General features: G+C 59.8%; 69 protein-coding genes, 1 tRNA gene and 1 riboswitch (2 of these 71 running past the window's edge). Of the genes, 13 read left to right on the top strand and 57 right to left on the bottom strand.

Translation table 11 applies throughout. The annotated features are described in order from the left end of the window. On the top strand, positions 1-727 hold the 3' portion of the coding sequence (locus ACTG2B_RS21345; protein ID WP_439996970.1) for an AraC family transcriptional regulator. It extends 134 nt beyond the left edge of the window; the window shows 727 of its 861 coding nt (coding positions 135-861); the start codon falls outside the window, past its left edge; its stop codon occupies positions 725-727. Positions 728-822: 95 nt separating this feature from the next. Here the strand turns inward: ACTG2B_RS21345 and ACTG2B_RS21340 are convergent, their stop codons facing one another. Continuing rightward, positions 823-1,410: a superinfection exclusion B family protein gene (locus tag ACTG2B_RS21340; protein ID WP_005336432.1), complete on the bottom strand. Its 588-nt coding sequence runs from the start codon at positions 1,408-1,410 to the stop codon at positions 823-825. 172 nt (positions 1,411-1,582) lie between these two features. Further along, positions 1,583-1,690, top strand: a riboswitch (yybP-ykoY riboswitch). A gap of 87 nt (positions 1,691-1,777) precedes the next feature. Between ACTG2B_RS21340 and ACTG2B_RS21335 the strand changes: the two genes are divergently transcribed. Further along, positions 1,778-2,764, top strand: a complete 987-nt coding sequence (locus ACTG2B_RS21335; protein ID WP_439996812.1) for a sodium:calcium antiporter — start codon at positions 1,778-1,780, stop codon at positions 2,762-2,764. Positions 2,765-2,831: 67 nt separating this feature from the next. On the opposite strand, the gene ACTG2B_RS21330 is transcribed toward ACTG2B_RS21335, so the two are convergent. From ACTG2B_RS21330 to pepA, 3 genes are all read right to left on the bottom strand, one after another. Beyond that, positions 2,832-5,684 (bottom strand): valine--tRNA ligase, encoded by a 2,853-nt coding sequence (locus ACTG2B_RS21330; RefSeq protein ID WP_069554165.1) that lies wholly within the window; start codon positions 5,682-5,684, stop codon positions 2,832-2,834. Positions 5,685-5,748: 64 nt separating this feature from the next. Next, on the bottom strand, positions 5,749-6,204 hold the full coding sequence (locus ACTG2B_RS21325) for a DNA polymerase III subunit chi (protein ID WP_439996811.1): 456 nt from the start codon (positions 6,202-6,204) through the stop codon (positions 5,749-5,751). A gap of 174 nt (positions 6,205-6,378) precedes the next feature. After that, complete coding sequence (gene pepA / locus ACTG2B_RS21320; protein ID WP_005336423.1) at positions 6,379-7,887, bottom strand: leucyl aminopeptidase; 1,509 nt, start codon at positions 7,885-7,887, stop codon at positions 6,379-6,381. A gap of 172 nt (positions 7,888-8,059) precedes the next feature. Here pepA and lptF point away from each other — a divergent pair, with 172 nt between their 5' ends. Both lptF and lptG read left to right on the top strand, forming a co-directional pair. Beyond that, a complete protein-coding gene (gene lptF, locus ACTG2B_RS21315) occupies positions 8,060-9,172 on the top strand; it encodes an LPS export ABC transporter permease LptF (RefSeq protein WP_005355218.1) in 1,113 nt (370 codons plus the stop codon). 25 nt (positions 9,173-9,197) lie between these two features. Then, a complete protein-coding gene (gene lptG / locus ACTG2B_RS21310) occupies positions 9,198-10,268 on the top strand; it encodes an LPS export ABC transporter permease LptG (protein ID WP_439996810.1) in 1,071 nt (356 codons plus the stop codon). 74 nt (positions 10,269-10,342) lie between these two features. On the opposite strand, the gene ACTG2B_RS21305 is transcribed toward lptG, so the two are convergent. Next, the gene (locus ACTG2B_RS21305; RefSeq protein ID WP_199251975.1) at positions 10,343-10,876 is read right to left on the bottom strand and encodes an RDD family protein; all 534 of its coding nucleotides are present in this window, start codon (positions 10,874-10,876) and stop codon (positions 10,343-10,345) included. Positions 10,877-11,019: 143 nt separating this feature from the next. Here ACTG2B_RS21305 and ACTG2B_RS21300 point away from each other — a divergent pair. Further along, a tRNA-Leu gene (locus tag ACTG2B_RS21300) sits at positions 11,020-11,105 on the top strand. Positions 11,106-11,342: 237 nt separating this feature from the next. On the opposite strand, the gene ACTG2B_RS21295 is transcribed toward ACTG2B_RS21300, so the two are convergent. The 28 genes from ACTG2B_RS21295 to ACTG2B_RS21160 form a co-directional block, all read right to left on the bottom strand. Further along, on the bottom strand, positions 11,343-12,422 hold the full coding sequence (locus ACTG2B_RS21295; RefSeq protein WP_439996809.1) for a phage late control D family protein: 1,080 nt from the start codon (positions 12,420-12,422) through the stop codon (positions 11,343-11,345). Further along, positions 12,419-12,910, bottom strand: a complete 492-nt coding sequence (locus ACTG2B_RS21290; RefSeq protein ID WP_139461254.1) for a phage tail protein — start codon at positions 12,908-12,910, stop codon at positions 12,419-12,421. The genes ACTG2B_RS21295 and ACTG2B_RS21290 overlap by 4 nt, the downstream gene beginning before the upstream one ends. Before the next feature lie 2 nt (positions 12,911-12,912). Next, complete coding sequence (locus tag ACTG2B_RS21285) at positions 12,913-15,372, bottom strand: phage tail tape measure protein (protein ID WP_439996808.1); 2,460 nt, start codon at positions 15,370-15,372, stop codon at positions 12,913-12,915. Then, complete coding sequence (locus ACTG2B_RS21280; RefSeq protein ID WP_108572652.1) at positions 15,369-15,500, bottom strand: GpE family phage tail protein; 132 nt, start codon at positions 15,498-15,500, stop codon at positions 15,369-15,371. Before ACTG2B_RS21280 ends, ACTG2B_RS21285 begins: the two co-directional genes overlap by 4 nt. Before the next feature lie 8 nt (positions 15,501-15,508). Next, positions 15,509-15,793, bottom strand: a complete 285-nt coding sequence (locus ACTG2B_RS21275; protein ID WP_439996807.1) for a phage tail assembly protein — start codon at positions 15,791-15,793, stop codon at positions 15,509-15,511. A gap of 63 nt (positions 15,794-15,856) precedes the next feature. Beyond that, the gene (locus ACTG2B_RS21270) at positions 15,857-16,372 is read right to left on the bottom strand and encodes a phage major tail tube protein (protein WP_439996806.1); all 516 of its coding nucleotides are present in this window, start codon (positions 16,370-16,372) and stop codon (positions 15,857-15,859) included. Positions 16,373-16,384: 12 nt separating this feature from the next. Then, positions 16,385-17,563: a phage tail sheath protein gene (locus ACTG2B_RS21265; protein ID WP_439996805.1), complete on the bottom strand. Its 1,179-nt coding sequence runs from the start codon at positions 17,561-17,563 to the stop codon at positions 16,385-16,387. A gap of 168 nt (positions 17,564-17,731) precedes the next feature. Further along, positions 17,732-18,148, bottom strand: coding sequence for a tail fiber assembly protein (locus tag ACTG2B_RS21260; RefSeq protein ID WP_439996804.1), 417 nt, complete (start codon positions 18,146-18,148; stop codon positions 17,732-17,734). 1 nt (position 18,149) lies between these two features. Further along, positions 18,150-19,163 (bottom strand): phage tail-collar fiber domain-containing protein, encoded by a 1,014-nt coding sequence (locus ACTG2B_RS21255; protein WP_439996803.1) that lies wholly within the window; start codon positions 19,161-19,163, stop codon positions 18,150-18,152. Beyond that, on the bottom strand, positions 19,163-19,798 hold the full coding sequence (locus ACTG2B_RS21250; RefSeq protein WP_439996802.1) for a phage tail protein I: 636 nt from the start codon (positions 19,796-19,798) through the stop codon (positions 19,163-19,165). Before ACTG2B_RS21250 ends, ACTG2B_RS21255 begins: the two co-directional genes overlap by 1 nt. After that, positions 19,795-20,694 (bottom strand): baseplate J/gp47 family protein, encoded by a 900-nt coding sequence (locus ACTG2B_RS21245; protein WP_439996801.1) that lies wholly within the window; start codon positions 20,692-20,694, stop codon positions 19,795-19,797. The genes ACTG2B_RS21250 and ACTG2B_RS21245 overlap by 4 nt, the downstream gene beginning before the upstream one ends. Further along, positions 20,691-21,050, bottom strand: coding sequence for a GPW/gp25 family protein (locus tag ACTG2B_RS21240; RefSeq protein WP_439996800.1), 360 nt, complete (start codon positions 21,048-21,050; stop codon positions 20,691-20,693). The genes ACTG2B_RS21245 and ACTG2B_RS21240 overlap by 4 nt, the downstream gene beginning before the upstream one ends. Then, positions 21,047-21,592, bottom strand: a complete 546-nt coding sequence (locus ACTG2B_RS21235; RefSeq protein WP_439996799.1) for a phage baseplate assembly protein V — start codon at positions 21,590-21,592, stop codon at positions 21,047-21,049. Before ACTG2B_RS21235 ends, ACTG2B_RS21240 begins: the two co-directional genes overlap by 4 nt. A gap of 80 nt (positions 21,593-21,672) precedes the next feature. Next, positions 21,673-22,317, bottom strand: coding sequence for a phage virion morphogenesis protein (locus tag ACTG2B_RS21230; protein WP_167573850.1), 645 nt, complete (start codon positions 22,315-22,317; stop codon positions 21,673-21,675). 17 nt (positions 22,318-22,334) lie between these two features. Next, positions 22,335-22,841 carry a phage tail protein gene (locus tag ACTG2B_RS21225; protein ID WP_439996798.1) on the bottom strand — a complete coding sequence of 169 codons (507 nt, stop codon included), beginning with the start codon at positions 22,839-22,841 and terminating at the stop codon, positions 22,335-22,337. Continuing rightward, the gene (gene lysC, locus ACTG2B_RS21220) at positions 22,816-23,061 is read right to left on the bottom strand and encodes an Rz1-like lysis system protein LysC (RefSeq protein WP_439996968.1); all 246 of its coding nucleotides are present in this window, start codon (positions 23,059-23,061) and stop codon (positions 22,816-22,818) included. The genes ACTG2B_RS21225 and lysC overlap by 26 nt, the downstream gene beginning before the upstream one ends. Then, a complete protein-coding gene (gene lysB / locus ACTG2B_RS21215; protein ID WP_439996797.1) occupies positions 22,955-23,428 on the bottom strand; it encodes an Rz-like lysis system protein LysB in 474 nt (157 codons plus the stop codon). The genes lysC and lysB overlap by 107 nt, the downstream gene beginning before the upstream one ends. Beyond that, positions 23,418-23,879, bottom strand: a complete 462-nt coding sequence (locus ACTG2B_RS21210; RefSeq protein WP_439996796.1) for a hypothetical protein — start codon at positions 23,877-23,879, stop codon at positions 23,418-23,420. Before ACTG2B_RS21210 ends, lysB begins: the two co-directional genes overlap by 11 nt. Further along, on the bottom strand, positions 23,869-24,690 hold the full coding sequence (locus tag ACTG2B_RS21205) for an N-acetylmuramidase domain-containing protein (protein WP_439996795.1): 822 nt from the start codon (positions 24,688-24,690) through the stop codon (positions 23,869-23,871). Before ACTG2B_RS21205 ends, ACTG2B_RS21210 begins: the two co-directional genes overlap by 11 nt. Continuing rightward, positions 24,687-24,995 (bottom strand): phage holin family protein, encoded by a 309-nt coding sequence (locus ACTG2B_RS21200; RefSeq protein ID WP_439996794.1) that lies wholly within the window; start codon positions 24,993-24,995, stop codon positions 24,687-24,689. Before ACTG2B_RS21200 ends, ACTG2B_RS21205 begins: the two co-directional genes overlap by 4 nt. Before the next feature lies 1 nt (position 24,996). Further along, entirely contained in the window at positions 24,997-25,359 is a 363-nt protein-coding gene (locus ACTG2B_RS21195) for a putative holin (RefSeq protein WP_215803096.1), read from the bottom strand. Between the two features lie 21 nt (positions 25,360-25,380). Beyond that, entirely contained in the window at positions 25,381-25,611 is a 231-nt protein-coding gene (locus ACTG2B_RS21190) for a TraR/DksA C4-type zinc finger protein (RefSeq protein WP_159144636.1), read from the bottom strand. Positions 25,612-25,613: 2 nt separating this feature from the next. Continuing rightward, complete coding sequence (locus ACTG2B_RS21185; protein WP_159144500.1) at positions 25,614-25,817, bottom strand: tail protein X; 204 nt, start codon at positions 25,815-25,817, stop codon at positions 25,614-25,616. Then, on the bottom strand, positions 25,817-26,287 hold the full coding sequence (locus ACTG2B_RS21180; RefSeq protein ID WP_439996793.1) for a head completion/stabilization protein: 471 nt from the start codon (positions 26,285-26,287) through the stop codon (positions 25,817-25,819). Before ACTG2B_RS21180 ends, ACTG2B_RS21185 begins: the two co-directional genes overlap by 1 nt. A gap of 103 nt (positions 26,288-26,390) precedes the next feature. Further along, positions 26,391-26,642, bottom strand: a complete 252-nt coding sequence (locus ACTG2B_RS21175) for a hypothetical protein (protein WP_439996792.1) — start codon at positions 26,640-26,642, stop codon at positions 26,391-26,393. Continuing rightward, positions 26,639-27,322, bottom strand: coding sequence for a phage terminase small subunit (gpM, locus tag ACTG2B_RS21170; protein WP_164536537.1), 684 nt, complete (start codon positions 27,320-27,322; stop codon positions 26,639-26,641). The genes ACTG2B_RS21175 and gpM overlap by 4 nt, the downstream gene beginning before the upstream one ends. A 10-nt stretch (positions 27,323-27,332) precedes the next feature. Continuing rightward, positions 27,333-28,358 (bottom strand): phage major capsid protein, P2 family, encoded by a 1,026-nt coding sequence (locus ACTG2B_RS21165; RefSeq protein ID WP_439996791.1) that lies wholly within the window; start codon positions 28,356-28,358, stop codon positions 27,333-27,335. Between the two features lie 12 nt (positions 28,359-28,370). Then, positions 28,371-29,213 carry a GPO family capsid scaffolding protein gene (locus ACTG2B_RS21160; RefSeq protein WP_416244412.1) on the bottom strand — a complete coding sequence of 281 codons (843 nt, stop codon included), beginning with the start codon at positions 29,211-29,213 and terminating at the stop codon, positions 28,371-28,373. Between the two features lie 198 nt (positions 29,214-29,411). Here ACTG2B_RS21160 and ACTG2B_RS21155 point away from each other — a divergent pair, with 198 nt between their 5' ends. From ACTG2B_RS21155 to ACTG2B_RS21145, 3 genes are read left to right on the top strand one after another with little or no spacing between them, the layout of a single operon-like run. Then, a complete protein-coding gene (locus ACTG2B_RS21155; RefSeq protein WP_439996790.1) occupies positions 29,412-29,918 on the top strand; it encodes a terminase gpP N-terminus-related DNA-binding protein in 507 nt (168 codons plus the stop codon). Next, positions 29,915-31,123, top strand: coding sequence for a terminase large subunit domain-containing protein (locus ACTG2B_RS21150; protein ID WP_439996789.1), 1,209 nt, complete (start codon positions 29,915-29,917; stop codon positions 31,121-31,123). Before ACTG2B_RS21155 ends, ACTG2B_RS21150 begins: the two co-directional genes overlap by 4 nt. Further along, entirely contained in the window at positions 31,123-32,184 is a 1,062-nt protein-coding gene (locus tag ACTG2B_RS21145; RefSeq protein WP_439996788.1) for a phage portal protein, read from the top strand. The genes ACTG2B_RS21150 and ACTG2B_RS21145 overlap by 1 nt, the downstream gene beginning before the upstream one ends. Positions 32,185-32,664: 480 nt before the next feature. Here ACTG2B_RS21145 and ACTG2B_RS21140 read toward each other — a convergent pair whose 3' ends face one another. The 18 genes from ACTG2B_RS21140 to ACTG2B_RS21055 form a co-directional block, all read right to left on the bottom strand. Further along, a complete protein-coding gene (locus tag ACTG2B_RS21140) occupies positions 32,665-33,006 on the bottom strand; it encodes a hypothetical protein (RefSeq protein ID WP_439996787.1) in 342 nt (113 codons plus the stop codon). Then, positions 33,006-33,206, bottom strand: coding sequence for a hypothetical protein (locus ACTG2B_RS21135; RefSeq protein WP_164536546.1), 201 nt, complete (start codon positions 33,204-33,206; stop codon positions 33,006-33,008). Before ACTG2B_RS21135 ends, ACTG2B_RS21140 begins: the two co-directional genes overlap by 1 nt. 214 nt (positions 33,207-33,420) lie before the next feature. Next, positions 33,421-34,032 carry a 3'-5' exonuclease gene (locus tag ACTG2B_RS21130; RefSeq protein WP_439996786.1) on the bottom strand — a complete coding sequence of 204 codons (612 nt, stop codon included), beginning with the start codon at positions 34,030-34,032 and terminating at the stop codon, positions 33,421-33,423. A gap of 11 nt (positions 34,033-34,043) precedes the next feature. After that, positions 34,044-36,431: a replication endonuclease gene (locus tag ACTG2B_RS21125; RefSeq protein WP_439996785.1), complete on the bottom strand. Its 2,388-nt coding sequence runs from the start codon at positions 36,429-36,431 to the stop codon at positions 34,044-34,046. Further along, positions 36,428-38,101 carry a DNA cytosine methyltransferase gene (locus ACTG2B_RS21120; protein ID WP_439996784.1) on the bottom strand — a complete coding sequence of 558 codons (1,674 nt, stop codon included), beginning with the start codon at positions 38,099-38,101 and terminating at the stop codon, positions 36,428-36,430. Before ACTG2B_RS21120 ends, ACTG2B_RS21125 begins: the two co-directional genes overlap by 4 nt. Then, positions 38,098-38,502, bottom strand: a complete 405-nt coding sequence (locus ACTG2B_RS21115) for a hypothetical protein (protein WP_439996783.1) — start codon at positions 38,500-38,502, stop codon at positions 38,098-38,100. The genes ACTG2B_RS21120 and ACTG2B_RS21115 overlap by 4 nt, the downstream gene beginning before the upstream one ends. Before the next feature lie 44 nt (positions 38,503-38,546). Beyond that, positions 38,547-38,768, bottom strand: a complete 222-nt coding sequence (locus tag ACTG2B_RS21110) for a hypothetical protein (protein ID WP_167573865.1) — start codon at positions 38,766-38,768, stop codon at positions 38,547-38,549. Next, a complete protein-coding gene (locus tag ACTG2B_RS21105; protein WP_167573866.1) occupies positions 38,765-39,100 on the bottom strand; it encodes a hypothetical protein in 336 nt (111 codons plus the stop codon). The genes ACTG2B_RS21110 and ACTG2B_RS21105 overlap by 4 nt, the downstream gene beginning before the upstream one ends. Continuing rightward, positions 39,097-39,357 (bottom strand): hypothetical protein, encoded by a 261-nt coding sequence (locus ACTG2B_RS21100; protein ID WP_439996782.1) that lies wholly within the window; start codon positions 39,355-39,357, stop codon positions 39,097-39,099. The genes ACTG2B_RS21105 and ACTG2B_RS21100 overlap by 4 nt, the downstream gene beginning before the upstream one ends. Next, entirely contained in the window at positions 39,338-39,631 is a 294-nt protein-coding gene (locus ACTG2B_RS21095; protein ID WP_439996781.1) for a hypothetical protein, read from the bottom strand. Before ACTG2B_RS21095 ends, ACTG2B_RS21100 begins: the two co-directional genes overlap by 20 nt. After that, on the bottom strand, positions 39,628-39,804 hold the full coding sequence (locus ACTG2B_RS21090; protein ID WP_167573867.1) for a hypothetical protein: 177 nt from the start codon (positions 39,802-39,804) through the stop codon (positions 39,628-39,630). Before ACTG2B_RS21090 ends, ACTG2B_RS21095 begins: the two co-directional genes overlap by 4 nt. Further along, positions 39,801-40,325 (bottom strand): hypothetical protein, encoded by a 525-nt coding sequence (locus ACTG2B_RS21085; protein WP_439996780.1) that lies wholly within the window; start codon positions 40,323-40,325, stop codon positions 39,801-39,803. The genes ACTG2B_RS21090 and ACTG2B_RS21085 overlap by 4 nt, the downstream gene beginning before the upstream one ends. Positions 40,326-40,388: 63 nt before the next feature. Beyond that, the gene (locus ACTG2B_RS21080; protein ID WP_439996779.1) at positions 40,389-40,835 is read right to left on the bottom strand and encodes a hypothetical protein; all 447 of its coding nucleotides are present in this window, start codon (positions 40,833-40,835) and stop codon (positions 40,389-40,391) included. A gap of 15 nt (positions 40,836-40,850) precedes the next feature. Beyond that, positions 40,851-41,078 (bottom strand): hypothetical protein, encoded by a 228-nt coding sequence (locus ACTG2B_RS21075; protein ID WP_201931966.1) that lies wholly within the window; start codon positions 41,076-41,078, stop codon positions 40,851-40,853. Further along, entirely contained in the window at positions 41,075-41,299 is a 225-nt protein-coding gene (locus ACTG2B_RS21070) for an ogr/Delta-like zinc finger family protein (protein WP_201931965.1), read from the bottom strand. Before ACTG2B_RS21070 ends, ACTG2B_RS21075 begins: the two co-directional genes overlap by 4 nt. A gap of 9 nt (positions 41,300-41,308) precedes the next feature. Continuing rightward, the gene (locus tag ACTG2B_RS21065; protein WP_439996778.1) at positions 41,309-41,827 is read right to left on the bottom strand and encodes a phage regulatory CII family protein; all 519 of its coding nucleotides are present in this window, start codon (positions 41,825-41,827) and stop codon (positions 41,309-41,311) included. 28 nt (positions 41,828-41,855) lie between these two features. Further along, positions 41,856-42,143, bottom strand: coding sequence for a hypothetical protein (locus ACTG2B_RS21060; RefSeq protein WP_439996777.1), 288 nt, complete (start codon positions 42,141-42,143; stop codon positions 41,856-41,858). Positions 42,144-42,154: 11 nt separating this feature from the next. Continuing rightward, positions 42,155-42,340, bottom strand: coding sequence for a Cro/CI family transcriptional regulator (locus ACTG2B_RS21055; RefSeq protein ID WP_236341220.1), 186 nt, complete (start codon positions 42,338-42,340; stop codon positions 42,155-42,157). A 129-nt stretch (positions 42,341-42,469) separates the two neighbouring features. On the opposite strand from ACTG2B_RS21055, the gene ACTG2B_RS21050 reads away from it, so the two are divergent. Both ACTG2B_RS21050 and ACTG2B_RS21045 read left to right on the top strand, forming a co-directional pair. Beyond that, positions 42,470-43,144, top strand: a complete 675-nt coding sequence (locus ACTG2B_RS21050; RefSeq protein ID WP_236341218.1) for a LexA family protein — start codon at positions 42,470-42,472, stop codon at positions 43,142-43,144. Between the two features lie 72 nt (positions 43,145-43,216). Further along, positions 43,217-43,486 (top strand): excalibur calcium-binding domain-containing protein, encoded by a 270-nt coding sequence (locus ACTG2B_RS21045; RefSeq protein WP_338710903.1) that lies wholly within the window; start codon positions 43,217-43,219, stop codon positions 43,484-43,486. Positions 43,487-43,513: 27 nt separating this feature from the next. Here the strand turns inward: ACTG2B_RS21045 and ACTG2B_RS21040 are convergent, their stop codons facing one another. Next, a complete protein-coding gene (locus ACTG2B_RS21040; RefSeq protein WP_182926975.1) occupies positions 43,514-43,822 on the bottom strand; it encodes a hypothetical protein in 309 nt (102 codons plus the stop codon). A gap of 31 nt (positions 43,823-43,853) precedes the next feature. Here ACTG2B_RS21040 and ACTG2B_RS21035 point away from each other — a divergent pair, with 31 nt between their 5' ends. The 3 genes from ACTG2B_RS21035 to ACTG2B_RS21025 are packed head-to-tail and all read left to right on the top strand — an operon-like array spanning position 43,854 to position 45,733. Then, positions 43,854-44,240, top strand: a complete 387-nt coding sequence (locus ACTG2B_RS21035) for a hypothetical protein (protein ID WP_182926976.1) — start codon at positions 43,854-43,856, stop codon at positions 44,238-44,240. A gap of 50 nt (positions 44,241-44,290) precedes the next feature. After that, positions 44,291-44,674 carry a hypothetical protein gene (locus ACTG2B_RS21030; RefSeq protein WP_182926977.1) on the top strand — a complete coding sequence of 128 codons (384 nt, stop codon included), beginning with the start codon at positions 44,291-44,293 and terminating at the stop codon, positions 44,672-44,674. A 6-nt stretch (positions 44,675-44,680) separates the two neighbouring features. Continuing rightward, positions 44,681-45,733, top strand: a complete 1,053-nt coding sequence (locus ACTG2B_RS21025) for a site-specific integrase (RefSeq protein WP_439996776.1) — start codon at positions 44,681-44,683, stop codon at positions 45,731-45,733. 359 nt (positions 45,734-46,092) lie between these two features. On the opposite strand, the gene ACTG2B_RS21020 is transcribed toward ACTG2B_RS21025, so the two are convergent. The 5 genes from ACTG2B_RS21020 to yjeM all read right to left on the bottom strand — a co-directional run. Then, the gene (locus ACTG2B_RS21020) at positions 46,093-46,758 is read right to left on the bottom strand and encodes a PepSY-associated TM helix domain-containing protein (RefSeq protein WP_429201340.1); all 666 of its coding nucleotides are present in this window, start codon (positions 46,756-46,758) and stop codon (positions 46,093-46,095) included. A gap of 21 nt (positions 46,759-46,779) precedes the next feature. Continuing rightward, positions 46,780-48,822 carry a TonB-dependent receptor gene (locus tag ACTG2B_RS21015; protein WP_439996775.1) on the bottom strand — a complete coding sequence of 681 codons (2,043 nt, stop codon included), beginning with the start codon at positions 48,820-48,822 and terminating at the stop codon, positions 46,780-46,782. A gap of 293 nt (positions 48,823-49,115) precedes the next feature. Next, a complete protein-coding gene (locus ACTG2B_RS21010; RefSeq protein WP_115521635.1) occupies positions 49,116-50,153 on the bottom strand; it encodes an acyltransferase in 1,038 nt (345 codons plus the stop codon). 221 nt (positions 50,154-50,374) lie between these two features. Further along, complete coding sequence (gene pbpG / locus ACTG2B_RS21005) at positions 50,375-51,286, bottom strand: D-alanyl-D-alanine endopeptidase (protein WP_005336410.1); 912 nt, start codon at positions 51,284-51,286, stop codon at positions 50,375-50,377. 259 nt (positions 51,287-51,545) lie between these two features. Next, positions 51,546-52,086 carry the 3' portion of a glutamate/gamma-aminobutyrate family transporter YjeM gene (gene yjeM / locus ACTG2B_RS21000; protein ID WP_439996774.1) on the bottom strand. It continues 926 nt past the right edge of the window, so the window shows 541 of its 1,467 coding nt (coding positions 927-1,467); its start codon lies off the right edge, out of view; the stop codon is at positions 51,546-51,548.

The following is a 52,086-nucleotide window of genomic DNA, read 5'->3' as shown; positions in this document are numbered from 1 at the left end:
GGGGGAGACGCCCGGGGAGATGTGTCGTCGTCTGCGCATCCAGCGGGCTGCTTGGCAGCTCTGCTATACCGATGCCAGTGTCACGGCCATTGCGTTGGGGGCGGGGCTCGCCAGTTCTCAGGCGTTTGCCAAGGTATTTCGCCGTTACTATGGTTGCACGCCGGGAGAGTTTCGCCGCGACAAGAGCAAGAATGGACACTTGATGAGCAAGGATGGACACGCACTTGTGCAGCCGAATCCTTATGCTGAGGGTCACTCATCAGCAAGGAGCAATACCATGAAAACCATCGAGATGGACGCCCGCACTCTGGCCTATATGCGTGTCACCGGCCCCTATGGCGAGGGGTATGACCCCGTCTGCCGCCAGCTGCATCAGTGGGCCAGCGCCCGCGGTCTGGAAGGTGGGGAGTGGATCTTCATCTATCACAATAACCCCGAGGTGACTCCGCCAGCCCAGTGTCGCACTGACATCGGGGTGACGGTGCCTGCGGGGACGGTGGGTATGGGAGCGGTCGAGATCCAGATTATTCCCGCCGGTCGTTACGCCCAGTCCCGTTATCTTATTACCGACCGCAGTCAGTATGGCCCTCGTTGGCAGGAGCATATCGGCGACATCGTTGCTGCCGGGCTGGAGTTTGGCAATGGTCCCTGCTTCGAGCTTTATCACAGCATGAGCGATGATCCTGTGCAGGACGATGTCAGCTTTTGCTCCAGCCTAAAGGGGTAGGACGCAGCAAGACGCAAGGGATGGTACAGAACGTCGCGCAGAAACGAGAGAGCCGGACAGTGTCCGGCTCTTTTGCATCTGGCGGTTGGGGGCGTTTAGCGCTGGAACCCCTTCTGGGCGAACTTGGGACGGGCGTTCATGATCTGCTCCACCTGCTCGTCGCTCATCTTGCCGCGCGACAGCCCCAGCACCTTGTAGGTGAGCAGCGGCCGGGCGGGCAGGGCGATCATCAGGGCGCGGATCTGGTTCTCGTCATCCTTCTCCCGGGTCGGCTTGCCGTAGGCGTAGGTGAGGACGCCGGCATCCATCAGGTTTTTGACGGCGGGCTCGGTGATCGGCAAGTTTATGACGCTTTTACGCTGCAGCACGAACTCGCGCAGCACCGCCTTCTCGTTGAAGTCGAGGAAGCCGATCATCTGGGCCAGCTGGTCCTGCTGACGGCGCGCCTGCCACTCTTCGCACGCCCACTCCCAAGCGATCAGGAAGCCCTGACTGCAGAAGTAGGAGATGGCGATCAGCATGCCGACCCCCAGCCAGGCCGCATGATCCGCAGCCCACTGGCTGACGGCCCCTTTCATCAGCCCGGCCGGAAACAGCAGAATGATGCTGCAGCAGAGCAACAACCAGACCATCAGCCAGTTGAGGCGGTTCAGTTGATAGAAATGTTGGATCCACCGTTTCATTGTTCATCCTTCCCAAACTGTTGTGGATAGTGAACTATCTACAGCAATCGGTGTGCCAACAGCGCAATAGCGGCGGGGAGGAGGGGCTGGCGAGGTTACATTCCCTTACAACTTATTGAATGAGTTGTCATTAATTTGCCTTGTGAGGCGGCGGTCGAGTTGCTAAAACGTCTCCTCAGTCATTGGGGAGTAGCAACCCGCCCGCATTCCGGGCCGGGCCCATGTCAACACTCTTGGATCCTCGCATCCATGGCATGGGCGGCGATAGGCACTATCGCTCTGCAAGACCTTTGGCCTCGATATGCACGCCAGCCGGGCGAGCCATATCGGGTCCATCGGTTATTCTGCTCGCCTGGCGGTATCTATTATGTTGATTACCCTGCTGTTATTTCTCGTCTCTGCGGTCACCATCTACCTTGCCTGCGAATACTTCGTCAACGGCATCGAGTGGACCGGCCACCACTTCAAACTCTCCCAAAGCGCCACCGGTTCCCTGCTGGCGGCATTGGGTACGGCCCTGCCCGAATGCATCGTCACCCTCACCGCCCTGCTGATGGGCAACACGACCGCCCAGCAGGAGATCGGCATTGGCGCCGCCCTCGGCGGACCGCTGGTGCTGGCGACCATCGGCTATGCAGCAGTCGGCCTCACCCTGCTGCTTTGCATGGGGCGTACCGAACGGGCCATCGACGGCGAGGTGCAGCGCGAGATTGGCCGGGATCAGCGCTGGTTTATGGGGATCTTTCTGGTGGCCACTGTACTGGGTCTGGTCGCCTTTACCGGCAAGAGCTGGCTGGCCCCGCTCTTTGTGCTGGTTTACCTCGTCTATGTAAGGCGCGAGTTGAAACAGAGTGACAGCCACGAAGTCGAATTGCCGGAGCCCCTCAAGCTGGCCCCAGATGCGGTGATCGCGCCCCTTGGCAAGGTGCTGTTGCAGACGCTGGCTGCGCTGGTAGTGGTGGCGCTGGCGGCCCATCTGTTTGTTCATCAGCTGGAGAGCATGGGCGAGCTGTTTGGCCTCTCGCCGGTGCTGGCGGCCCTGCTGCTGAGTCCGGTGGCGACCGAGATGCCGGAGCTGATGAACGTGCTGATCTGGGTGCGGCAGGGCAAGAACCGGTTGGCGCTGGCCAATATCTCCGGGGCCATGATGATCCAGGGCACTATCCCCAAAGCGTTCTGTCTGCTCTTCACCCCCTGGCTGCTGGATGGCGCCATGATGGCCTCCTCGCTGGTGACGCTGCTGGCGGTCGGGTTGCTCTGGTGGGGGTTCAGAAAGGGGGTGATGACCGCCGAACGGTTGGCACTGGTCGGCCTGCTCTATCTCGGTTTTTGCGGCTGGTTGCTGGTGAGCTGAAGCGGGAAGCGCGGATATGAAAAAGCCCCCTTGGCAGGGGGCTTTGTTGTATCGGTAGGGGCGGTGCTTACAGCGCAGCGATCTCGGCCTGCTGGGCTTCCAGCTTGGTCAGCTGGAGACGGTAATCTTCCAGCTTCTCGCGCTCTTTGGCTATGACCGCTTCCGGCGCCTTGGCGACGAAGGCTTCGTTGCCAAGCTTGCCTTCGATACGGCCGCACTCGCCCACCAGACGGGCAACCTCTTTGGCCAGACGGGCCAGCTCGGCATCCTTGTCGATGAGACCGGCCATCGGGATCATCAGCTCGGTGGCACCGATCAGCTTCTTCACTGACAGCGGGGCGGTTTCACCGTCCGCCAGTACGCGGATGGATTCCAGACGGGCCAGAGACTTGAGGAAGGCCTCGTTGTCAGCGGCGCGCTGGGCATCCTTGGCATCGCACTGGAGCAGCACGTTGAGGGGCACGCTCGGTGCCACGTTCATCTCGGCGCGGATGTTGCGGATGCTGACGATGAACTCCTTCACCCACTCCTGATCCGCCATCGCGGCTTCGTCTACCTTGGCGGCATCGAACTCCGGGAAGGCCTGAATCATGATGGTATCGGCGTGTACGCCAGCCAGCGGGGCGACCGATTTCCAGATGGTCTCGGTGATGAACGGGATGATCGGGTGTGCCAGACGCAGCAGGGTCTCGAGGACGCTGACGAGGGTGTGGCGGGCAGCGCGCTGCTCGGCCTCGGAACCCTTGGTCAGTACCGGTTTGGTCAGCTCCAGATACCAGTCACAGAACTGGTTCCAGATAAACTCGTACAGCACGCCAGCGGCGATGTCGAAGCGGTAGGTATCGAGGGCGGTACGGAAGTCACGGATGGCCACTTGCAGCTGGGACTGGATCCAGCGATCCGCTAGGCTGAACTGCATTTCGCCACCGGCAAAACCGCAATCCTGATCTTCGGTGTTCATCAGCACATAGCGGGAGGCGTTCCACAGCTTGTTGCAGAAGTTGTTGTAGCCGTCCAGGCGCTTCATGTCCCAGTTGATGTCACGACCGGTAGAGGCCAGCGCGGCCAGAGTGAAGCGCAGGGCATCGGTGCCGTGGGCATCGATCCCTTCCGGGAACTGCTTGGCGGTACGTTTGGCGATCTTCTCGGCCATCTGCGGCTGCATCATGTTGCCGGTGCGCTTCTCCAGCAGATCTTCCAGCGAGATACCGTCGATCATGTCGAGCGGGTCCAGCACGTTGCCCTTGGACTTGGACATCTTCTGGCCCTCTTCGTCACGGATAAGACCGGTGATGTAGACGGTCTTGAACGGGACTTGCGGCTGGCCGTTTTCGTCCTTGATGAAGTGCATGGTCATCATGATCATCCGGGCAATCCAGAAGAAGATGATGTCGAAGCCGCTCATCAGCACGTCGGTCGGGTGGAAGGTCTTGAGTGCCTCGGTGTTGTTCGGCCAGCCCAGAGTGGAGAAGGTCCACAGAGCGGAGCTGAACCAGGTGTCGAGCACGTCTTCGTCCTGACGCAGGGTGGTCACGGACGGGATGCTGTGCTTGGCGCGCACTTCGTCTTCGCTGCGGCCAACGTAGACGTTGCCGGCATCGTCATACCATGCCGGGATGCGGTGACCCCACCACAGCTGACGGGAAACGCACCAGTCCTGAATGTCGCGCATCCAGGAGAAGTACATGTTTTCGTACTGCTTGGGCACGAACTGGATGCGGCCATCTTCCACCGCTTCGATGGCGGTCTTGGCCATCGGTGCCACACGCACGTACCACTGGTCGGTCAGCATCGGCTCGATGGGCACGCCACCGCGATCGCCGTACGGCTGTTGCAGCACGTGATCCTTGATCTCGTCCAGCAGACCCAGCTCTTCGAGCTTGGCCAGAATCGCCTTGCGGGCGGCGAAGCGCTCCAGACCGGCGAACTCGGCCGGCAGGGCCGCGTCGTAGGCGGTGCTCGGGTTGCCGTTGGTGTCGACCACTTCAGCCTCGGCACGCACGTGGGCGTCCAGAGTGAAGATGTTGATCATCGGCAGGCTGTGGCGCTTGCCCACTTCGTTATCGTTGAAGTCGTGGGCCGGGGTGATCTTCACGCAACCGGTGCCCTTCTCCATGTCGGCGTGTTCGTCGGCAACGATGGGGATCAGACGGTTCACCAGCGGCAGCAGAATGTGCTGGCCGATCAGTGCCTTGTAGCGCGGGTCTTCCGGGTTCACGGCCACGGCGGTATCGCCCAGCATGGTCTCTGGACGGGTGGTGGCGACGATCAGGTAATCCTTGCCTTCGGCGGTCTTGGCGCCGTTGGCCAGCGGATAGCGCAGGTGCCACATGTGGCCCTTGATCTCGCGGTTCTCCACTTCCAGATCGGAGATGGCGGTGTTGAGTTTCGGATCCCAGTTCACCAGACGCTTGCCGCGGTACATCAGGCCATCTTCGTAGAGACGAACAAACACTTCCTGCACGGCGGCGGAGAGACCCTCATCCATGGTGAAGCGCTCGCGCTCCCAATCCACGGAGTCGCCCAGACGGCGCATCTGGCGGGTGATGGTGCCACCGGACTCTTCCTTCCACTGCCAAATCTTGTCGATGAAAGCATCACGGCCGTAATCGTGGCGAGTCTTGCCCTCTTCTGCCGCAATCTTGCGCTCAACCACCATCTGGGTGGCGATACCGGCGTGGTCGGTACCTGCCTGCCACAGGGTGTTTTTGCCCTGCATGCGGTTGTAGCGGATCAGGGTATCCATCAGGGTTTGCTGGAAGGCGTGACCCATGTGCAGGCTGCCGGTGACGTTCGGCGGCGGGATCATGATGCAGAAGGAGTCTTTGCTGGTGTCGCCGTGGGGCTTGAAGTAACCCTGGGCTTCCCAGTGCTGATAGAGCGCCTGTTCGATGGCGTTGTGATTAAAAGTCTTTTCCATGGTCTCGCCGTAATCTGGATGGATGGAGTCTGGTGTTGATTCTTTATGGATCAATTGGTTGCAGTCAGGGCTGCGCCGGATCCGGTGCGGCAAGGACGGGCTGATCCCTCATTTCGAGGGCATGGCCTGCCTGGCGATAGTGCTTGTAGCGCTCGCGGGCTTGCTGCTTTTGTGTTTCGTCAGTGGGGACAAAATCTACCACTTGAGCGAAGTGTCCTGCAAACAAAGGTGTCGCAGTGGCCAGATTGATGAGGCGGGCGTAGCGTCGTTTCGGTGGCTGATAGCCGATCTCCACCGGAGCCATGCCGCTTTCGCCCTGCAGCTGGTGCGGCACAAAGCGCCCCGGCGGCAGCTGCCACAACAGCTCGTCCAGACGCAGGGCCTGGGCCTCATCGTCGCAGAACAGGTAGATATGGCCCGCGCCCCACGACTCGGCCGCAAGAGTGCAGGCCAGTCGCTCGACCGCAGAGGCCTGCGCGTCATCCTGTTCGCTCATCAGGTAAAAGGTCACTTGGCTCATCAGGTTGATCCCGTTTTGCGGTGACGGACTGTTGACCGCCTAATGAGGCTGACGGGGCGTTTCCCGTCCGCAGCTCACTGATTCAAGAATGAAACAAGGAAGAGGCGGGCCTCTTCCTTGTGGTTCAGGGTAACGCCAACCCTTCCGATGCAGCCATCGGCAGGGGCCGGAGAGTTACTCTTTCTCTTCGATATCCACGCCAGCCCGGTTCAGCAGGAACTGGGTCAGCAGGGGCACCGGACGACCGGTGGAGCCTTTGTCCTTGCCACTCTTCCAGGCTGTCCCTGCGATATCCAGGTGGGCCCAGTTGTACTTCTTGGTGAAGCGTGACAGGAAGGCGGCGGCGGTGATGGTACCGGCCGGACGACCGCCGATGTTGGCCATGTCGGCGAACGGGCTGTCGATCTGCTCCTGATACTCGTCAAACAGCGGCAGACGCCAGGCGCGATCACCCGCCTGCTCGGAGGCGTTGAGCAGCTCGTGGGCCAGCGGGTTGTGGTTGGCCAGCAAACCCGAGGTGTGGTGACCCAGCGCGATGACGCAGGCACCGGTCAGGGTCGCCACGTCGATCACGGTTTCCGGATCGAAGCGGTCCACATAGGTCAGTGCATCACACAGCACCAGACGACCTTCCGCATCGGTGTTGAGCACTTCGATGGTCTGGCCTGACATGGAGGTGAGGATGTCACCCGGGCGATAGGCATTGCCACCCGGCATGTTCTCGCAGCCTGCCAGCACGCCGATGACGTTGATCGGCAGTTGCAGCTGGGCCAGCGCATGCATGGTACCGAGCACGGAGGCGGCGCCACCCATGTCGTACTTCATCTCGTCCATGCCATCGGCCGGTTTGATGGAGATGCCGCCGGAGTCAAATGTCAGACCCTTGCCGACCAGCACGATAGGCTTGGCATCCGGATGACCCTTGTATTCGATGATGGCCATCATGGCTTCGTTGTCGGAGCCGCGGGCCACCGCCAGATAGGAGTTCATGCCGAGCTCGGCCATCTCCTGCTCGCCCACCACCTTGGTGGTGATGTTGTCGTAGGCATCGGCCAGACGACGGGCCTGGGAGGCCAGATAGGCCGGGTTGCAGACGTTGGGCGGCATGTTCGCCACGTCGCGGCAGACCCGCACACCCTTGGCCACGGCCAGACCGTGAGCGATGGCTTTTTCACCAATGGTCAGTTCCCGACGCGTCGGCACGTTGAATACCAGCTTGCGCAGCGGGCGACGTGGCTCGGCCTTGTTGGTCTTGAACTGATCGAAGCTGTAGAGGCCCGCCTTGGTGGTTTCTACCGCCTGGCGCACCTTCCAATAGGTATCCCGACCCTTGACGTGCAGCTCGGTGAGGAAGCAGACCGCTTCCATGGAGCCGGTTTCGTTCAGGGTGGTGATGGTCTTGTTGATGATCTGCTTGTACTGGCGTTCGTCGAGTTCCCGCTCCTTGCCGCATCCGACCAGCAGTACGCGCTCGCTGAGCACGCCAGGTACTTGATGCAGCAGCAGCATCTGGCCTGGTTTCCCTTCCAGGTCGCCACGGCGCAGCAGCGAACTGATATAGCCATCGCTGATCTTGTCCAGTTGTTCGGCAACCGGAGAGAGGCGACGAGGCTCAAATACGCCGACTACGACGCAGGCGCTCCGTTGCTTCTCTGGACTGCCACTCTTTACACTGAACTCCATGGAATCTCCTACATCCTAAAGACAAAAGGCACCTTTTATTGAATAATGCGGTGCTTGTTGGGGTATCAGAGGCGGAGCGAACAGCCACAGGCTCCGCAGTTCAAACTGGTAAAAATCCAATATACGGCCCTATTTTTCAGGCATTCGACTAAAAACACAAGTTTACTTGGGAATGACTGTGATCGTTTTCCGATATTTGTTCAGGGAAACCCTGAAAACCCAGCTGGCAGTGTTATTCGTATTGCTGCTTATCTTTGTCAGCCAACAATTTATCAAGATCATCGGTGACGCCGCCGATGGCGAGGTGCCGACACGTCTGGTCTCCACCCTGCTGCTGCTCAACTTGCCCAATATGGCGCTGTTGATGCTGCCTATCAGTCTCTTTTTAGCCATTTTGTTTGCCCATGGTCGCCTCTACGCCGAAAGCGAGATGACGGTGATGCATGCGGTCGGCTTCAGCCACCGTTTCGTGATGCGCAGCGCCATGTTGCTGGCCTTGCTGACGGCGGTGGTCGCGGCGTTCAACACCGGCTGGATCGCGCCGCAAGCCAAGGAGCGCGAGTATCAGGTGATCGACGAGTTCAAGGCGGACCCGGGTATCTCCTTCCTGCAGGCGGGCCGCTTTATGGATCTCGATAAGGGGCGCCTGGTTGCCTATATCCAGGATTTGAACGACAACGGCTCAAAACTGCAAAAGATCTTCGTGCTGCAGCGGGCGGAGGGGAACAATCCTCCCTCGGTGGTGGTGGCGACCGAAGGGGTGGTGACGGTCGATGAGAACGGTCTGCAGTGGCTGACCCTGATGGATGGCTCCCGCTACGAAGGGAACTTCTCCGGCAAGCAGTTCCAGATCTCCGATTTTCGCGAATATGGTCTGGTGATCCGTCAGCAAGAGATGGAGCGTTCCAACCGCAAGGCGGCGGCCAAGCCAACCATGGAACTGTTCGGTACCCAGGACAACGCCATGATGGCGGAATTGCAGTGGCGTATCTCGCTGCCTCTCTCCATTCCGGTGCTCACCCTGCTGGTGGTACCGCTGGCGCGGGTCAATCCCCGTCAGGGGCGCTACGCCAAGCTGTTGCCGGCCATCATGCTCTATCTCTCCTACTTCCTGCTGCTCAGTGCCGCCCGTTCGGCCATCGACAGCGGTCGGCTGCCCTACTGGCCGGGGATGTTTCTGGTGCCGCTCGGTTACCTGCTGTTTATCGGCCTGCCCCTCAATCTGCAGGGCACCAGCTGGTGGAACGGGGTGAAAGGGCGCTATTTCAACAGAAAATCAGCATGATGCTGCAACATAGGAACTTCTGCTGATGTTTGGCATTCTCGATAGATATATCGGTCGGGTCATTTTCATGTCGATCCTGCTGTGTGAAATCACGCTGGTTGGTCTGGCGGGGCTCATCAAATATGTGGAGCAGCTCAAGTCGGTCGGTGACGGCAACTACGACATGATCAACGCCCTCTACTATGTGCTGCTCTCCATGCCCAAGGAGGCGGTGCTCTTCTTCCCGCTGGCCGCGCTGCTGGGTGGCCTGATTGGTCTGGGTCAGCTGGCGACCAGCTCCGAGCTGGTGGTGATGCAGGCGGCGGGTCGCTCCAAGATCAGTATTGTAATGGCGGCGCTCAAGACGGCGATCCCGCTGATGATCATGGTGGGGTTGATGGGGGAATATGTGGCCCCCATCGCCAAGCGGATGGCCGATGACATCAAGGCGGGCGCGCTCTCCGAAGGTCGTCTGACGGTTTCCGCCTACGGGGTGTGGGCTCGCGATGGCAACAACTTTGTCAATATTAACGGGGTGCGTAATGATGGCGCCCTCACCGGCATCACCCTCTATCGCTTCACCCCCGAGCGCAAGCTGATCGACGTGGTGCAGGCGCAGGAGGGGGTGTTCGAGCGTCACCACTGGCTGCTCAAGCAGACCCAGGTTACCCGCTTCGACGATCCCGCGCAGATCCGCAGCGAGCAGCATGACAAGATGGAGTGGAGCTGGGAGCTGACGCCCAAGCAGCTGGGGGTGGTGAGTATCGACCCCGAGAACCTATCGGTCTCCGGTCTGCTCGACTACATCGGCTATCTCGATGCCAACAAACAGGATGCCGGTCGCTACAAGCTGGAGATGTGGCGCAAACTGCTGTCACCGCTCTCGGTGGTGGCGATGATCCTGCTGGCCTCCTCCTTCATCTTCGGCCCGCTACGCTCGGTGAGCATGGGGGCACGGATGCTGATGGGGATCATGACCGGCTTTGCCGTCTATGTGAGTGATCGGGTGTTTGGCCCCATCAGTCTGGTCTATGCGGTACCGCCTATTCTGGCGGCTATTGCGCCCAGCCTGCTGTTTGGCGGCATCTCCTTCTACATCCTCAGCCGCAAGCAGTAATCCGCACGAGGTTATGAGGAAATGCAAAGAGGGCACCTGTTGGTGCCCTCTTTCGTTGCTGCATTGCTCCGGTATTACTTGTTAAGCAATTCCAGATTTTCCTGCTTGCTCAGCACGATCACTTCGCACTCGGCCCAGATATCCTGAAACGCCCGTGGGCGCTGGCGGTTGAACAGGCACATCAGGTTGCCCAGACCAAAGGCGGCGGTAGCGAGACGGATCAGCGCCTGGGTAATACGGATATGGCTGCCATCTTCGTTCTGAATGCGCAGCCGCCAGGCGCGCATGCCGACGGTCTGGCCAGCGCGGGTCCAGAACCAGGTGTAGAAACCACAGATGACGAAGGCGAGCCACAGGGTGTAGATCAGGCTCAGGTGGTGGCGGGTCAGCAACCAGACGGTATCTTCACCCGCCGGTACGCTGGCCATGCCGGTGACCAGCAGCAGCTTGGCGACACCCATGCCGATAAAGCCGGCGATGATCAGCAGCGAAGTCACCACCAGCGCATCATAGATCAGGGCGCCGAGGCGACGTAGCAGACCCGCTGACGGGTATGGCTGAGTGGCGGGAGAGGGGGATTTTTGTTGGACTTTTTTAGGCTTGGCCATCGTTTTTATTCCATTAAGATGATGGCGGCATTCTATGTAACTGGCCCCGCATCGGCAAGGCGTTGAATAAATGAACAAACGGGAGTGTTCAATCGAAAAACACCTTGCATGGCATCGCGCCATTCGTATAATCCCTCGCAGTTGCCCGGGTGGCGAAATCGGTAGACGCAGCGGATTCAAAATCCGCCGGTGAATAACCGTGTCGGTTCGAGTCCGACCCCGGGCACCATTAGAATTCAATGACTTAAGGCCATTCAATCGGATGGCCTTACGTTTTTATGGCCCCAAGTGGCGGCAAAATGGCGGCAGGGAAATCTGATGATCGGAAAAGGCGGCAGAGCGTTGGCTCTGCCGCCTTTTTGTTTTGGGCTTGGTTACTCCTCAACTTCCGGCAGGTCGTCGATGGCGACTTCGAGGTTGATGGTGTTGGTGTAGCCGCTGTTGCTCAGGCTGTGGCTGACTTTGGTCAGCACCCAGCTGGCCTCGTCGATCTGCGGTTTGAACCCCTGACGGCGGTAGGTTGTTCCGGGTATAGCTCTGGCCGACCTGTGGCGAGGGTGATCTCGAACTCGGCAACGCCACGTTGCAGCCGTTCCCACTCGGCGCGGGCGTAGCGCAGGGCGTTTGTTTTATTGGCGTAGATGTGGCGCAGCACTTTGACGTTCTCGCTGTCGCCAATCAGCAGTTCGCGCCCCTCTTTGTCGACTGTGGTATCACTCGGCAGTGCCTGCTCCGGCTTTGGCTTCTTCTTGCGTTTGCGCTTGAGGGTCGTGCCCTCGGTAGTGGCCTTCTTCGGGTCGTGCCAGTTGGCCACGACGCCGGTGTAAGCCTCACGGTCTGCGACTGAGAAGCGGTGCTGATCGCCGTCCTGGCGGGTGATGGTGACGGAGGGGAGCGGTTTGCCGCTGGCGGTGAGCCCCTTGCCCTGGCCGATAAAGAGCAGTCGCCACGATTTGACGGTAGTGATGGCGCCGCATTGACCGGCCAAGCGGGTGAGGAAGGCGGGATCGCTTTCGTTCTGCTGGTCGATGTGGTCAATCTGCATGCCCTTGAAGCGTTCGGCGCAGGCGGGGATCAGGCTGTGGCGCTGGGCGATGGCATCGACAATGCTGCCGACGGTCTGCTGGTGATAGCTGGTCTGGCGCAGCTTGTTGAGGTTGCCGCGCAGATCGGCAGATTTGCCCCGGATGGTGAGCTTGTCCGGTGTGCCGGTGTGCTCCACCTCGTCGATGGTGTATTCCCCCTTATCAACCAGCGGTTGGCCCTGCCAGCCGATCATGACGCGCATTCTGGCGCCACGGCGCGGCATCGCCAGTTTGCCGTCGCTGTCGTCGAGTTCGATGTCGATGGTGTCGGCTTCAAACCCGCGATTGTCGGTGATGTTGAGACTTATCAGGCGGGGCCGGATGGTGGCGGATACGTCCTTTCCGTCGATCAGCAGCTGGTAAGCCGGGGCCGGATGATCGGCCCCGGTGATGCTGAATTGCCCCAGCTGGCTGGTCAGGGTGCTGGTGACAGCCGTCACCACGTTATCTGTCAGGCTCACAGCAGGCCCCCGATCTTGTTGCCGATGGTGCCGACGATGTTGCTGATGCCCAGCCGACTGGCGATGCCACCGATGGCGCGGCCCATCAGCTTGTTGCCCAGGGTGTTTTCGTCGTCGTCCACCCGCTTGAGGTTCATGGTGAAATCCAGCTTGCGGGCGGCGCCGTCCGAGAAGAATTCGGAGCGGGTGACGCTGGTGCGCTCGATGACGAAATAGCCCCGCATCACGCCATCCCCCTGGATCAGGGGGAAGGCTTTGCCGGTGGCGGCCATTTCATGGAGCAGATCGAGGGTAACCGGCCCGCCCGTCAGTTCAGGGTAGAGGGTGCCGGATAGCACGGTGGTTTCATCATCCGGCCCTGTGTACTGGTAGGCCGGACGGGCTCCCACCCGAGGGTTGCCCGGGTGGCGCCATGCGCGGTCATCCTGTTGTGACTGGGGGGCGAAGGTGGAGCGCTGGAACACGAACCAGCCCAAGGTCATCATCATGGTCAACTCCCGTCTCTGAAGCTGGCGCGGCCTGCTCGTTGGTTGGCTCGCTCGTTCTCTTTGATTTTCTCAACCATCATCTGGGCCATTCTTTCTTCGTTCATCCCCGGCGCGGCATTGACAGTCAACTGGTAGAACGGTTGGTTATTCACCGTGCTGCTGGCCTTCGGTTTTATTTTTGGCGTCTCGACAATGCGCGGGCCACTGCCATAGCTGTAAGCCGATGAGTAAGCCGGAGTGCCGTAATTGCCGTTCAGGTAACCCGGGGTGCTGGCTGTCGGAATATCGAACTTCGGGATCTTCTTGGTTTCGAGGATGCCGAGCGATTCGAGCAGCCACTCGATGCCCTTCAAGAAGGCTTTGAGCGGGGTGAGGGCCAGATTGAAGGCTTCGCCCAGGATGCGACCGACGATCTGGCCGGCACTGCCGAACCCTTCCAGCGTCTCTTTCGAGAACTTGATCGGCTCAAGCAGGTCGCCAAACCAGCCCGATAGGGTCTTGACGCCTGAGCTGATGCCATCAAGCAGCGGGGCGAACGGCTTGAAGGCTTCAAAGACGGGGGCAAGCCCTGTCATGATGCCCTGCCATAGCCCACTGAAAAATGCGCTTATGGGTTCCCATAGTTTGATGATGGTGACCCCCAAGACGGCCAATGCTGCCAGCGGGGCCAGTATTGCGGCCACCGCCCCCAAGAGGCTGCCGAAGGTGACCCCCAGCACCCCGAAGGTCAGTTTCATGATTGCCATCGGGCCGAGCAGGGCTGCTACGGCCAGCGACAGACCGCCGAAAGCAATGGCGATAACGGATGTTACTGCGGCCACCTTCACCAAGGTGTTTGCCAGTGCAGGGTTTGCCTCTACCCATTTTCTTACGGCTCCGACAGTTTTCTGGATGTAACCGATGATGTCCATCAGTGAGCCGCGCAACAGTTGGCCCAGTGATGACTTGACGTTGGCGAGTCCAGCTTGCAGTAGTAACCATTGAGATGAAATAGAGTCTTTGTCTATGTCTGACTCGCGTTGCATTGACCCCTTTGATTTTTCTGCATTTACCAGTTTCAACTGGCGATAGAGCTCTTCCAGATTGTTGGCGAGTTTTGCCGCGTCATCGCCGTACTCCTTGCCAAATAGCTGGGTGGTGACCGTCATCTGGTCTTCCGCTTTTAACTTCTTTATTTTTTCCAGCACATTGGTGATGGTGCCCATGGCATCTTTGCTCATGGCTTTCTGCAGGGCCTTATCATCCAGCCCCAGCATCTCTAGACCAGCTTCAAATCTGTCACCTTGCATGGTTGCAATCGATAGCTCTCGCACCATTGCATTGGCAGCGCTTGCGGCTACTTCAGGCGCAGCACCTAGGCTTAAGAATGTTGACCCGAGCGCGGCGGCTTTCTTGAAGTCAAGTTTGTCTGCTACCCCACCCATTCTTTGCAACACGTTGATGATGTCAGCCCCCTTGGATTGGGCATTATCGTCAAGGAAGTTGATGGCATCACCGAGTTGCTCGATGTTGCTGATGGGTATCTTGTAGAGGTTGGCTATTTTCCCCATGTCTTCGGCTAGCTGATCGGCTGGTAGTTCAAATGCGGTGGCCGCCTTGGCTGCTGTCTTGGCAAAGTTGAGCAAGTTGTCTTTACCCTGTACGCCCATGCGGGCCGCCCCTTCGACCAATCGAGCAATATCTATCGCACCGTTCACTTGTGGCAGGTCTTCTGATATGGCTTTTATCTGCTTGGCCATGTCGTAGTAGACCGCAGTCAGTTCTCCTGAATCGGCTCTGGCCCCATCAACCTGCTTTGCAACCCCCTTCATTGCATCTTCAAAGCTGGTGTACTCCTTGATTGCGCTCAACACCGGCAACCCCATTGCTGTGCCTGCTGCAATAGCTCCGGCACCATGACCGGCGAGCTGGCCGCGCAGTTCTTGGGTCTGGCGGTAGTTAGCTTTGACCTGATTCATGCGCTTTTGCTGGTCGGCTAACTGGCCCAGCTTGGTGCGCTGCGCGTCGAGGGTGGTATTGGCGGCGGCCAGATCGGTTTTGAGGCGGCGCTGTGCTTCGCTCAGGTTGCCCGTCTTGATGCCGGTCTTGCGCATCTCTTCGCCCAGCTGGCCGTGGCGGGTGATCATTTCCCCCTGTTTGGTCTTGAGCTGGTTGAAGGCGCGTTCGGCCTTGTTGAGCTCGTTGATCATCAGGCGGGTTGGTTTGGGGGTGTCGGCAATCTTGCGTTGCAGGTCGTTGAAGGTGCCTTCGGCCTGTTTGAGCTGGGTTTTGGTGACGCCAATCTGGGCTCCCAATTTTTTATAGCCGTCAAGCTTGGCGCTCTGGCGTTCCAGATCGCGGACTTTGGTCTTGGCGTCGGCAAGGTCTTTGGCGGTGATGCGGCTTTGGCCGGTGACGGCCTTGAGGGGGGCGGTGAGTTTGTCCACCGCCCCGAGCAGGATTTGTAACTTGAGGGTGCTCATGATTCGTCTGCCCCGTTGATGTGGTTGTATCGCTCAACAAGGCGTTGGTGCCAGCCCATCAGCTCGTCGAGCTCCATGGCCGCCATTTCAGACGGCGGCCAGTGGGCGATGATGGCCAAGTCGGCCATCAGGTCGTCTATGCAGTGAGGTAGGCCATTTTCTTGGGTACCAAAAAAGCGGCGACCTCCTGCCCCAGTTGCATCAGGTCAGCCGGGTCCATGCCGCTGATGTCCACTTCGGTCAGTGCCGGACTGGTGATGCGCGGCAGCAGTTTGGAGAGGGCGTTGATATCCATCTGCAGGATGTCGGTCATGTTGAGGCCGCGCAGCTGGCCCGCCATGGGTTTGCGAACGGTCACATCGCTGATGGTGGTTTCGCCGCGTTGGATGGGGTAATCGAGGGTGACGGTTTTCTGAGTCATGGTGTGTTCCTTATTCGGTATGTAGTAACGGGCGGCCATGCCGCCCGGATGTGGCTGGGTGGATTAGAGGCCGATGGCCTTGCGGTGTTCTTCCATCATGTCGACGCCGCCTACTTTCCAGATCATGTTGATGAGGTCGATCTCGACCAGTTCTTCACCGTCGACGGTCACCTTGTAGTAGGTGTTGGCCATGCTGGCCTTTTGCTGGGTGTTGTCGCCGGTTTTGAGGGTGCCGCCATCCAGCTCTTTGATGCGGCCACGCTGGACGATTTCGACCGAAGAGACCTGGGCGGTGTCGTCACGCTGGAAGGAGCCCGCAAAGCGGAGCATGACGCCGTCAATCTTGGCCTGATGCTGCTTTTTGAACAGGGCTGCTTCGTAGCCGCCAAAGGTGAATTCGGTATCGAGGGCGCCATCATCGAGGCCCATGTTGATATGGGCCGCCCCCGGCATACCGCCGCCACGGTAGGCTTCGAGTTTCAGCGTCAGTTTGGCCGGGGTGTACTCTTCTCCGACGCCGATCCAGTTGTCGCCATCGAGGAACATGTTGAGGTGTTTGAGTTTGCGAGGCAGTGCCATTGTTGATGCTCCTTATGCTGCGGCCACGCGGGCGGCGAAGTCGACCAGATAGCGGTCGGTGATGCGCTGCTGGAACATGAGGTTTTCAAGCGGCGGCACGGGGGTGTAGTCGTAATCGATGTAGAGCTTGCCCGCCTTGAGGGTGTCTTTGTCGTTGACCTCTTCGTTGTACCAGCAGTCGAAACCGATGAGGTAACCGAGGCTGACCAGCTCGCGGCCCTTGGCCTTGATGCCTTCGATGATGTCTTTGACCAGGGTGGGGGTCATCGGCTTGTCTACTGCCCACATGTGGGCCTCGGCGATGGTGTCGGCGAGGATTTGGGCGGTGCGGGTGTAGTTCTCGAACTGGAACAGGGGATCATCAGAGCAGGTGCGGGAGCCCCAGAAGCGGAACCCTTCGGACTGGATCAGGCAGGTGATGTCTTTTTCGTTGAGCAGGCCCGCGTCGGTATCGGGGTCTTGCAGACTCCAGAACACTTGCTTGGTCAGCCCTTCTACGCCAGTGACGGCGACGTTGGACAGGGTTTTATGCCAGCCAACCTCTTTGTCGATTTTGGCGCGCATGGCCATGGCCTTGGCGGTGGCCCAGATGGTGGCCTCGGCGTTGGCGGTGGTATCCCACTTTTTGAAGTCGCCATGCACCAGCATGACTTCACGCTGGCCGAAGTTCTGGCGGTAGGCCAGCGCCTCGGTCGGGGTGTTGCAGCCGTGGGTTGAGACGTAGGTGAAGGCGCGCAGCTTGACCGCCACGGCGGCCAGTTCAGTGGCGACCGGCAGGGTGTCGAGCCCCGGCGCGCCGATGATGCGCGGGGTGATGCCGGTGGCAGAGCTTGCCCGTTGCAGGGCCTTGAGGCCGGTATAGCTGCCATCCGGCTTGGCGGCGCCGATGACGTTGGAGGTGGTCTCTTCGTCGGTGGCGCCTTTGGGAACGCGCACGACGATGGTGATGGTGTTGACGGTGTCGGCGATCGCTTGCAGTGCTTTGGCCAGAGTGCCCTGGGTGCCAGCTTTGCCAACGGCTTTTTGCACGTCGGTAATGATGACCGGGGTGTTGAGCGGGAAGGTGGTGGCGTCGGCATCTTCCGCATGACCAAGCAGGCCGATCACTGCGGTGGCAATGGTGCGGATGGTGCGGGTGCCTTCGTTGACTTCGACGACGCGCACGCCGTGGTGGTAACTGTCGAGTGCCATGGTGGCGGTTCTCCTGTGTCCGGACGGAGGTGATCAATATGAGCACGGTCAGGATGCAGGGGCGGCGCAGGTTGGGCGAGTTGGCGCGGGTGTGTGGTGGCGCTACACACCCGCAGACGGTGGCGGCATAAAGAAAACACCCCGCACAGGGCGGGGTGGTTGGTTTAGTCAGATGACCTTGTCCGGTTCGGTTGGCCATTGCGGCGACTCAGGCCATCCGGTTTGTTCTGGCACCAGCGTCAGCTCGTAGCGGTAGCGTTGCCAGTCGGCCAGCAGCTGGGTGTGCTCCGGCTTGGCGTAGCCGCCATCGACGGCGGGCTTGAGGATTGCGATTTGCTGGTTTGCAATACTTACTCTGCTCTCAAGCTCTGCAAGCGCTTTTTCAGCGGCTGGTTGTTCTGGTGGCAATATCAGGATTGGATAACCATCGTCATCCGATGAAATGATCTTGCCATCACTGGCCCCTGCCATGAGTTCGTCATACCTGGCTTGGTCGATCTCCTTTGCGTCATCAGGAATGGCTGTTCCGTGGATGGATTTGGTATAAAAACCGCAAGTCAGTTTCGAGAAAAATTTTCCAGCCATATTAATTCCCTATTGCAATGTATTTGCATGATGCTGCTGGCTGATTCGCCCCAGTTGTTGATGACTGGAATGAAAATGTTGTGCCAGTTGTTTGCAGCTCGTCATATGTAATCGTGGTTGCGCTACTTTTTGACAGAGCCGCTGCGGTGATACATCGTGTCGGGAATGCGATCGGCCAGGTTGTTCTTGACTGACTCGGTGCAGAGTCCCCCATCTGGATAATCCATCCTCCCAGCCATGACGGAAAACAGACATACGGCTGGCTGGTGAGAGAAATTGAAAATCCTGCCTTCAGTTTTTTAGGTGTTACCGCGACATCGTCTGCTGTTCCTGCATCTGTCTGCTGCTGGCTTGCCACCTTAATCAGTCCCAATACGTTCTCACCGGCCTGTTTTACCCATCCCCACAAGGTTTTAACCGTTACCACCGCATCGGCTTTCCGATCTGCGGCTGTGGTTTCATTCACTTCATTCTGGGTGGCGTAGCGGGTGAATCCCTTGGCTGTTTCACTGGCGTCCGGGTGATCGCGGCTTTCCCTATGCGCCTTCATTACGTCATCGACATATTTGCGGGTTGCCAGCACAACGGATGGGTCAATCTTGAGTTCGACGGCGCTGGTGTCGCTGACGATCAGCACAACGTTGATGCCTTGTGTTCGGCCAGAGCCTTCTGACATTTGCGGCTTGTAGGTCGGTGGCGCATTAGCAATGGCGATCAGGGTGCCTGATTCATCAAACAGGCCTACTTCATGGATCCACCATCCCCCCTCATTCTCCGGGATGATTTGTTGGGCCACCAGTTGCGCCGGGTTGAGCGGGTCTTGAAACAGGGCGTTGAGGGGCGCGCGGCGTTGTTCCCGCACCAGTTTTGTTTGAGCCGGATCAGGCGTCACTGGCTGGCCGTTACCATCACCCACGGCCATATGGGTGATTTTGAGTGGTACGCCCAGCGCTAGGGCGTTGGCGATCTTGGCCTGTCCCGCATTGGTGGGGATGGCAAAGTAGATGGCGCTCATTAACTGGCACCTCCTGTCTGTTGCGGGTTTATGGTCATGGTGTCGATTGTGTGCAAGATGCCGCCGAGCCACTGCTGGCCACGGATCTCGATGGTTTCAGGGGTGTATGGGTAGATAGTCATCTCATCTCCCAGATAGCAGGCGGCGCCAAGATAGGCCTTGCCTCTGGTTTCCAGACTGATGGCGAGGCCTGTCAGGTGGCGGGTCAGCGGTTTGGCGTCGTCAATGAGCCGTTCCAGTTCTGCGTACTTTTCTGCGGTGATGCCGGTGTCGAGCACGCCGACATCGAGCTTGAAGGTGCCCGGCTCGGCGTTCGGGGTTTCTTGGTACCAGTGCAGCACCCGGATCAGGTAGCCGAGGGGTTCGACGGCGCGGCGGATGGCGCCGACGGTGCCCTTGTGGCGATGAACGAACGGGGCGTTGGCAATGACCTTGCGCTTGGTGGCTTCCGGCCAGTTTTCATCCCAGCGATCGACCGACCGCTCGGCGGCCAGACTGGGCAGGCGCCAGACCGGGCAGGTGTGCGGGTTCCAGAGGGTGCGCAGCACATCGACCGGCAGGTCGCAGGCTTTGGCGTTGACGGTGGCCAGCTTGCGCTCGGTCGGCGTGGCAGAGGGTGGCAGCAGGTCGGTCATGGTGCGACCTCTACGGTGTAGCCGGTGCAGTAGGCTGCCTGGGTGTCGGTCGGGATGATGTCGGCCCAGCCGACCAGCTCAACCCAGACGACGCCCGGCACATGCAGCACGGCATCAATGCCTGAGCGCGCGATGCGCACGCCGATCCGTTTGCGCGGGTTGACCCATGCGGCCAAGGCGTCGCGGGCGGCAGTCAGCGCCAGTTCGGCCTCGGCACCGGTGAGATCCATGTGCAGTTTGGCGGTGATGGTGTAATGCAGGATCCCCGCACTCTGCACTGTGAGGCGGTCGGCAACCGGCAGGCGGTCTTCGTCACTGCACTCGGCGGTGGCTTTGGTGATCAGTTCCTGGCTGGCGGTGCCGTCGCCCTCGCTGCTGATGATGGTGACCACGGCGACGGCCCCGCTTGGGCTGATGGCTTTGGCGTCGATGATGCGGCCATCTGCCGAACGGGCAAAAAATTCGTAGGCTCCGCGCGGGCCAGCGGTGCTCATGGCATCCCACGCCATCAGAGAACGTTCGCGCAGAGCTTCGTCGCTTTCCATGATGGTGGGGACCGGCGGGGTGGCGGTGTCGTCACCCTGTTGCACGACCAGCCGTTCGACATCCCAGTTTGCTACCAGATTATCGAGGTCGGCCCCTTCTGCCCACGCCAGCATATTGGCCACGGCGGCATTGTTGATGCGGCCGCGCAGGATCAGCTCACGGTAGGCGTTCTCTTGCAGGTGCTTGGTGATGGGCTCCGATTCGAGCGCCAGCGTGGCGGTGATGGCTGCCTGCTGGTCTGCCGGATAGAGGGCGATCAGCGCCGCTTTACGCTCGGCAAGGATGGCCTCGTAGTCGAGCAGTTCTACGGCATCCGGGGCTGGCAGTTTGGATAGGTCGATGATGTTCATGAGGTTGCTCCGGTCGGTAGCTGGACGGTGCCGGATTCGAGCAGGCCGTTGTCGGCGCGGCGCCATGTGAGGGTGACGGCGCAGCTGCCGCCCAGTTCAGGGGCGCCAATCTCGACCTTGGTGATGCGGATACGCGGCTCCCAGAGGGTGAGCGCGTGAACGGTGGCGGCCATCAGGCGCAGGCGCGTCGCGCCGTGCTGGGGCTGGTCGATGAGGCTGAATATCTCGCTGCCGTAGTCGCGGCGCATGACGCGGGTGCCGATGGGGGTGGTGAGAATATCCCGCACCGATTGCAGGATGTGGGTGGTCTCGCTGATGGAGCGGCCATTGGCTGCGTTCATTCCCTGCCAGTTCATACTGGGCCCCCGCTGGTGCCGCTGCCCGGCATGGTGTCTTTGTGTTTGTGGGTGGCGACCTCGATGTTGCCCACTTTGGCGGTTTCGCTGACGACGCGCTTAGCCGTGAGCAGTTCTGAGCACTCAACCAGCGGGGTGATCAGCTTGACCGCCACGCTGGCTGTGATGGTGGCAGTTTTGATGCCGGATGCGGTGAGTTCACCGGTGGTCGGGTTGTATTTGATGACCGCACCATCTGGGTATTCGACGCCATCGAGATCGTCGTTGTCATTGTCGGCCAGCGGCTCTGGGTGTTCGTCCTGGTAGACGCCCGCCAAGACAAAGGCGTTGCGCAGGTCACCACCAAGGCTTAACAGGATCACCTGCTCGCCTACGCTGGGGCGCATGCGGCGACGGGTTTTACCTGCGCGCAGCACCAGATAGGGCCGCCAGTTGGTGTGGTTGCCCTTGGTTTCGACGCGGCATTCACCGGATCGCACTTCGGTCACGGTGCCGATGCGGATCAGGTCGTCGATTTTGCTGAGTAGCTCGATGATGTTCATGAGGGGGAGTGTGTAGCGGCGTCGTTTGCGCTGACCAGCGGCGGCGGGTGTGTGGCGGCGCTACACACCCGCCACGGCTATTACTTCAATTGCTCAGTGATTTGTTTCAACATCAGGTCTTCTATCTTGTCGATGTCTTGGTCGGTGATGCCCAGCAATTCCCGCTCAGGGTACTGCACTGGTTTGGCATGAGGGTTCGGCTTGTCCTTTTCTCCGAAGTGGTGAACAACTGCGACCTGATCAGCTACGCCAGCAAAGTAGATACTTGCTTCTTGCTTGGTCATTTTCGCTTTCAGCCATTTAGCCCTGATGAGTTGCTTGAACATCTTCTGATGGCTACGAGGTGCCGTGATTTTCCGCTTGTCCAGGCTGATTGTGCGAATAATTCGCCGCTTGAGAAATGACCGAATTGCGCCACGGTAGCGGTCAAACCCCGTATATTTATCCCCTTCATTGCGGTAGTTCTTCAGATTGCGGATGGCGCGGAACCCATCGGCTCGTTCATACAAGAACGAGATGTGGGCATTACCGAGTTGCGGTTCCTTCCGCTCCCTCATTTTTTTGCCGGATGGGGTGACGTTTCTCTGTATCCGGTCTTTGTTCAAATCCCGAAGCAGGTCATTAGCCGCCCTCAAGGTGCGTTGCATCGCACCAAGATTGCCAGCAGCTTCAAATTTGTCTGCCAGCTTCTTCAGCTGCTCGACGCCATCTAGTTCTCTACTCATTGGTCGGCGCACCTTCATCAAAACCCAAGCTGCACGACTGTTCTACGACAAATGCCCAGGTTTAGGTTGTTCTCGTTGGGCTGGTTGTTGATGAACAGTTCCCAGGTGATGCCGTCATATGGGTCTTCTGGCGGTTCCGGTACGTGCTGCCAGCTGATGCCCTGTTCTGTCTTGGTGACGATGACCCGCTCGGTGAGCTTGATGGTGATCAGCAGGTCGTAGAGGTCATTGGCCAGCACTTCGGCATCGACTTGAATGGCGTCGTTACGTTTTTCCGAGTTGGTGAACAGTTCAGGCTGGTGTTGGCGCAGCCATGCCAGCAGGGGGATCAGCAACATATCCGGGTGACCGGCAAAATCGAGCACGCCGATTTCGAGTGTGTACCGCCACTCGAACGAGAGCGAGTGCGCGCCTGTCGCCACTATCTGGCCTTTGCCTATGGTGAGGATAAGCCCCTCAGGGTTCTGGCCCAGTTGCGGCACCGACTGTTGCAGCAACTCACGGATCTGTTTTGGCTTTTCCATCCTCATTCCCTTTTTGTTGCAGTCGGTGCTGACAGCTGATGACGCTGTCGACCTTGGCCGCGCAGGTTGCCCAAGCGGCCTCTGTTTCGGTCAGCAGGTCGAGCAGATCGCCGTTATTGAGGGGATCCGCCGGCGGCAGCTGGCAGGGGGCCGGAGCGGGACAGGTGAGCCTGATAATCTGCGGCGCCGGTGATGGCGGGGCGCTGGAGCAGGCCGACAGCAGCAGCAGGCAGAGGGCGATCAGCCCAAGACTTAAGTTCAGCATTTTCACGTTTGAGCCTCGCGATGGTTTGTTCACGGGTGGCGGCGGTGGTGGCCAGCTGGTCGAGCTGGCCCTGCAACTGCTGGGCGGCTGTTGCCTGCGCTGCCAGCTCGATGGTGAGGGTGTTGATGGTGCTGTCTTTGGCGCTCTCCCGCAGGGCGGCCTCTTTGGCCTTGTCGTCGGCGGCCTTGAGATCGCTTTGCAGGGTGGAGACCTGCCCCTCTGCCTTGGCGGCAGAGCGGGCCGACCAGCCCCAGCCGCCCAGGGTGACGGCCAAGGCCAGCAGCAGCCAAGTGAGGGGGGATCGCAGGAGGTTAAGCCACATAATCGATCCCCCAGAAATCCATCCCCTCATCGCGCAGGACGTTGTTGCACGGCATTACCACCACCGTATCAACAAAGGTTTCTGCCTTGGCGAGCAGCTGGTTGATCACTCTGTCGCCCGAGGCGTTCATCAGGTCGAAACCCGGGCGCGGGGTGGTGTAGTAATACCCATTTGGGCGGATTTTGATAATGCTCTGGTTATCAAACCAGTCGAACTCGTCAAACATCCAAATCGCATCCTGGTCGTTATCGAGTTCTTCAAACCACTTGCTCTCCTTCATGGCTTTGTCACTGATGACTTTTGCCCCCGGACAGCACTTTTTAAAATCTGCCTGACGGGCGCCACATGGGTAGACAATCACTACTTTCTTGCCTTTGGCTATCAACTGGTTAGCTGTCGCGATAAGCCGTTCAGTTTTCCCAGTCATCCGGCCTGTGATTTCAATGTGCATCAGCCACCTCCTGCACCGGATAGACCTTGGCAAAGTGGGCGTGAGCCTCGGCCAGCTTGGTGTCGTAGCGGTTTTCTTTGTAGGCGGGGCCGTTGTAGCGGCGGGCCACGTCTGCCCACTTGCCCGCCTTGAGCGCCTTGTGCAGCACCGGATCCAGCTCGATAAAGCCGACCACGGCGCGCAGGTGCTCGCGCTCGCTTTGCTGCATGGCGGCCAGCCAGTCGTCTGCCGAGGCGCAGCCCAGCGCCTGCCAGTGGTAGCCCATCACCTGGAACATACCCCAGCTGGCCGACTCGATGGCGGCGGCGCGGTGCAGGGTCATGGCGGTTTGCAAGCGGGCCCATTCAGCCGGGCCGCCCTGATAGCCGCCGCGCTTGTGGTTGCAGAGGGCCGGATAGAGGCCCGCGAGGCGGCTTGCTTCGGCTTCGCCTTGTTGCTTGGCGATCTGCTTGAAGAACACATGACGCTCGAACAGCAGGCGCGGGCGTTGGCAGTCGTCGAACCCTTCGCCAGCGGCTTCGACCTGGGCGAAGGCGGCGAGTTTGGCCAGTTCGACGCCGAGGCGATCGGCGGATTGCTGCAGATCGGTGATGGTGAGCTGGTTGCCGATGGCGGCCCCGCGCAGGGCGGCCATGGTGCGCGGCCCCGCCTGCCCGATGGCGACGATGAGGTGATCGCGCTGGAAGGCGAGCACGGCTTGCTCGGTGGCGTCACCGAACCAGCCATCTGTGGCGACCTGGTAGCCTGCCCTGGTGAGCAGTTGTTGCAGTTCAGCCACCAGTGCGCCAATGGCGCCTTTTTTGAGGGTCATGGTTGAAACCTCCGGTAGATGTCAGTTGCATGGCTGGGGCGCGGGTGGCGGCGCGGCAGCAGGCGCATGACCGAGCCGCGCGAGCCGAGCAGGGCGGTGAGCACCACGGCGGCCAGCAGCACGGCGGCCGGATCCGGTGCGGGCATGACGCCGAGCAGGGCGCGCAGCGGGACGGAGCCCGCCGCCACTGTGATGACCCATGCCAGCAGGGCAGGGATGGGGCGATAGTCGCCCCCGTTGCGGTTGAAGGTAACCAGCCGGATGGCGATGGCGGCGCAGATCAGGGTGTAGAGGATGGTCAGCATGTCAGCCCCCTTTGCGAAGTTTCAGCAGGTCGTCAGGCGCTTTGCGCAAGACCCACTGCAACAGGTGGACGGCCAGCGCCGAGGCAAGCAGGGCGCCGACGGCCTTGGGCACTTCGACGCTTTGCGGCAGGACGCTGGCCAGCATGGCGGCAACCAGCGGGGCCGCCAGCGCACCGGCGACAAAGGCGGCGATGAACAGACCCGCCTTGCGCAGGTTGCCGAGTTCGGCGGTGGTTACGATGAAGATCAGCGCCCCGGCGAATGCGCCAAGGAGCACGCCGGGATCTACGCCGGGGAAGAGTGACAGCAGAGCCAGACCGGTGAGGGCGCTGGTTGCTGCACTGGATGAGATAGGTTCGGGCATCGTGCTCTCCTGGTGCTGTTGTTATCGTCTGCCGCCGAATTGGCGGTCGTGTTGAAATTCGTGGATGGTCTGGCAGTCGGTGCAGCGCTCGCAGCCCCGGATCGCCTCTCTGCGCTCCTGCGGGATCGGGTCGTCGCAGTCAATGCAGTAGTGGGGGCCGGTGCCGCTGATGCGGGCGGCGTGGATTTTTGCCGCGAGCTGTTGCTCGCTGATCTCTGCCAGTCGTTCAAGTTCGTCGTCGAGGCGGCTCATGGTTAGTCCCATAGCTGGATCAGGGGCGCTTCGGCTTGGGTCGGGGTATCCGGCAGGGTGATGAGGGTGCCCATCGGCAGGATGGGCCCCTTGTCTGCCAGCCCCGGATTGAGGGTCAGCACCTGTTCGGTGATGCCCGCGGTGTAGCCGTAGTGCCGGTTGATGATGAGGTCGAGGGTTTCCCCCTGTTGGGCGCGCAGTTGCATCAGATCAGCTCAACCGTGGTGTGGGTTTCGCCAAGGATGTCGCGGATGGCAAAACGGGCGTCGCGGTAGAGGTCGTTTGCGGTCTGGTCGCGGGCGTCGGTGTCTTTGGCGGCGTCGGCGGTGGCCGAGCTGTCGAGGTAACGCTCGTAGAGGTTGGCGCGGGCCATGCTGTAGACGGCGCGGCGATACCAGTGAACCAGCACGGATTCGGCGTTGACGGTCTGGGATGGCACATCGGCCAGCTGTTCGTATCCTTCTCCCTGGCGGTTGATGGCCCAGCCGCTCAGATCGCTGTTGACGGCGGAGACGGCGTCAATCACTGCATGGCGCAGCCGTTCGGTGGTGATGGTGCCGTCGGTGCGCATGATGTCGCGCAGGTCTTTGAGTTTGATGACCGGCCAGAACGGGGCGCTGGATACTTCGCCTTCGTCTTTGTTGGCCGGATTGGTGGGGAGAAATCCTGATGTCATGGCGGCTCCTTGCCCCTGCCCTGTTTGTTGGGCGGTGGTCGGGCCGTCTGGTATGCCGTTGGCATTCGTCAGGCCCGAGCCGCCCAGGGCGGGGTACGCTCGGTTAGCTGGTCTCGCCGTCGGCGTGGCCTTGCTGTTCTTCTCTAACTTCTTCATAGCTAGAGTTAAAAATGTGGGCAGGCGACCAAGTCTGATGCTCGTCGAGTGACCCCTTGTTGTGGATCACCAGATAACCTTGGTCTTGGCCGTTCTCATTTTCAGGTAATGGCCACCCTCGCATCGTGTTGTATTCGCCTCTGGTCATAGGTTTGGCCTGGACTGTTGCGCGGCAGGCGAAAAACTTAAGCCCCTTCATTGCTCACCTCCGACCTGTTCGGCTTCTTTATCCTTCTTGATTTCGCGCTCCAGCACTTCCAGCTCTTTTTTGATGCCCACCTTGTCGTGCAGTTCGAGGGCACGGCGGTAGTGCTCGGCTGCCGGTTCTTTGAACCCTTCGGCCAGTGCGGCACGGCCCACGGCCTTGTGCAGCTTGGCGTGGACTTGGTCGAACATGTCCGACTCTTTCAGCAGTTCGAGGTAGGCAGAGAGCAGGCCATAGCTGGGGCCGGTGCCCGCCTCTTGCAGTTTGATGGCGGTGTCGGCCACTTCTTCGGCAATGAGGGTGGGGGCGCTGCGGTCGTACTGATCCGGGGTGTTGAGGCCATGGCGGATCACGTAGTCGGCCATGTTGAAGGCCCCTTCCAGATCGCCGGTGTCGAGGTGCCAGAGCATGATGGTCACCAGTACGTCATCCTGACCGCCGCGATCGGCAGCCAGCAGGCCGTCAATCCACGGTTTGTAGGTGGCCAGCATGGTGCGCTTGGCGTCGATCTTGCGCTCGATGCTCTGGATGCCCTTGAGGGTGCGGCGGTGTTCTGCCAACTGCATCAGCTGGAGTTCGTAGGCGTTGGCGGCGGTGCGGTCCTGTTCAGGAGAAGCCGCCCCTTGCAGGGCGGCCAGCATGCGTTCGCGGTGAGCGCGGGCGGGTGATGTCATGTCATTCCCCTTACGCGGCCGGTTTCGGTGCGATGACGATGTTTTCAACCAGCGCCGCGCAGTCGTAATCCTCAACCACGTAGGCATCGTTGGAGCTTTCGTAGTTGACGATGCGGTTGCGCTTCGGCTCTTCTTCGATGTGGCGGCGGCGGGCGCCTTCCTGCCAGTAGATGGAGAGGTTTTCCAGCTTGGTGACAAGCAGGGCATCTTCCGGGAAGAAGGGGACGCGCACAGCCTTGAGGCCGCCGATCTGCTTCTGGCTCACCAGCACTTGGGCGGCCAGCTTGTTCTGGTTGTCGCCCGCGTCGTTGATGATGGGGAAATACTTGTCAGACAGCAGTTTGCGGCCGCAGATGACCACCAGATCGGTGTCGTCCTGATACCACGGCTTGATCATTTCGCTGACGACGTCGAACACCACTGCGTCGATGTTCTTGTAGTCGCCATTGGTCGGGTCGATGTAGATCTTGCCGCTGCCCGGCTTGACCTCTTTCATGACCTGGGCCGGTGCGTCCTGGCGGATATGTTCCAGCCAGCCGATGTTGACATCTTGCAGCAGCGGGTTGGCATTGCGATCGGTGTCTTTGGCTGCACTGGTGCCGTGCCAGCCGATCATGATGCGGTCAAGCCCCTGACGGGTGATGATGGCGTCGCGGATGCGGGTCTGGAAGTCTGGGAACTTGGCCCATGCATCCAGTTTGGCATAGCCGATCATGGTGTCGTAGTTGGTCTGGTCGCACTCATAACTGTGGTTATAGAGGGCGCTCGGATCGTTGGGCTGGCGGTCTTTGGTGGTGGTGTCTGTGCGACCGGCGATGGTGCTGCTGATACCCACGCCCACCTTTTCGCCTTTCATGTCGTTGACCGGGATGACGTTGATCATCTGCAGGAATTCGACCGACTCCTGCATTTTGGTTTCCAGCGTCTGCTGGACGCTCGGCTGCACGTTGAATTGCACCAGGGCGCTGGTAATGGCGTTGAGCTTGGCCAGCTGACCGGTGTATTCGTTGAACTTCACGCGGGTTTCGTTACGCATTGATGATGCTCCTTAGCAATCGGTGGATACGGTGGTGGTGCCATCGCCACCGGTGGCGGGATCGCGCTTGTGGCTGAAATCTTCCTGGCGTTCCAGCGAGGTTTTCAGCTCGTTGAAGGCTTTTTCCAGCTCGCTGTTTTTGGCGACGGCGCTTTTCAGCTCGTTGACGGTGTTGGCCAGCTCGTTGAACTTCCCTTTGGTCTTTTCTTCGAGGTTGGTCACTTCGGTGGCCACGGCTTCGACGGCTTGGTGCACGTCAGCGAATTGCTCGCCGCTGGCCTGATCGCGGCGGGTGAACATGCCTTTGACCTTTTCGAGCAGGGATGGGCCTTTGTCGCCCTCTTCGGTGAACTCGATTTCGGCTTCGATGGCGCTGGAAAAGAGGTTTGCTTGTTTCTGCTTGCGGGCAGCGAGCGGGCTGTTGGCGCCAGCGCCTGCGCAGAATTGCAGGTATTCGGTGCCAAGACTGGCCGGACTGTCGGTGACGGCGAGGCCGACCAGATAGGCTTCGCCAGTTCCGGCAAAGTCGAGGTCCAGCTCGATAGAGGTGTAGACCTTCTGACGGGCCTTGGTCAGCTTGATCAGGTCGTCGGTCGGGTCGATTTCGGCAAACAGGGCCATTTTCTTTTCGCCGTCGATTTCGACCTCTTCGGCATAGACGGATCGCACGTCGCCATAGGCGCGGAATGCGCTATCGGGGTAGATGCTGCGGAAGTGTTCGAGGTTGACGCGGGCGCCGTACTTCTCGTGGTTGTAGTTTTTGGCTGCCTGGGTGAGCCATTCCGGCGCGATGGTGCGGCCGTCGGTGGTCTGGCCCGCCACCGCCACCCGCTTGAATTTCGCTTTCTTTGCCATGAGCTGGGATCCCTTTGGTAATTGGGTTTCTGGTCGGGCTCATGGTCTGTCTGGTGCGCTAGATCCTTCAATCGGTTGCGGGTGTGTGGCGCGCCTACACACCCGCGCGGCCATCCTTTCGGCATTGACGGGCGGTAGGCTGTCGCCATGACTACAGCACCCTTACTTTTCCCCCATATCGAACCCAGACGGCAGGCCATGCACCTGTTCTTTCAGGGCTACTCGCTCCGCGCCATTGCTGAATTGCTGCAGACGCCGGAGGGGACAGTTTCGACCTGGAAGAAGCGCGACGGCTGGGATGACATCAAACCGATTGACCGGGTCGATTTCGCGCTTGAGGCGCGGTTGTGCCAGCTGATCGCCAAGGAGCAGAAGAGCGGCGGCGATTTCAAGGAGATTGACTTGCTTGGCCGCCAGTTGGAGCGGGTCGCCCGGGTCAACAGGTATAGCAACGGCGGCAATGAGGCCGATCTCAACCCGAAGGTGGCGAACCGCAATAAGGGGCCGAAGAAGGCACCCGAGCGGAATGTGGTGGAGCCCGAGCAGCAAGAGCGGCTGATCGAGCGGTTCGAGTCGACGATGTTCGATTATCAGCGGGTTTGGTATCAGGCTGGCCTTGAGTACCGGATCCGCGACCTGCTCAAGTCGCGCCAGATCGGGCAACCTACTTTTTCGCCTTCGAGGCGTTTATCGACGCGCTGGTGACTGGCCGAAATCAGATTTTCTTGTCTGCCAGCAAGGCGCAGGCCCATGTGTTCAAGCAGTACATCATCCAGTTTGCCAAGGAGGAGGGGGTCGAGCTGAAAGGTGACCCCATGGTGCTGCCGAACGGGGCGCACCTGTATTTTCTCGGCACCAACGCCCGCACGGCGCAGAGTTACCATGGAAACATCTACATGGATGAGTATTTTTGGATCCATGGCTTTCTGGAGTTCCGCAAGGTTGCCTCCGGCATGGCGATGCACAAGAAGTGGCGCCAGACCTACATTTCTACCCCTTCCAGCCTGTCACACCCCGCGTATTCGTTCTGGTCTGGTGCCAACTTCAACCGAGGCAAGGCGAAGGCCGATCGGGTCGAGATTGACCTTAGCCACGCCAATCTGGCCAGCGGCAAGCTGTGCCCGGATGGTCAGTGGCGGCAGATTGTGACGGTTGAGGATGCGGTGCGCGGTGGTTGTGACCTGTTCGACCTGGACCAGCTGCGCAGCGAGTATTCCGATGATGAATACCTCAACCTGCTGATGTGCGAGTTTATGGATGACACATCCAGCGTGTTCCCGCTCGCCATGCTGCAACGGTGCATGGTTGACAGCTGGGAGGTGTGGGAGGACTACAAACACTTTGCCATGCGGCCAATGGGTAACCGGCCGGTGTGGATCGGTTATGACCCGGCGAAGGGCGGGCAGGGTGACAGCGCAGGCTGTGCCGTGCTGGCGCCGCCTGCAGTGCCCGGTGGCAAGTTCCGGGTGCTGGAGCGACACCAGTGGAAAGGGATGGATTTTGCGGCGCAGGCTGAGGCCATCCGCCAGATGACGATTCGCTATAACGTGGCCTATATCGGCATCGACACGACAGGGATCGGGGAGGGTGTCTATCAGAATGTGAAGGTGTTCTATCCGGCGGTGACTGCCATCCAGTACAACCCGAGCTTGAAGATTCGCATGGTCATGAAGGCGCTCGACGTGATGAACAAGGGGCGACTTGAGTTTGATAGCGGGTGGAATGATTTGGCGGCCGCGTTTATGAGCATTCGCCGTGGGGTAACCGCCGGCAAGATGCCGACCTTTGAGTCGAGCCGTTCCGAAGAGGTCAGCCACGGCGATATTGCTTGGGCGACCATGCAAGCCCTGTTACATGAGCCGCTGGCAGGCGCCAACGGTACCAATACCAGCATGATGGAGTTCTACTGATGAAAAAGCGCCGCAATCCGCGCATTACCCCGCCGGTGACGGCGACCCAAGCGCCCGCCGCTGATGCGATCGAGGCGTTTTCCTTTGGCGAGCCGGTGCCGGTGCTGAGTCAGCGGGAGGTGTTCGATTACCTTGAGGCGATGCACAACGGCCGCTGGTATGAGCCGCCGCTGAGTTTGCAGGGGCTGGCGCGGGTTTATCGTGCCGGGGTGCATCATGCCTCGGCCATTCAGGTGAAGCGCAACATCTTGCGCTCTTGCTTTGTGCCCCATCCCAAATTGAGCCTGACGGCGTTCACCGGGCTGGTGAATGACTATCTGATCTTCGGCAATTGCTACCCCCTCGCGGTGCAGAACCGGCTGGGCGGTGTGCTGCGCTATGACCATCTGCGGGCCAAGTATGTGAGGCGCGGGCTGGATCTCGATGCTTATTGGTGGATAGCGCAGCCTGGGAAGGAGCAGCAGATGCCGATCGGGTCGGTGGGTCATGTGATGGAGAGCGATATCAATCAGGAGATTTACGGCATCCCCGATTATGTGGGCGGCCTGAACTCGACGCTGCTGAACGAGTCGGCCACGCTGTTCCGCCGCAAGTATTACGAGAACGGCAGCCATGCCGGGTTCATCATGCACATCACCGACGCGGTGCAGAACGAGGACGACATCAAGAAGCTGAAAGAGGCGCTGCGCCAGAGCAAGGGCCCCGGCAACTTCCGCAACCTGTTGCTCTACACCCCGAACGGCAGCAAGGATGGGGTAAAGTTGATCCCGGTGGCCGAGGTGGCGGCCAAGGACGATTTTCTATCCATCAAGAACGTGAGCCGCGACGACCAGCTGGCGACCCATCGGGTACCGCCCCAGTTGATGGGGGTGATGCCGAACAATACTGGCGGCTTTGGCGATGTGACCAAGGCCGCCCAGGTGTTCGATGTGAACGAGGTGGATAGCCTCAAGGCCAGCCTGCTGCAGATCAACGACTGGGCAGGGGAAGAGGTGATCCGGTTCAACCCCTACAAGCTGGCGGTCGGTGAGACGGCCAGCCATAGTGACCGGCTGATCTGACTTTGCCAGCCCGATGCGGCTGATGTAGTATCCCCATCTAACATACCCGCCATGCCTCTCAACGATGCACAAATTGGCGGGTTTTTTTATGCCCGCGTCATAGCTCCTGTGCGGCCCGTTGTTGAGGCGGCGGCGCTGTGCGTCCGCTAACCCTCGCGGATCCTCACGCGCGCACCCTGAGCGGCTGGCGCAGCCTGCCGACCCCCGCCAGCACCCAGCGCGCGCTATCGGAACCCCGCCCCTCCTGCCCGCTTTATGTGTCGATTTCCATGCAGGTGAATGACTGGTGGCGGCTATCTGCTCCCCGCGCCAGCACTGGCCGCGCGCAGCTTTCCAGATCCTTTTTGCGATCCTTCATTTTCCGTCAGATCCTTTCATTTTTGCGGCTCCCGCATTCTGGGCGCGCAAAACACGGCTTTAACCAGTTGTGTCCGGTCACGTTTGCTGTTTCGTGACCGGACACATTTCGCGTTTTCGCTCTTATAGCGCGATCGTTTTGTCGCCCTTGGTGTGCCAGCATTCGGCTTGGCCGGTGAATGCGCCGCCGCATCCCTTTGGCAGCGCACAGTCGCAGTGCTGGCAGGTCTGCTTTTGCAGCTCTGCCTCCTGCGCTTGCCACTTCTCCCAGTCGCGGCGGATCAGGGTGCTGATGTACTCGTCTGCGCTGTATGGGTCACCGGCGCCAGCACGTACCGCGCACAGGGTCTTCAACTGCTCGCGCTCGCGGATGGAGAGCCGAACCTCCACCCGCTCGATGCCGAGCACCTTGTCGCGCTTGCGCTGGGCCTCTTTGCGGGCCTTGGCATCCTTTGCCGCCGTCATCAGCTGCGCTCCTCATACTTGTTCCGCATCCGCTTGGCGATCAGCTCCAGCTTCTCGGCCATATACCACATGTCGTTATTGTCCTTGCGCGATACCACCTTGCAGCGCTGGACGTTCCGGCCGATCAGTATCTTGGCGGCCAGCAGTACCAGCCATGCCTCGAAATGGCGGCTAACCCAGTCTTTCAGTTTGTGGAACATGCGCCCTCCCTTACCACCATGGCATCCTCCTTGGCCCATGCTCGCCAACTAGAGATAGCGGTCTCCTTCGCTGGGTCGAGGTGAGACTGACCGGGATGTTCGTATATCACATGGGTCACCGTTCCTCGGTCGTTGCGCTTGATTGCGGTCACTTCCCTGGTGGTACCGAATCTGGTGATCACATCACCCGGTACCGGATTTTTGCGAGGGTCTCTCATGCCGCACCCCCAACCATGCCGCAGCCGTTGATCGCTGCCTGCAACCGCTGATAGATAGCGCTGACATAGCGGGCCTGATGCTTGGCATCATCCAGCGCTCGATGGGCTACGCCATCGAATGGCATGTCTTTTTTCGGGTCAAAGCCCAGCAGGTCACGCCCCATATCAACAACGGTGCGCACGTCCCGATCCTTAAATCCGTTCCAGTAGCCAACAAAGTGCCTTTTGTTCACGGCTGTATAGGCGTTGGCCATGATGGTGCAGTCAAATCCCGCGCCATTACCCCACACATAAGGGCGCTTGTCCCCTTGCCCGTTGGCCAGCAGCCATGCCTGAAACTTTTGCAGCGCCTGAATCAGCGCCATCCGTTTTTCGCCGTCCACGTTATAGGCAATGGCCTTGCGTGCCTCATCACTCTGCCCCAACCACCACAGCACTGTGTCTGGGTCGATCTCCCCGAACTGGGCGCTGTCGCGCAGGTCGATATGCGCCTCGAACTCGGTGCCCAGTTCACCGGTCATCGGGTCAAAGAACACGGCCCCGATGGTGACGATGGCCGCGCGGGGGCCTTTGCCCATAGTTTCCAGATCCAGCATTACGTGTTTCATCTTCATTCTCCTTACTCAACGCCCAGGCGCGCCCGCGCCTTGGCAATCTCTGCGCCGTGGCGCTGGTTGTCGGCTTGCAAGCTCGCGACGCGGGCCTGCTCCTGTTCTGTGGGCTGATAGCGCCCGCGATCCTCTTCGTCATCCACCAAGCGGGTGAGGGTGGCGATCGCCTCATCGGCCTGTTGCAGCGGCAGGCTGGCCAGCCAGTCTGTGACGCTGCCGCCGTTGTGCATCAGCTCGCGGGCCTGCTGTTTCAGCTCGCTGCTGCTGGCGGCGCGGCTGCGGGCCAGTTCGGCCTCGACCTCTGCGGTCAGCTGGTCGGCCACCGCATCGCCTGCCCCTGGCCAGTTGCGGGTCACAATCAGCCGATCGCCGACCAGTCGCACATATTGGCCGTCGGCGTTGATGATGCAGCCCCGCAACAGCAGGTCTTCGTTACTCACATCAAGACCCATGCGAATCAGCTCTTTAGCCAGAGCGGATCCTTTAACCCCTGATTTAGATCCTTCCGTACAGTTATTGACAGAACTCCGAGGGGCGCGGCTGCCGCCGCTTGAGTGCAACTCGCTGCGCTCGCCAACTGCAGGCTCGCGCTGCTCGCCCAAACCCGACACAGCGGCACCCTTGCGCACTATCTGCCAGCCTTCGGTGCGGGTGACGGCGGTGGTCTGGCCCACGTCGGAGATCACCCCCATCAGGCGCAGCACATCCTCGCCGTATTTGTTGGCGCCCTCGTCCAGACGCTTGGAGAGCTTGATCAGGTGGTCTTTGCGCGGGGTCTCGATGCCGCCCATGGCCTCGACAAAGCGGCCCCACATCTTGTTATCAGCGGCATAGCGGGCCGCCTCCAGCACGCAATCCCATTCGATCACCTCGTCGCCCAGGCGGCGCAGCTCGCGCCAGACCGATACAGACGGCCCGCCGATCTGCTGAAACTGTCGAATGCGCCAGCAGCTCGCCCAGGCGGCGACCGCGATGGTGGTGTGGTCAACCGGTGCCTCGGCTTCGTAGTCCATCCCGACCTTGTGGCCGTCGATGTTCTTGGCGATGTACTTGGCGATATAACCGGTGGCGCTGCCCTTGGTTGGGTCGATCTCCTTCCAGTTCACGCGCGGATTGATGGCCTTCACCACCGCCTTGTCGTTCACATCCAGCAACCACTTGATGCGCGGCATCTTGTTGCGGATTTTCATCTTGGCCAGTGCGTCGAGCTGGTCGCCGTTCGGCATCTTTAGCTCTGCCCGCTCGGCATCGGTGAAGTGGTAGGCCAGCAGGGTCAAAAAGGCGTCTTTGTGCTCCGGGTTGATAAACAGCAGGCAATGCCAGTGCGGGGTTCCGTCGTGGTGCGGCTCCGCCACCCGAAAGCCGAAGGCCATGATCCCCTCGCGGGCCAGTGCGGCACGAAAGCGGGCCCACTGTTTGCACAACAGGCGGTTGGTCTCGGTCGGGGTGCTGCCGTTGAAATCTTCGTTCTGGTAGGTCTTGCTCTTGTCTTGCTTGCCCTGGCGCCATGCGTGATAGCTGGATGGTGCGGTCAGGGTCAGGAACAGCCCCAGCTTGCTCTGCTCCTGCGCCAAATCCTCAAACCCGCGCATCCGCACCATCAGCTCATGGCGGCGGATCTCCGGGTTGGCCACTGACCCCATGATGGCGTCGGCCAGATCGATCTCCTGCCCCAGCTCCTCATTGACGGCGCTCATGCTCTCCATCCACGCCCGCTGGGCTGCCTTGCGCTGGGTGAACTCGCGCACCGCGTGGGCGCTGGCGTAGGGGCTAACCCCCTTGCGCACCTGACCGGTGAGGATGGCGATCAGCTCGCAATAGACTGCCCAGGCGCGGTTAATCTTGCGCAGCCACCACGATTCATCGAGCAGGCGCACCAGCAAGCTGGCGGCGGCCCCTTCGAACCGCTCAACGGCGGGATCGATGTCGGCCCGCTCTTCCTCTGTCAGCGGGCGGCCAAGCTGCTTTCTGGCGATGTGGCGCGGGTCAGTCGGCAGGGGCGGGCAGAAGTGCCACGCCTGCGCCTGCGACCCCAGATCGGCCAGCAGCTCGGCGGCGGTGCGCTCGTTCGCGCCCGTCGTCAGCAATTGCTGGCAGCGGCGGGCCCACTCGGCGGCGACCAGCTCGCGGCGAATGTCGTTGCGCAGGTGATGCACCGGGATCGGGAAGCGGGATTGCGCGGCGGCGCAGGCATCCACCATCCGGCGCAGCCAGACGTTTGCCGTCTTGTGGTTGGCTGGGTAGCGGCGCAGGTAGGTCTTGGCCAGCGGTTTGGCAACGTGCCACTCGACGCGGGCCAGCTGATTGGCCGCTTTGCCCATCTGGATGGCATCAAATCCGGTGCAGTATTTCGGCGGCAGCTGGATGCCGCACAGGTTGGTGAGGGATTCTTTCATGCCGCCTCCACCTGCGCATCTGCGCACATTTCTGGCAGGTTTGCGCGTACCAGTGCCGCAGCGAGCGGCGGGCACACTGCATTGCCGCAGCGGGCCACCTGCGCAGTTTTGGTGAACTTCTTGCCGTTGGCGTCGTGGTCGATCACGTAGTTAGCCCGGAATCCCTGTGCCGCGAACAGCTCATGGGGCTCCAGCATCCGCATGCCGATATCGACGATCTGGTAATCCACGCCGCACACGGTGACCAGACCAAACCGATCCCGAGTGGTCACGGTATGCAGTGGCTCAGAGCATGGGATGGTTGAGTCGTTGCCGTAATACTTGAGCAGGAAAGCCCGCACCTCTCCGACGTGCAGCCCGCCGGCAGTGACGGTCGGCATTGGTTCGGTCACTGGCTGGCCGTCTTGGCAGGTGCCGCGCAGCTTTACCAGGTGACTGGTTACCAGTGCGTTATGGTCAACGGTGGTAACCGTCGGCAGTGGCTTGGTCAGCTCCGCCCCTACGACGCCGGTGTAATGCTTGGCTAGAAAGGCGGTTACCAGCTGGCTCTTGTCTGCCTTTGCCATCACCGTCCCCAGTGGCTCCTCCACTGATTGGCCTACAGAGCGACCGAACTGGCGGGCGATAACCGGCGACACCAGCGCAAAATGCCCCCCTTTGACTTGGGCGCAGATGGTGCGCAGGGGTTCATCGGCCGGCATGTTGCGCTGATGGCTGGCGTTGGCGCATTCGGTGATGAATGGGGCAAAAGTCGGCTGGACAACAGCAAATCCCGGCGACTGGGTTATGGTCTGTAGGGGCTCGTTAATGCTTTGACCACGGAAGCAGTCATAGACTGTCTTGGTTGAGGTGTGGTTGCATTTCACGATAAACGGCTCTGCCGCATTAATAACGAACCGATCCAACCCCTTGGCGATACGACGCAGAGTATTCTCGGCCAGTGGGCGCTTGCGTTCGAAAATCGACGGGCAAGGGATCGACCAGTCGATGATATCGGCAGCGGTGAGCCACGGCAGCAACTTGCCAGCTTTCACCTCTGCGCTATCTGGTGCGCCATGGGTTGGCTTTGGCCAAACGATGGCAGCGCCATCGCGTCTGGCAATCAGAAACAGGCGCTTGCGGATGGTCGGGGTGCCGTAGTCACAGGCGCGCAGTTCTCGCCACTCCACCTTGTAGCCTTGGCGGCGCAGCGCGTTGACGAAGCTGTTGAAGGTGCGGCCCTTCTTGGCCGGATCTGGGCGTGAATTGCCCTCCTTATCGACAATAAGCGGCCCCCATGTCTGAAACTCCTCCACGTTCTCCAGCATGATCACGCGCGGCCGCACCTGGGCGGCCCAACGCAGGGCCACCCAAGCCAAGCCCCGGATCTTCTTGCTGACTGGGGTTGAGCCCTTAGCCTTGGAGAAGTGCTTGCAGTCAGGCGACAGCCAGACCAGCCCGACAGGGCGGCCAGCCACAACGTCGCGTGGCACGATATCCCACACGGATTCGCAGTAATGCTCTGTGCTCGGGTGGTTTACGGTGTGCATGGCGATCGCATCAGGGTCGTGATTGATGGCAATTTCAGGGCTACGCCCCAGCGCCATTTCAATCCCGGTAGAGGCGCCGCCGCCCCCTGCGAAGTTATCCACGACGATTTCGTCGAACAGGTTGAAGTTATGTTCTTTCACTTGCACACCCCGCACTTGCCGTTGGTGTATTCGTTCGGTTGCAGATAGCGGCCGCACTGGCCGCAGGTTGGGACTTGCTCCAGCGTGGCCAGACGGTCAGACCAGCAGGCGCGTTCGCAGAACACGAGGCTGGTCAGGCGATCGCCAGACAGGATCACCGGCCGCACATGGCCGAACTCGCCGCAGCAGCTGCAACGCATTAGCGGGCGGCTGGCGGGTTCAACCTTCACCACTGTTTCACTTGCTGCGCGGGCCAGCGGCCAGCAGGTTTCGACACAGTAGGGATAAGCGCGGCGACCGTGACGGCCAGCCACAGGCAGGCAAACAGCGGTCTGTTTGCACTTGGTGCAGGGCTCCAGCGTGACCTGACAGGTGGTGTCGATGCGGAATGCAGGGCGCACGACGCCCAAAGCCGGGGCATGCCCGGCTGTTTTTTGGTGAGTCATTAGATGGCGCCCCCGGTGTGGAGTGAGCGTACTTTGCTGGATGCCGCCTTAACCGAACTGCGGGCCAGACGGCACAGGGTTAGGTGGGTTTTTGCCGGAGTGCGCTGGCCGTGGGGGCCATCTTTGCGCAGGTCGAGCAAGTCACGTTGCAGGTCGCGCAGCTCGTTGCTGGCGTTCAGCATCCGGTTTACCCACACGTCGATCAGCTGTTGATGGCTCATTGGATGATCTCCTCCAGCGTGCGGACTGGGCTGCCAGCTCTAATCCGATATATTTCCTCAATGAGTTTCTCGTCTTGTTCGATTTGATTGATCGCAAAATCAATCCATTGCCGTTCATTACGGCAGGCAAACAGCAGGGCTGATATGGCAAAGCTATTGGTGGTCGGCTTTCGCGACTGGCGCAGGGAGACCAGTTGTTTTTGAAGCTGGTGAATAGCTCCTTGTCTTACCTGGATGATGGCCTTACTTGCATCCATGGACGCGATCAACGCCATTTCACTGGTGCTGCCTTCTTGTTCCAGCTTGCCCATATCGATCATTTGATGGCTCATGCTGCATCCTCCGCAATCAAATGGCTCAGGCCGTTCGGCAGGTTCACACGGCCGCCGTTATCCCAGACAAACCAGCTGTATTCGCAGGAGTCAGACCCGCCATTCACAAAGCGCGGGCGCGGTACCAGGATCGGGGTTTTGTTCGGAAAGCCGACCTCTGCCCAGAACGGGACCCGCTTCTTGCTGCCCAGGAAGTTCACCCGCTGCAAATAAATCAGGGTTCCATCAGGCGCGAGCTCAGACAGGCTCTTTCTCAAAAACTCCTCGGTCACTGAACGGTGGGTTGGTGATGATGACGTCGAACTTGCGACCAAAATCCCACGCCAAGTAGTCACGGCCATGGCGGATCTCGGCCCACTCTTTCTGTTCGGCAGGGAGCGGCACAGGGTCAAAGATGTTCCCTTCTGCGCGGCACGGTTCCATAAAGTGATCGCCAGCGCGAAAGCTGATGCAGTTCATCAGCGCAGCAACGGCGCTTGGCGGGGTAGGGTAGAGCTCGCGCTCGATGACATTGCCGGTTGTGCTGCTCATGCTGCTACTCCTTCCAGAACCCGAGCGCGGCCAGACGGCAACAGCTCGATGCGGGCGGCGTGACGCTGGCCACGCAGCCAGCTGTTTTTCACGTTGATGTAGCCGTGGCGCACCAGATAGGCGACGGCAGCGGCCGGTGATGGGGCGGTGTGTTTGGCGGTGATGGCGATCATTGGGCACCCCCTTGCAGCGCGTGGGCAAAGGGCGGATGGAACAGGCACTCCACGGTGACATCATGGCCAGGCGCGGCCATATCCACGCCGATGACGTGCGGGCCGTCCATAAACGGCAGTTCATAATCATCCAACTGCACGACAACCTCTGGGGGTAGGAATACCAGCCCTCGCTCATCGTCCTGCCATGTAAAGCAGCCTTTGGCATCGGTAAACAGCCACTCGTCAGCGGCGCGCGGGTTGGCGATGGCGAACTCGTTGAACAGCTTGAGGAAAGCGAAATCACCTGATGGCATGCTGCCAACCAGCACCGGCGGCCGCTGGCCACCCTGCAGGATCTCGAGGCGCTTGGTCAGCTCGGCGTAGATGCCGAGCAGGCTCAACTCGTCGGCCAGTTCTGCCAGCGCCTCAAGGCTCGCCTCGACGGCGGTGCTATGGCAGGCGCCCAGCTGGGGGCGGTGGGTATTTATCAGGGAATTGGCGACTTTGCGGATCGCCTGTTCTGCTGTAAGATTGTTCATGAGGTTCACCTCGTTGATTGATTGAAAGCCCCGCTGGTGCGTCAACACCGATAGCGGGGTTTTTTATTGGCCGTTTCCGGCCACCTTTCTCAATGCCGCCAAGCGGCTTTCCAATGTGCCGGCCTGAGCGTTCAGCTCTGCCCGGCGCTTATTCTCAAGCTCTGCCTGTTCCAGCTCGCTGCGGGTCGGCCCATCAATGTGGCGGGCGGTGCGGTGCCACTCGCGGCGGTGCAGCACCGAGCCATCAAACTCCCGCAGGGTGGCGAGCAGGTCGCCCAGTGCGAGCCGGATTGCTTCTTGTTGGTCAAACTCGAACTGGCCCAGCTCCTGCGCTGCTGCCGACGGCGAGATCCCCGCGGCATAACAGATGACGGCGCGGGCCCGAGTCGGCAGGCGTGACCAGCGGCTGGCCGCCCCATTGCGGCCGAAGCGGGCGCGCATTTCTGCCAGTGCTGCCTCTGCGGCGCTTGGCTGTTGAACGAGCGAAATTACCTTTGCTGTTGCGTTCATGGGGTGGCCCTCCGGTTATGCCTGCAACAGCTGGGTCAGCCAGTGCTGGCGCGGTGTTTTGCCTGGGTGGCGCGGCGCAAAGCGCAGGGTGCCGCGACGGCCTTGATGGTCTTCCAGATAGCTGCCATCAAAGCGGGTGGTGTTGCGCATCACCGGTTCGTCGCTATCGGTGACGACCGTGGCGCGGTTGAACAGCAAGAACGGCAGTGGGATCAGCCCCGGCTGCTCGGCGCGTAGTCTCATTGGGCAGTCTCCTTTGCCTTGCGTTGAAACTGGGGCAGCACCACGGACGGGTTAGGCATGGCGCTGGGTGAAAGGGTCTCGGTGATCTCAAACAACACCTTGAAGGTGTGGCCGCACTCGACATTGCTGCACTGATAGCGGGCCGAGCCGCTCAGTGACCCCATATCCCGGCTGGTACGGATGTTGGCGCGGGCGTTGCAGTGGGGGCATTTCAGTCTCATGGTGTTCTCCTATGCTCCCAGGCTGGCGCGCGCGATATCGGCGGCACAGGCGAGGGTGGGGACGGAATTGAATTTCTGTTCGATTTCGGTGGCGAGCAGCACCATGTGCTCGATGCCCGCCATTAATCCGGTCATCACGGCATTGCGATGGTGTTTGGTGACGCGGCCAGTGTTGAGCACCTGGGTAGCCTGCGCAGTCACCCCTAGGATGTTGGCGCCCGCGTTCAGCGCCTGCTGGGCGCGGGCCTCTGGCTGGATCACCGCATCGGAAGAAGGCAGGCGAACGGCGGTGAGCTGGCAATCAAACAGCAGACCATCAAACAAAATGTCGTCACCGGTGGCGTGGTAGAGGGCGATAAGATCGAGGGCGGTGATCTTGTGCTTTTCATTGGCCGGGTCGAACTTGTTGTGCAGCACCCCTTTCGACATACCAATCTCTCTAGCCAGCTGGCTGATGTTGTAGCGCCCAGTGAAGGCATCGCAGGCCGCTGCGAAGTGGCTGTGTGACAAGCAGGTCTGGTTTGACACTCTGATTTCCCTCCAAAGGTCGCTATGGTTAAAGCGCGCGTTTGAACTGGGGAGCCAACACGGAGCCAGCCATCTGTTTGGCGATAAACACATGCACCTTGACCATCACCAGCTCGCGGCCTCTGGTTTTTTCCATCACATCGAGGCTGCCGGCTTTGACCCATGAGCGAGCGGTATCAACAGACACGCCCACCCAATCGGCAAACTTGGCGATGGGCATCACCGGTGGGGTATCAGGGGAGATCACGAGGTTGATCGCACTGATGGCCGCCGCTGGGGCAGGTGAAACTGCAGGGTTGATATGACGAGGTGGCATGGTTGCTCCCCTTATTCTTCTGCGCGTGGTGGGATGGGATCGGCCTTCAACTTGCCGCCGGTCAGCACCTCAATCTGGTAGGCGCGGCCTTGGGGGATGGTTTCGCCCCATTGAGAGATGGCCTGTGGCTTACATCCCAAAGCCTTCGCTAGACCGACCACTCCGCCGAAATGGTCAAGTGCATCTTGTTTTTTCATCTTTCGCTCTACTTACATTGATAAGAGTTCTTTCGTTAACGGCAATGTAAGTGATCTTTCTTTGCGTGACAACAAAAAATTCAATAAAAGAAAGAAATCTGACGTAGGCGGCAATGTAACATTGCTTACATGGATATAAGTGACGTGATTAAGTCCAGGCGAAAAGCCTTGAAGATGACCCAAGATGACCTGGCTCTTTTAGTCGGAGTTAGCAGGGTCTCTGTTAGCCAGTGGGAACGTGGAGACACATCGCCGAAAGGTGGCAATTTCCTTAAGCTGGCAAGCGCATTGGGCCTAGCGCCTGAATCTCTAATGCAAGGTAGTGAGGCTGGCTCAGTAACTGAACCGAAGCTGGGTTACCACAACGCCGAACTGGCGGTGATCCCTCGTGGGTCACGGGTGCCGATCCTCAGTTATGTGCAAGCTGGCAATTGGCGGGAGATGTGCGAACAGGCCAGCACCTTCGATGGCAATGTCGAATATGTGACGGCGAGCGTGGATATCGGCCCTTGTGGTTTTGGCCTCTGGCTGCGCGGCAACTCGATGACCCCGCAATTCAATGAGGGGGATTTGGTGATCGTTGACCCTGACGAACAGCCCCGCCCTGGTGATTTCGTGGTGGCCAAGAACGGCAGTGATGAGGCTACTTTCAAAAAGTACCGGCCGCGCGGCATCGATGAGAACGGGCAAGAAGTGTTTGAACTGGTCCCGCTTAATGACGATTACCCGCCCATGCACTCCGACCGGCAGCATATCGAGATCATCGGCGTAATGGTCGAGCACCGCATTTTTAGAAAAAGATAAGGCGCTTGCGCGCCTTTTAACGTATACGCAGGCCGCATTGAATTCAGCGTCTGAAATCGCTCAGGAATAAAAATGAAACGGAAAGTCATCTTACTCACAGCATTACTGTTAAACCTGCCAATTCTCACTACCGCTCATGCGTCTGAACAGACCAAGCAACAAACAAAGCAACAGTCTGACAACGCCAAGCAGAGCAAGCAAAAATTCAGCTGCTCGACAGTTGCCCGTTACTGCAAAGACATGGGCAGTTGTGAAGAGGCTGAGTTTGCACTTGAACAATGCGGCATGTCTAAATTGGATAGAGACAAGGACGGTATACCTTGTGAAAACGTGTGCGGCTGATAACGGCCACCGCGCCGCTTCTCTGGGTCAGGTTTTTGTCGGCGACATGAGCAGCAACCTGGCCTGATCGAGCAGCAAGCACTGGATGGCGAAATGCTGGATCTGGTCGAAGGTGTACCAGCGCTGACCCGACAGGGCGAGAGGATACAACTTGCCGCCTACTTCAATGTCTGCGTGTCTGACATAAAGGGTGTTGATTGCAAAAAACATCATGCTCAAAAACTGGCTTAATCGCTGGAACAACCCACTCGGGGCGCAGTTCAGAACGACCGCATCGAAATGATCAGCAGATTCAAAGGTGGCCTCTCGGTAAGAGTGGCAGATAACGGTGAACATGGTGGGCACCTCCTAATAGACAGGGCGTTAAATGAGCAAAATTCGCTACCGAGAAGCCGGCAGCCTGTATCTGAATATACAGGGCCATGACGCAACCCCGCTCACCGCGCTGCTGGCAGAGCATGGGGTTGAAAATGGCGGGGCCATCGCAACCTACAGCGGCGGCGCTCAGTATTTTATCGAGGTATTTGACTGGATTGCACAACATCCTGAGCAGGTAAAAGCGATATGCGCGGTGCTCGTTGCGCTGGTCAGTCGCGTTAACCGCTGCAGTGTCAAAGCCATCGTCGAAGGCAAGCAGATTGAAATCAACAATCTGAGCGAGAAGAGCGCGACAGCCTTGGGCAAAGAATTAAGCAAGGGGCCAGTTCAGCAGATCACGGTTGATCTGAGAGCCGCCGATGATGAGCAGGATTGACCACCGTCAAAGCCTGTAGCTAATCGACCACCTGACAACGGAGTGCTGCAATGAAGATCACGTTACTACTTTTATCCATTTTCTCAGCCAGCTGCGCAGCGGCCAACAGCTACACCCCTGACATTGCAAGCAAAGTGAAAGGCTTTTGCTATGCCAAACAGGCAGGCCAGCTGTGTGACGGGCTAAAAATGCGCATCGATACGGAGGATGCGTTTTATCAATCCATTGGCTACACCCCACAAAAAGGCATTCAAGCGCCAGAGTTCAATGACTGCGCCGATGCCTTCGACGCGGCGATCGCAGATGAAAAGAAAGGGCTTTGCAAAAAGGCAGAAGCGCTTTATGGCTGCAACGGCTCCGACATCAAGGGGCTGCTGACTGGCTGGCCAACAGCTAACAACGCCAACCCCAAACAGTGCGCATTTGGCGAATAACGGTCAATGACCGTCCGCAAACTCGACGACGGCAAGCCCAAGCTCTGGCTGGTCGAAGTCTATCCCCAAGGTCGTGACGGCCCCCGCAAACGCAAGCGCTTCGCCACCAAGGGCGAAGCCTTGGCATGGGAAAAACACATGCTGGCCCAGCCCTGGCAACAACCAGAGGCGGGGAATGTGGATGAAAGGCGACTGAGTGATTTGGTGGCTCTCTGGTATGGCCGCCACGGCCAAACCCTGACCGATGGCGACCGACGCCGCGACAAGTTGAATTGGCTGGCAGATGCATTGGGCAACCCACTGGCGACCGAGTTCACGGCCCAGCAGTTTGCGGCCTATCGCGAACGACGATTGGCAGGCGAGCTTTATGTGCCCGGTCAGCGCAAACAGGTCTCCCCGACTACCATCAACCGCGAACTGCTCTACCTGCAGGCCGTGTTCAATGAACTTGGCCGCCTGGGTGAGTGGACTCATGGCAACCCGCTGGAGGTGTTGCGCCAGTACAAGGTGCAAGAGTCCGAACTGGCTTTCCTGAATCAGGATGAAATCGAGCAGCTGCTGGCTGCCTGTGCGGGGCTGAAAGACCTGTGGCTGATTGTGATGCTGTGCCTTTCGACCGGTGCCCGGTGGTCTGAGACTGAAAAGCTGACCCGCTCACAGGTTGGCATCGGGCGGCTTACTTTCACCCGAACCAAGGGCAAGAAGAACCGCACCGTGCCGGTGGCCGGCTGGCTGTTGGCATTGCTGCCCAAGCGCACCGGCAGGTTGTTCGGCGACTGCTATGCCGAGTTCGAGAAAGCGATACGGCGGGCCGAGATTGAATTGCCTGCCGGACAGAGCACCCACGTACTGCGCCACACCTTCGCCAGCCACTTCATGATGGCGGGTGGCAACATCCTGGTGTTGCAACGGATCCTCGGCCACACCGATATCAAGATGACCATGCGCTATGCCCACTTTGCCCCAGACCACCTCGAAGATGCGGTAAAACTCAACCCGATCACCGCGCTGAAAAATGGCGGCAAAATGGCGGCAGCACTCACCAGCGATACCCAATAAACCCCATTAAACCCCAAGCAAACCCGCGAAAACACGGCAAGTCATTGATTCAACATGGCTTGCGATGGTTTCAAAATCCGCCGGTGAATAACCGTGTCGGTTCGAGTCCGACCCCGGGCACCATCAAATTCATGACAAAAGGCCATCAGCAATGATGGCCTTTTGTTTTTTAGCGTTCCTGCGCATTGGGGCGTTACTGTTGAGCTGGCAGTACTTCCCGTTACCTCTTGGTATCCCTTCTCTTTTCCCGCTCTCCGTTATTTCCTTTTCTTGATGTGGCCGCCGGCATCACCGCCAGCGGCCTGTTCCTATTGCGGTTTTCTTTCCAAACCTTGCTGCATCAGATCATGGTTGCTGCGTTACCCCAGCAGGGCAAACAGCAGGGTGCCGAGGCTGCCAGCGAGTGTCAGCGCTATGATGGCTCTGGGTGTGCCGTGCAGCTTGGTCCACATAAACAGGCTGGTGAGGGCGAGCAGCAACAGGGCCAGGGCGGCGATATCGCCAAACAGCTGCCAGCCGAGGCCGGTACCCATGCCGCGGTGCAGCCGGTTGAGGCTGGCGGCAAAGTTGGCCAGTTGCAGATCGGTACGTACCAGCAAGGTACCCTCGACATAGCTGGCGGCTACGCTCTGGCTGAGGGTAACGCCGCGCATTTCCCACTTGGCGGGCAGGGTGAGCGGGCCGTTCGGGGTGGGCAGGGTCTGGGCCGGGGTGATCATGGTTCGCCCGTCGGCAAAGGTATCGGGATAGCGCTGTTGCAGCAGGCTTTTCAGCTGCTTCGGGCTGGCGAGCGGCGCCTCCAGCACTATCTGTTCACTCGATTTGTCGGTGTGGGGGCCGGGAATGGGCAACACGGCACGGTGTTGCAGCCAGAGGCCGGTGATGCCGTACATCAGCATCAGGGCGAGGGTAAAAAAACCGGCCCAGGCATGGAGGCGGCGTACCCATTTGTTGTTGTGAAGGGGAACTCTTCTACGTTTCATCGTGGTTGCTTCATAAAAAACTGGCCAGCAAGGGCTGGCCAGTCGGGGTGGTTGTCACAGAGATCAGAAACGGTAGGTACCGGTCAGGCTCAGCTGGCGGGGTGTGCCCGGCATGATCTGGGTGGCACTGGTGGCGCTGACGAAGTACTCGTGGTCAGTCAGGTTCTCGGCGCTCAGCTCGGCTTCCCACTGCTGCCAGCGATAACCGGCGCGCGCATCGAAGCGGGCGTAACCGGGCAGTGTGGTGGTGTTGGCGTTGTCGGCAAAGCGATCGCCCACCGCCGTTACGCCGGTCTCACCGAACCAGCCCTGCTCGCCACTCTTGTAGCCGAGATAGAGCTGGCCATTCTGACGGGAGACGTTCATCGGGCGCTTGCCCTGCAGATCCGCATCCGCCTTGACCTGCTCCGCATCCTGAATGGCGAAGCCGCCACGCAGGTAGATCTCGTCGGTCAGCTCGGCACGGGCGCTCAGCTCGATCCCTTCGGTACGTTGCAGGCCGGTAAGGATCACCTTGGTGGGATCCAGCGGATCCTTGGTGCGCTTGTTGTACATCTCCAGTCGATAGAGGGAGAGGGTGGTCGCCAGCTTGCCGTTCAGCCAGTCACTCTTCACACCACCTTCGTAGAGGCGGGTGTGCTGGGGTTCCAGCCCGTTGTTCTTGTCACCCGGGGTGATGCCGATCAGCTCGCCGCCCACCGGAGTGAAGGTCTTGCTGTAGGAGGTGTAGAAGGCGTGATCCTCGAGGGGATTCCACACCAGACCGAGGCGCGGGCTCAGGCTGTTGACCGAGACGCTCTCCTCCTTGTTGAGGTCGTAGCGGCGACTGGTGACGGTGAAGTCGTCACGGCGCAGCCCGCCAACCAGATGCCAGTCACCCAGGCTGAGCTGATCCTGCAGATAGAGGCCATTGCCGCGCACCTTGTGTTTGGCGTCGCTGGAGAGCTTCATGGCGCCATTGTAGGTAGGCAGTGAGCCCGGATCGTAGAGGTTGCCGGACGGGATGGCGGTGGCATTTTGGTAGAGCTTGGGTGTGCGCTCCTGCCAGTTCTGCTCGAAGCCGACCAGCAGGCGATGTTCCACCGGACCGGTCTGGAACAGACCTTCGGCCTCGGTGTTGCTGATCAGGTTCTTCGCTTTCAGATCCTGCTGCCAGCGGGAGCGGGTCACCTTATCCCCTTTGACGCTGGTGACATAGGTGTTGTCAAACTGGCTGTCGAGGGTGGAGTAACCTAGCTGTTGGCGCAGTTGCCATTGATCGTTGATATCCCAGGAGATGCGTGAACGGGTGGATTGCGCCACGTCATCGATGAAGTCGCGGCTGGTATCGCTGTAAACATACTCCCGCGGCACATCGGCTGGACGGCCATTGACACCGGGGATGCCGCGATCCGGGGTGCGGTCATGTTCGTTGCGCTCGTACTGCACCAGCCAGTTGAGGTTGTCGCTGATCTCCCAGTTGGCGGAAGGGGCCAGCAGAGTGCGCTTGCTCTTCACGCCGTTGCGGAAGCTATCTTTGTCCTCTTGCGCCATGTTGAGGCGCAGTTGCACCTGCTCACTCGCCTCACCATTGAGGTCGGCGGCCAGTCGCTGACTGTCAAAGCTGCCGACCCGGGCGGTGACGCTGGACTCCTGCCCTTTTTGCGGCTTTTTGCTGACCCGGTTGACGATGCCCCCCGTGCTACCGCGGCCGTAGAGCACGGCAGCCGGGCCCTTGAGCACTTCCACCCGCTCGATGTTGCCGAGATCCCGGGTGTACTGCATGTCGTCGCGGAACCCATCGAGATAGAAGTCGTTGCTGGCGCTGAAGCCGCGGATATTGACCCCGTCGAAGCGGGTATCACCGCTGGCATTGACCCCGGGAATGCCGCTCAGGGCTTCACTCAGCGTCGGTTGGCCGAAGGCGGTCAGCTCGCTGACCTTGACGCTGTCGATGGTCTGGGGAACCAGCTTGGCTGGCGTATTGGTACGGGTTGCGGTGGCAACTTCCTGATGCTGGGATCGTTTGCCAACCACTGTCATGGTTTCATCGGCGGCCTGGGCAGTGAAGCCGGTGCCCAGCAGTGCCAGCGAAACCAGCGTTCTGCGAAAGTGAGGGTGCTGCATATTCAATATTGACTCTTTGGATGTCGACCTGACGGCTCGAACATATTGATTTAATTATAATTAGCCTGACCCGCTTAAGCGGGATGCCAATGATATTGATTTTCATTTGTCTGGCAAGGTGAAAATGGAGAGGGGTATTGGAGGCGGGTTGTGCGGTCGGGGGAGCTCGGCTGAAAAGCAGAGCCATTGCAGCAAACCGCGAGAACGAAGAGAGGGAAAAAGGGCGTAGCGGAAGAGAAAGAGACGAAACGTGAAGAGGTATCCGGCCCGATAGGACGGGCCGGATATCGGACTCAGCGAGTACGCAGCAGTCGGCGGGCGAGGGGCAGGGCCGTCAGCAGGCGATAGGCCAGCAGAGACGCTCCCAGCAGCAGCGGCACTTTGGCGATCTCCCACAGGATGGATGCGCCCTGCGGGCCGAACACGAAGAGCCAGACCACCAGCATCATGTGCAGGCAGTAGATCCCGAGCACTTTGGGGGCCTGGCGCTCAAGCCAGCTGCCCTTGCCCCACTCGGGGTTGGCCAGCAGCAGGCCAAACAGACCGATAGCCCAGGGAAGAGAGCCGAGCAGGAAGTCGTGGCGGGTGAGCGGCACTGCGGCGAAGTGCTGCAGCGCCCAGGCTTCACAGCCATAGAGCGCCACGCCTGCCAGCAGAAATTGCCAGCCGGTGCGGGCATCTGGCTGCCACTGGCGCTGGCGCAGCAGGGCCCCGAGCGCCACAAACAGCAGGGAGAAGAAGGGGCCGTTACGGGTGAGCAGTGGCCACTCGGCGCCCAGCAGCGGCTTGGCATAGGAGCCCCCCAGCAGCGCCAGCAGGTAGAGGCCAAGACCCAGCCAGAGGGCGAGCGCTGGTCTGCCAAGCCGGTAGCAGAGTGCCAGCAGGGTCACCGCCATGATCAGGGCTGGCAGGAACCAGAGGTGGATCATGCCGCCCACCAGCCAGCCATTGAGGGGGTCGCCGAGCTGGAATTGCCACTGCCCGCTCAGGGAGGCCAGATAGCCTTGCTGCACGGCATCCAGCGGATTGAACGGCACCAGCAGGTAGACCAGACTCCACACCAGCCAGAGCATCAGCAAGGGGCGGCAGTAGCGCCAGGCCACGGTCAGCGGCGCTTCGCGGCTCAGTCTCGGCTGCAGAAAGTAACCGGCACAGAGGAAAAACAGCGGCACGGCAAAGCGGCATAACTGGTTGATGGTGCCGCTCAGCCAGAGCCAGGATCCACTTCCCCACAGGGCGGGATTGAAGGGATTGGCGAAGGGGGATACGTGAATGGTCATCACGGCCAGAATGGCCAGTACCCGCCCGCACTCGATACTGGAAATACGCATGGTGGCTCGTCGCTACAGGGGTTGTGATGGCACGCTAAAATTCTTGCCGAAAACTTACAACCAATTGATTCTATTAGTGTGAATCACGCTGTTGAGTAGTTACGTTTTGTAACGGGATGGCGGAAGGTGTTACCTGTAACGGGAGCAAGCTCCCGTTTTTGGGCGCGCTCATGTAGATAAAAAAGCGAGGCGGGCGCCTCGCTTGGTTGGGGATCTCGAGCTTACTGGTGAGTCAGCATGCTGCTCTGGTTGGCTGCCAGGGTGGTTCTGCCCGAGCTCTCCAGCCATGTTTTGATCCGCTTGGCATCGGCGACCCGATCGTTGGTGGTCTCGGCATTGAGCAGCACCATGATCACCGGCTCACGATTGACCTTGGTGCCCAGCACCAGACAGCGGCCCGCTTCGCGGATATAGCCGGTCTTGGAGAGGGTGAACTCCCATTGCCCTTCGCGGATCAGCCGGTTGGAGTTGAGGTAGTGCAGCTGACGCTTGTTGGTACGCACATAACTCTGCTCGTCGGTGGAGTACTGGCGGATCAGCGGATAGGAGGCCGCTGCGGCGGCGAGCTTGGCGAGATCCTGTGCGGTGGAGACATTGCGCGGGTTGAGCCCGGTGCTGTCGGCGTAGCGGGTATTCCACATCCCCAGCATGCGGGCCTTGGCATTCATCGCCTCGACGAAGGCACGCTGGCCGCCGGGATAGTGGCGGGCCAGCGCCGAGGCGGCGCGGTTTTCAGAGGACATCAGGGCGATATGGAGCATTTCGGCGCGGCTGAGCCTGGAGCCGATGGCCAGGCGCGAGCCGGTTCCCTTGATACGGTCGATGTCGGCATTGGTCACGGTGAGCATTTCGTTGAGGCGCAGGTTGGCATCCAGCACTACCAGCGCCGTCATCAGCTTGGTGAGTGAGGCGATGGGCATTACCCGGTTGCCGTTGCGCTCGGAGATCACCTCGCCGGTTCTGTGGTTGGCCACCACGAAGGCAGCCGAGCTGAGGTTGGGCACATCCCGTCGCTCGAGAAAGCCGCTGCTGCTCTTGCTGCTGGCGGAAAAGGGGTTGGCATGGGCACTGTCCATAGTGGCCGGCAGCATTACTGCGCCAAGCAACAGGGGAAGGAGGGAACGCATCATCATGATCAGCTCTACCGGACGAAATACAGGGATATCTCGCTAAGTTATATGTCGTGAACTGGCGCTTCACAATCATTCTCACCTTGATATTGATAATTTACGGCGTTGAGCGCGCTCTGACGGCGAGGAGAGCGTAAAAGAGGTCTCCATGGAGTCTTTTTTTGCATTGAAACTATGGGCTGGTCGTGATGGCGAGCGGAAGCCGGCGCTAAAAAAATCGGGACCAGAACGGTCCCGATTGGCATGGAGCATTGCCTGCCGTTTAGTGGGCATCTTCCTGCTTGATCTTGAAGCGCATGGCGATCACCACGAACAGCAGCGGGCCAATGATGGTCCAGACGCCGGTGGAGATATCGCCGGAGATAAAGGGGGCGACCACGGTAAAGACGTTGCCGAAGGCGACCAGGATCAGGCTGATGATGGTAGCCAGCAGCACCGAGCCCGCGCTCTTGAAGAAGATCAGGTCCTTGCCCAGCGCCGGGTTGTTGCGATAGCGATACCAGGCGTAGATGAGGAACATGTAGGGCAGGGTCATGCCGACGTTGGTCATGGTGATGATCAGCTCATAGAGGGCGGCGGCCCCTTCCGGGTTGATCAGGGTAAAGATGGACTTGGCGGCAATGAACAGACAGACCACCCAGGCTTGCACCTTGAGGGCTTCAATCCGCACGCCATTTTCGTTCTCGCGCTGGAAACGCTCCGGCCAGAAGTAGCTCGGGGTGCCGGTGATGAACTGGCGCAGCGGCGCGTAGGAGAGGGCGATAAAGGCACCCAGATAGCTCAGGAACATGCCCAATCCGGCA

It is taken from the genome of Aeromonas sp. 30P (assembly GCF_051919805.1).
In the GTDB taxonomy this organism is placed as follows: domain Bacteria; phylum Pseudomonadota; class Gammaproteobacteria; order Enterobacterales; family Aeromonadaceae; genus Aeromonas; species Aeromonas veronii.
This window is presented reverse-complemented; position numbering and strand designations above follow the sequence as displayed.

Bases quoted from the DNA above. Each gene is read 5' to 3' on its own strand.
- ACTG2B_RS21340 (WP_005336432.1), bottom strand. From the start codon at position 1,410: ATGAAACGGTGGATCCAACATTTCTATCAACTGAACCGCCTCAACTGG.
- ACTG2B_RS21335 (WP_439996812.1), top strand. From the start codon at position 1,778: ATGTTGATTACCCTGCTGTTATTTCTCGTCTCTGCGGTCACCATCTAC.
- ACTG2B_RS21330 (WP_069554165.1), bottom strand. From the start codon at position 5,684: ATGGAAAAGACTTTTAATCACAACGCCATCGAACAGGCGCTCTATCAG.
- ACTG2B_RS21325 (WP_439996811.1), bottom strand. From the start codon at position 6,204: ATGAGCCAAGTGACCTTTTACCTGATGAGCGAACAGGATGACGCGCAG.
- pepA (WP_005336423.1), bottom strand. From the start codon at position 7,887: ATGGAGTTCAGTGTAAAGAGTGGCAGTCCAGAGAAGCAACGGAGCGCC.
- lptF (WP_005355218.1), top strand. From the start codon at position 8,060: ATGACTGTGATCGTTTTCCGATATTTGTTCAGGGAAACCCTGAAAACC.
- lptG (WP_439996810.1), top strand. From the start codon at position 9,198: ATGTTTGGCATTCTCGATAGATATATCGGTCGGGTCATTTTCATGTCG.
- ACTG2B_RS21305 (WP_199251975.1), bottom strand. From the start codon at position 10,876: ATGGCCAAGCCTAAAAAAGTCCAACAAAAATCCCCCTCTCCCGCCACT.
- ACTG2B_RS21290 (WP_139461254.1), bottom strand. From the start codon at position 12,910: ATGATGATGACCTTGGGCTGGTTCGTGTTCCAGCGCTCCACCTTCGCC.
- ACTG2B_RS21285 (WP_439996808.1), bottom strand. From the start codon at position 15,372: ATGAGCACCCTCAAGTTACAAATCCTGCTCGGGGCGGTGGACAAACTC.
- ACTG2B_RS21280 (WP_108572652.1), bottom strand. From the start codon at position 15,500: ATGGCCGACTTGGCCATCATCGCCCACTGGCCGCCGTCTGAAATGGCG.
- ACTG2B_RS21275 (WP_439996807.1), bottom strand. From the start codon at position 15,793: ATGACTCAGAAAACCGTCACCCTCGATTACCCCATCCAACGCGGCGAA.
- ACTG2B_RS21270 (WP_439996806.1), bottom strand. From the start codon at position 16,372: ATGGCACTGCCTCGCAAACTCAAACACCTCAACATGTTCCTCGATGGC.
- ACTG2B_RS21265 (WP_439996805.1), bottom strand. From the start codon at position 17,563: ATGGCACTCGACAGTTACCACCACGGCGTGCGCGTCGTCGAAGTCAAC.
- ACTG2B_RS21260 (WP_439996804.1), bottom strand. From the start codon at position 18,148: ATGGCTGGAAAATTTTTCTCGAAACTGACTTGCGGTTTTTATACCAAA.
- ACTG2B_RS21255 (WP_439996803.1), bottom strand. From the start codon at position 19,163: ATGAGCGCCATCTACTTTGCCATCCCCACCAATGCGGGACAGGCCAAG.
- ACTG2B_RS21250 (WP_439996802.1), bottom strand. From the start codon at position 19,798: ATGACCGACCTGCTGCCACCCTCTGCCACGCCGACCGAGCGCAAGCTG.
- ACTG2B_RS21245 (WP_439996801.1), bottom strand. From the start codon at position 20,694: ATGAACATCATCGACCTATCCAAACTGCCAGCCCCGGATGCCGTAGAA.
- ACTG2B_RS21240 (WP_439996800.1), bottom strand. From the start codon at position 21,050: ATGAACTGGCAGGGAATGAACGCAGCCAATGGCCGCTCCATCAGCGAG.
- ACTG2B_RS21235 (WP_439996799.1), bottom strand. From the start codon at position 21,592: ATGAACATCATCGAGCTACTCAGCAAAATCGACGACCTGATCCGCATC.
- ACTG2B_RS21230 (WP_167573850.1), bottom strand. From the start codon at position 22,317: ATGAGTAGAGAACTAGATGGCGTCGAGCAGCTGAAGAAGCTGGCAGAC.
- ACTG2B_RS21225 (WP_439996798.1), bottom strand. From the start codon at position 22,841: ATGGAAAAGCCAAAACAGATCCGTGAGTTGCTGCAACAGTCGGTGCCG.
- lysB (WP_439996797.1), bottom strand. From the start codon at position 23,428: ATGTGGCTTAACCTCCTGCGATCCCCCCTCACTTGGCTGCTGCTGGCC.
- ACTG2B_RS21210 (WP_439996796.1), bottom strand. From the start codon at position 23,879: ATGCACATTGAAATCACAGGCCGGATGACTGGGAAAACTGAACGGCTT.
- ACTG2B_RS21205 (WP_439996795.1), bottom strand. From the start codon at position 24,690: ATGACCCTCAAAAAAGGCGCCATTGGCGCACTGGTGGCTGAACTGCAA.
- ACTG2B_RS21200 (WP_439996794.1), bottom strand. From the start codon at position 24,995: ATGCTGACCATCCTCTACACCCTGATCTGCGCCGCCATCGCCATCCGG.
- ACTG2B_RS21195 (WP_215803096.1), bottom strand. From the start codon at position 25,359: ATGCCCGAACCTATCTCATCCAGTGCAGCAACCAGCGCCCTCACCGGT.
- ACTG2B_RS21190 (WP_159144636.1), bottom strand. From the start codon at position 25,611: ATGAGCCGCCTCGACGACGAACTTGAACGACTGGCAGAGATCAGCGAG.
- ACTG2B_RS21185 (WP_159144500.1), bottom strand. From the start codon at position 25,817: ATGCAACTGCGCGCCCAACAGGGGGAAACCCTCGACCTCATCATCAAC.
- ACTG2B_RS21180 (WP_439996793.1), bottom strand. From the start codon at position 26,287: ATGACATCAGGATTTCTCCCCACCAATCCGGCCAACAAAGACGAAGGC.
- ACTG2B_RS21175 (WP_439996792.1), bottom strand. From the start codon at position 26,642: ATGAAGGGGCTTAAGTTTTTCGCCTGCCGCGCAACAGTCCAGGCCAAA.
- gpM (WP_164536537.1), bottom strand. From the start codon at position 27,322: ATGACATCACCCGCCCGCGCTCACCGCGAACGCATGCTGGCCGCCCTG.
- ACTG2B_RS21165 (WP_439996791.1), bottom strand. From the start codon at position 28,358: ATGCGTAACGAAACCCGCGTGAAGTTCAACGAATACACCGGTCAGCTG.
- ACTG2B_RS21160 (WP_416244412.1), bottom strand. From the start codon at position 29,213: ATGGCAAAGAAAGCGAAATTCAAGCGGGTGGCGGTGGCGGGCCAGACC.
- ACTG2B_RS21155 (WP_439996790.1), top strand. From the start codon at position 29,412: ATGCACCTGTTCTTTCAGGGCTACTCGCTCCGCGCCATTGCTGAATTG.
- ACTG2B_RS21145 (WP_439996788.1), top strand. From the start codon at position 31,123: ATGAAAAAGCGCCGCAATCCGCGCATTACCCCGCCGGTGACGGCGACC.
- ACTG2B_RS21140 (WP_439996787.1), bottom strand. From the start codon at position 33,006: ATGACGGCGGCAAAGGATGCCAAGGCCCGCAAAGAGGCCCAGCGCAAG.
- ACTG2B_RS21135 (WP_164536546.1), bottom strand. From the start codon at position 33,206: ATGTTCCACAAACTGAAAGACTGGGTTAGCCGCCATTTCGAGGCATGG.
- ACTG2B_RS21130 (WP_439996786.1), bottom strand. From the start codon at position 34,032: ATGAAACACGTAATGCTGGATCTGGAAACTATGGGCAAAGGCCCCCGC.
- ACTG2B_RS21125 (WP_439996785.1), bottom strand. From the start codon at position 36,431: ATGAAAGAATCCCTCACCAACCTGTGCGGCATCCAGCTGCCGCCGAAA.
- ACTG2B_RS21110 (WP_167573865.1), bottom strand. From the start codon at position 38,768: ATGAGCCATCAACAGCTGATCGACGTGTGGGTAAACCGGATGCTGAAC.
- ACTG2B_RS21105 (WP_167573866.1), bottom strand. From the start codon at position 39,100: ATGAGCCATCAAATGATCGATATGGGCAAGCTGGAACAAGAAGGCAGC.
- ACTG2B_RS21095 (WP_439996781.1), bottom strand. From the start codon at position 39,631: ATGAGCAGCACAACCGGCAATGTCATCGAGCGCGAGCTCTACCCTACC.
- ACTG2B_RS21090 (WP_167573867.1), bottom strand. From the start codon at position 39,804: ATGATCGCCATCACCGCCAAACACACCGCCCCATCACCGGCCGCTGCC.
- ACTG2B_RS21085 (WP_439996780.1), bottom strand. From the start codon at position 40,325: ATGAACAATCTTACAGCAGAACAGGCGATCCGCAAAGTCGCCAATTCC.
- ACTG2B_RS21080 (WP_439996779.1), bottom strand. From the start codon at position 40,835: ATGAACGCAACAGCAAAGGTAATTTCGCTCGTTCAACAGCCAAGCGCC.
- ACTG2B_RS21075 (WP_201931966.1), bottom strand. From the start codon at position 41,078: ATGAGACTACGCGCCGAGCAGCCGGGGCTGATCCCACTGCCGTTCTTG.
- ACTG2B_RS21070 (WP_201931965.1), bottom strand. From the start codon at position 41,299: ATGAGACTGAAATGCCCCCACTGCAACGCCCGCGCCAACATCCGTACC.
- ACTG2B_RS21060 (WP_439996777.1), bottom strand. From the start codon at position 42,143: ATGCCACCTCGTCATATCAACCCTGCAGTTTCACCTGCCCCAGCGGCG.
- ACTG2B_RS21055 (WP_236341220.1), bottom strand. From the start codon at position 42,340: ATGAAAAAACAAGATGCACTTGACCATTTCGGCGGAGTGGTCGGTCTA.
- ACTG2B_RS21050 (WP_236341218.1), top strand. From the start codon at position 42,470: ATGGATATAAGTGACGTGATTAAGTCCAGGCGAAAAGCCTTGAAGATG.
- ACTG2B_RS21045 (WP_338710903.1), top strand. From the start codon at position 43,217: ATGAAACGGAAAGTCATCTTACTCACAGCATTACTGTTAAACCTGCCA.
- ACTG2B_RS21040 (WP_182926975.1), bottom strand. From the start codon at position 43,822: ATGTTCACCGTTATCTGCCACTCTTACCGAGAGGCCACCTTTGAATCT.
- ACTG2B_RS21035 (WP_182926976.1), top strand. From the start codon at position 43,854: ATGAGCAAAATTCGCTACCGAGAAGCCGGCAGCCTGTATCTGAATATA.
- ACTG2B_RS21030 (WP_182926977.1), top strand. From the start codon at position 44,291: ATGAAGATCACGTTACTACTTTTATCCATTTTCTCAGCCAGCTGCGCA.
- ACTG2B_RS21025 (WP_439996776.1), top strand. From the start codon at position 44,681: ATGACCGTCCGCAAACTCGACGACGGCAAGCCCAAGCTCTGGCTGGTC.
- ACTG2B_RS21015 (WP_439996775.1), bottom strand. From the start codon at position 48,822: ATGCAGCACCCTCACTTTCGCAGAACGCTGGTTTCGCTGGCACTGCTG.
- ACTG2B_RS21010 (WP_115521635.1), bottom strand. From the start codon at position 50,153: ATGCGTATTTCCAGTATCGAGTGCGGGCGGGTACTGGCCATTCTGGCC.
- pbpG (WP_005336410.1), bottom strand. From the start codon at position 51,286: ATGATGATGCGTTCCCTCCTTCCCCTGTTGCTTGGCGCAGTAATGCTG.